The sequence below is a fragment of the Streptomyces sp. NPDC007189 genome (assembly GCF_040703635.1).
Taxonomy (GTDB): domain Bacteria; phylum Actinomycetota; class Actinomycetes; order Streptomycetales; family Streptomycetaceae; genus Streptomyces.
Genome location: NZ_JBEYEY010000004.1, coordinates 24073 through 79666, shown reverse-complemented (window position 1 = coordinate 79666; position 55594 = coordinate 24073). Strand labels below are relative to the sequence as shown.

At 72.9% G+C, this 55594-nt stretch carries 55 protein-coding genes and 1 pseudogene (1 of these 56 cut by a window edge); 23 read left to right on the top strand and 33 right to left on the bottom strand.

Features of this window, described 5'->3' with window-relative positions; genetic code table 11:
• The 3 genes from AB0950_RS09470 to AB0950_RS09460 all read right to left on the bottom strand — a co-directional run.
• Positions 1-606, bottom strand: partial view of an RICIN domain-containing protein gene (locus AB0950_RS09470; protein WP_366778227.1) — the 5' portion only. Its footprint begins 1281 nt before the window's first position; 606 of the gene's 1887 nt are visible here — the first part of the coding sequence; the start codon lies at positions 604-606; its stop codon lies off the left edge, out of view.
• 323 nt (positions 607-929) lie between these two features.
• On the bottom strand, positions 930-1826 hold the full coding sequence (gene murQ, locus AB0950_RS09465) for an N-acetylmuramic acid 6-phosphate etherase (RefSeq protein WP_360575603.1): 897 nt from the start codon (positions 1824-1826) through the stop codon (positions 930-932).
• A 50-nt stretch (positions 1827-1876) separates the two neighbouring features.
• Positions 1877-2824: a MurR/RpiR family transcriptional regulator gene (locus tag AB0950_RS09460; protein ID WP_360146901.1), complete on the bottom strand. Its 948-nt coding sequence runs from the start codon at positions 2822-2824 to the stop codon at positions 1877-1879.
• 213 nt (positions 2825-3037) lie between these two features.
• Between AB0950_RS09460 and AB0950_RS09455 the strand changes: the two genes are divergently transcribed.
• The 4 genes from AB0950_RS09455 to lpdA all read left to right on the top strand — a co-directional run bounded on the left by AB0950_RS09455 (position 3038) and on the right by lpdA (position 9337).
• Complete coding sequence (locus AB0950_RS09455) at positions 3038-4039, top strand: BadF/BadG/BcrA/BcrD ATPase family protein (RefSeq protein WP_366778226.1); 1002 nt, start codon at positions 3038-3040, stop codon at positions 4037-4039.
• A gap of 8 nt (positions 4040-4047) precedes the next feature.
• Positions 4048-5619, top strand: a complete 1572-nt coding sequence (locus AB0950_RS09450; protein ID WP_366778225.1) for a sodium:solute symporter — start codon at positions 4048-4050, stop codon at positions 5617-5619.
• Positions 5620-6616: 997 nt separating this feature from the next.
• Complete coding sequence (locus AB0950_RS09445; protein WP_360575601.1) at positions 6617-7801, top strand: anhydro-N-acetylmuramic acid kinase; 1185 nt, start codon at positions 6617-6619, stop codon at positions 7799-7801.
• 120 nt (positions 7802-7921) lie between these two features.
• Positions 7922-9337, top strand: coding sequence for a dihydrolipoyl dehydrogenase (lpdA, locus tag AB0950_RS09440; RefSeq protein WP_366778224.1), 1416 nt, complete (start codon positions 7922-7924; stop codon positions 9335-9337).
• Between the two features lie 62 nt (positions 9338-9399).
• Here the strand turns inward: lpdA and AB0950_RS09435 are convergent, their stop codons facing one another.
• Positions 9400-9852 carry a DUF4442 domain-containing protein gene (locus AB0950_RS09435; RefSeq protein ID WP_360146916.1) on the bottom strand — a complete coding sequence of 151 codons (453 nt, stop codon included), beginning with the start codon at positions 9850-9852 and terminating at the stop codon, positions 9400-9402.
• A 149-nt stretch (positions 9853-10001) separates the two neighbouring features.
• Between AB0950_RS09435 and AB0950_RS09430 the strand changes: the two genes are divergently transcribed.
• Entirely contained in the window at positions 10002-11012 is a 1011-nt protein-coding gene (locus tag AB0950_RS09430) for a hypothetical protein (protein WP_366778223.1), read from the top strand.
• A gap of 55 nt (positions 11013-11067) precedes the next feature.
• Here the strand turns inward: AB0950_RS09430 and AB0950_RS09425 are convergent, their stop codons facing one another.
• A complete protein-coding gene (locus AB0950_RS09425) occupies positions 11068-11280 on the bottom strand; it encodes a hypothetical protein (RefSeq protein ID WP_360146922.1) in 213 nt (70 codons plus the stop codon).
• Between the two features lie 106 nt (positions 11281-11386).
• Here AB0950_RS09425 and AB0950_RS09420 point away from each other — a divergent pair, with 106 nt between their 5' ends.
• Positions 11387-12673 (top strand): MFS transporter, encoded by a 1287-nt coding sequence (locus AB0950_RS09420; RefSeq protein WP_366778222.1) that lies wholly within the window; start codon positions 11387-11389, stop codon positions 12671-12673.
• Here AB0950_RS09420 and AB0950_RS09415 read toward each other — a convergent pair.
• The 3 genes from AB0950_RS09415 to AB0950_RS09405 form a co-directional block, all read right to left on the bottom strand.
• Positions 12635-13480: a fused MFS/spermidine synthase gene (locus tag AB0950_RS09415; protein ID WP_366778221.1), complete on the bottom strand. Its 846-nt coding sequence runs from the start codon at positions 13478-13480 to the stop codon at positions 12635-12637. The two genes, AB0950_RS09420 and AB0950_RS09415, sit on opposite strands and share 39 nt — an antisense overlap.
• An 85-nt stretch (positions 13481-13565) precedes the next feature.
• Complete coding sequence (tuf, locus tag AB0950_RS09410) at positions 13566-14741, bottom strand: elongation factor Tu (RefSeq protein ID WP_360575597.1); 1176 nt, start codon at positions 14739-14741, stop codon at positions 13566-13568.
• A gap of 266 nt (positions 14742-15007) precedes the next feature.
• The gene (locus tag AB0950_RS09405; RefSeq protein ID WP_366778220.1) at positions 15008-15730 is read right to left on the bottom strand and encodes a DNA alkylation repair protein; all 723 of its coding nucleotides are present in this window, start codon (positions 15728-15730) and stop codon (positions 15008-15010) included.
• A gap of 131 nt (positions 15731-15861) precedes the next feature.
• Between AB0950_RS09405 and AB0950_RS09400 the strand changes: the two genes are divergently transcribed.
• Together AB0950_RS09400 and AB0950_RS09395 are read left to right on the top strand one after the other, a co-directional pair.
• Positions 15862-17013 carry a glutathione-independent formaldehyde dehydrogenase gene (locus AB0950_RS09400; RefSeq protein ID WP_360146936.1) on the top strand — a complete coding sequence of 384 codons (1152 nt, stop codon included), beginning with the start codon at positions 15862-15864 and terminating at the stop codon, positions 17011-17013.
• Between the two features lie 110 nt (positions 17014-17123).
• Positions 17124-17912 carry a TVP38/TMEM64 family protein gene (locus AB0950_RS09395; RefSeq protein WP_366778219.1) on the top strand — a complete coding sequence of 263 codons (789 nt, stop codon included), beginning with the start codon at positions 17124-17126 and terminating at the stop codon, positions 17910-17912.
• A gap of 210 nt (positions 17913-18122) precedes the next feature.
• Here the strand turns inward: AB0950_RS09395 and AB0950_RS09390 are convergent, their stop codons facing one another.
• Positions 18123-19298, bottom strand: a complete 1176-nt coding sequence (locus tag AB0950_RS09390) for a thiolase family protein (protein ID WP_360146942.1) — start codon at positions 19296-19298, stop codon at positions 18123-18125.
• Between the two features lie 124 nt (positions 19299-19422).
• Here AB0950_RS09390 and AB0950_RS09385 point away from each other — a divergent pair, with 124 nt between their 5' ends.
• Positions 19423-19893, top strand: a complete 471-nt coding sequence (locus tag AB0950_RS09385) for a helix-turn-helix domain-containing protein (RefSeq protein ID WP_366778218.1) — start codon at positions 19423-19425, stop codon at positions 19891-19893.
• 159 nt (positions 19894-20052) lie between these two features.
• On the opposite strand, the gene AB0950_RS09380 is transcribed toward AB0950_RS09385, so the two are convergent.
• The 3 genes from AB0950_RS09380 to AB0950_RS09370 are packed head-to-tail and all read right to left on the bottom strand — an operon-like array spanning position 20053 to position 22861.
• A complete protein-coding gene (locus AB0950_RS09380) occupies positions 20053-20787 on the bottom strand; it encodes a cupin (RefSeq protein WP_360146948.1) in 735 nt (244 codons plus the stop codon).
• Positions 20781-21710: a PmoA family protein gene (locus tag AB0950_RS09375; protein ID WP_366778217.1), complete on the bottom strand. Its 930-nt coding sequence runs from the start codon at positions 21708-21710 to the stop codon at positions 20781-20783. The genes AB0950_RS09380 and AB0950_RS09375 overlap by 7 nt, the downstream gene beginning before the upstream one ends.
• Positions 21707-22861, bottom strand: coding sequence for a Gfo/Idh/MocA family oxidoreductase (locus AB0950_RS09370; RefSeq protein ID WP_366778216.1), 1155 nt, complete (start codon positions 22859-22861; stop codon positions 21707-21709). Before AB0950_RS09370 ends, AB0950_RS09375 begins: the two co-directional genes overlap by 4 nt.
• 524 nt (positions 22862-23385) lie before the next feature.
• Between AB0950_RS09370 and AB0950_RS09365 the strand changes: the two genes are divergently transcribed.
• Complete coding sequence (locus tag AB0950_RS09365) at positions 23386-23568, top strand: hypothetical protein (RefSeq protein ID WP_360146957.1); 183 nt, start codon at positions 23386-23388, stop codon at positions 23566-23568.
• A 25-nt stretch (positions 23569-23593) separates the two neighbouring features.
• Here AB0950_RS09365 and AB0950_RS09360 read toward each other — a convergent pair whose 3' ends face one another.
• Together AB0950_RS09360 and AB0950_RS09355 are read right to left on the bottom strand one after the other, a co-directional pair.
• A complete protein-coding gene (locus AB0950_RS09360; RefSeq protein WP_366778214.1) occupies positions 23594-24244 on the bottom strand; it encodes a hypothetical protein in 651 nt (216 codons plus the stop codon).
• Positions 24245-24369: 125 nt separating this feature from the next.
• Positions 24370-24759, bottom strand: coding sequence for a hypothetical protein (locus AB0950_RS09355; protein ID WP_366778213.1), 390 nt, complete (start codon positions 24757-24759; stop codon positions 24370-24372).
• Between AB0950_RS09355 and AB0950_RS09350 the strand changes: the two genes are divergently transcribed.
• From AB0950_RS09350 to lnt, 3 genes are all read left to right on the top strand, one after another.
• A complete protein-coding gene (locus AB0950_RS09350; protein ID WP_366778211.1) occupies positions 24742-26481 on the top strand; it encodes a restriction endonuclease in 1740 nt (579 codons plus the stop codon). The genes AB0950_RS09355 and AB0950_RS09350 overlap by 18 nt on opposite strands.
• Positions 26482-26596: 115 nt before the next feature.
• Positions 26597-27073, top strand: a complete 477-nt coding sequence (locus tag AB0950_RS09345) for a nuclear transport factor 2 family protein (protein WP_360146966.1) — start codon at positions 26597-26599, stop codon at positions 27071-27073.
• 735 nt (positions 27074-27808) lie between these two features.
• Positions 27809-29383 carry an apolipoprotein N-acyltransferase gene (gene lnt, locus AB0950_RS09340; protein ID WP_366778210.1) on the top strand — a complete coding sequence of 525 codons (1575 nt, stop codon included), beginning with the start codon at positions 27809-27811 and terminating at the stop codon, positions 29381-29383.
• Here lnt and AB0950_RS09335 read toward each other — a convergent pair.
• Complete coding sequence (locus tag AB0950_RS09335; RefSeq protein WP_366778209.1) at positions 29301-30212, bottom strand: Gfo/Idh/MocA family oxidoreductase; 912 nt, start codon at positions 30210-30212, stop codon at positions 29301-29303. The genes lnt and AB0950_RS09335 overlap by 83 nt on opposite strands.
• 10 nt (positions 30213-30222) lie before the next feature.
• Positions 30223-31392, bottom strand: coding sequence for an FAD-dependent monooxygenase (locus tag AB0950_RS09330; RefSeq protein ID WP_366778208.1), 1170 nt, complete (start codon positions 31390-31392; stop codon positions 30223-30225).
• 83 nt (positions 31393-31475) lie between these two features.
• On the opposite strand from AB0950_RS09330, the gene AB0950_RS09325 reads away from it, so the two are divergent.
• From AB0950_RS09325 to AB0950_RS09315, 3 genes are all read left to right on the top strand, one after another.
• Positions 31476-32066, top strand: a complete 591-nt coding sequence (locus AB0950_RS09325; RefSeq protein ID WP_366778207.1) for a TetR/AcrR family transcriptional regulator — start codon at positions 31476-31478, stop codon at positions 32064-32066.
• A gap of 43 nt (positions 32067-32109) precedes the next feature.
• Positions 32110-32625, top strand: a complete 516-nt coding sequence (locus AB0950_RS09320; protein ID WP_366778206.1) for a DinB family protein — start codon at positions 32110-32112, stop codon at positions 32623-32625.
• 115 nt (positions 32626-32740) lie between these two features.
• A complete protein-coding gene (locus AB0950_RS09315; protein WP_360146984.1) occupies positions 32741-33196 on the top strand; it encodes a hypothetical protein in 456 nt (151 codons plus the stop codon).
• A gap of 19 nt (positions 33197-33215) precedes the next feature.
• Here AB0950_RS09315 and AB0950_RS09310 read toward each other — a convergent pair whose 3' ends face one another.
• The 7 genes from AB0950_RS09310 to AB0950_RS09280 form a co-directional block, all read right to left on the bottom strand.
• Positions 33216-33674: a hypothetical protein gene (locus AB0950_RS09310; RefSeq protein ID WP_366778205.1), complete on the bottom strand. Its 459-nt coding sequence runs from the start codon at positions 33672-33674 to the stop codon at positions 33216-33218.
• Between the two features lie 206 nt (positions 33675-33880).
• Entirely contained in the window at positions 33881-34564 is a 684-nt protein-coding gene (locus AB0950_RS09305; protein ID WP_360146990.1) for a uracil-DNA glycosylase, read from the bottom strand.
• A gap of 89 nt (positions 34565-34653) precedes the next feature.
• Positions 34654-36234 carry an ABC transporter substrate-binding protein gene (locus AB0950_RS09300; protein ID WP_366778204.1) on the bottom strand — a complete coding sequence of 527 codons (1581 nt, stop codon included), beginning with the start codon at positions 36232-36234 and terminating at the stop codon, positions 34654-34656.
• Between the two features lie 197 nt (positions 36235-36431).
• Entirely contained in the window at positions 36432-37202 is a 771-nt protein-coding gene (locus AB0950_RS09295) for an SDR family oxidoreductase (protein WP_366778203.1), read from the bottom strand.
• Between the two features lie 12 nt (positions 37203-37214).
• Entirely contained in the window at positions 37215-37976 is a 762-nt protein-coding gene (gene fabG / locus AB0950_RS09290) for a 3-oxoacyl-ACP reductase FabG (RefSeq protein WP_360146999.1), read from the bottom strand.
• A gap of 166 nt (positions 37977-38142) precedes the next feature.
• On the bottom strand, positions 38143-38592 hold the full coding sequence (locus AB0950_RS09285) for a DUF3037 domain-containing protein (protein ID WP_360575585.1): 450 nt from the start codon (positions 38590-38592) through the stop codon (positions 38143-38145).
• Positions 38589-39353 (bottom strand): HipA family kinase, encoded by a 765-nt coding sequence (locus AB0950_RS09280; RefSeq protein ID WP_360147005.1) that lies wholly within the window; start codon positions 39351-39353, stop codon positions 38589-38591. Before AB0950_RS09280 ends, AB0950_RS09285 begins: the two co-directional genes overlap by 4 nt.
• Positions 39354-39514: 161 nt before the next feature.
• Here AB0950_RS09280 and AB0950_RS09275 point away from each other — a divergent pair, with 161 nt between their 5' ends.
• On the top strand, positions 39515-40018 hold the full coding sequence (locus AB0950_RS09275) for a Rieske (2Fe-2S) protein (protein WP_360147008.1): 504 nt from the start codon (positions 39515-39517) through the stop codon (positions 40016-40018).
• 18 nt (positions 40019-40036) lie between these two features.
• Entirely contained in the window at positions 40037-40507 is a 471-nt protein-coding gene (locus tag AB0950_RS09270) for a pyridoxamine 5'-phosphate oxidase family protein (RefSeq protein WP_360147011.1), read from the top strand.
• Positions 40508-40510: 3 nt separating this feature from the next.
• Here AB0950_RS09270 and AB0950_RS09265 read toward each other — a convergent pair whose 3' ends face one another.
• The gene (locus AB0950_RS09265) at positions 40511-41413 is read right to left on the bottom strand and encodes a LysR family transcriptional regulator (RefSeq protein WP_360147014.1); all 903 of its coding nucleotides are present in this window, start codon (positions 41411-41413) and stop codon (positions 40511-40513) included.
• Between the two features lie 74 nt (positions 41414-41487).
• Between AB0950_RS09265 and AB0950_RS09260 the strand changes: the two genes are divergently transcribed.
• Positions 41488-42423 carry a DMT family transporter gene (locus tag AB0950_RS09260; protein WP_360147017.1) on the top strand — a complete coding sequence of 312 codons (936 nt, stop codon included), beginning with the start codon at positions 41488-41490 and terminating at the stop codon, positions 42421-42423.
• A gap of 22 nt (positions 42424-42445) precedes the next feature.
• Here AB0950_RS09260 and AB0950_RS09255 read toward each other — a convergent pair whose 3' ends face one another.
• Positions 42446-43777 (bottom strand): aminotransferase class I/II-fold pyridoxal phosphate-dependent enzyme, encoded by a 1332-nt coding sequence (locus AB0950_RS09255; RefSeq protein WP_366778202.1) that lies wholly within the window; start codon positions 43775-43777, stop codon positions 42446-42448.
• 79 nt (positions 43778-43856) lie between these two features.
• On the opposite strand from AB0950_RS09255, the gene AB0950_RS09250 reads away from it, so the two are divergent.
• On the top strand, positions 43857-44537 hold the full coding sequence (locus tag AB0950_RS09250; protein WP_360147023.1) for a pyridoxamine 5'-phosphate oxidase family protein: 681 nt from the start codon (positions 43857-43859) through the stop codon (positions 44535-44537).
• Here AB0950_RS09250 and AB0950_RS09245 read toward each other — a convergent pair.
• The 4 genes from AB0950_RS09245 to AB0950_RS09230 form a co-directional block, all read right to left on the bottom strand.
• Entirely contained in the window at positions 44534-45493 is a 960-nt protein-coding gene (locus AB0950_RS09245; RefSeq protein ID WP_366778201.1) for an EamA family transporter, read from the bottom strand. The two genes, AB0950_RS09250 and AB0950_RS09245, sit on opposite strands and share 4 nt — an antisense overlap.
• 195 nt (positions 45494-45688) lie before the next feature.
• On the bottom strand, positions 45689-46696 hold the full coding sequence (locus AB0950_RS09240; protein WP_366778200.1) for an EamA family transporter: 1008 nt from the start codon (positions 46694-46696) through the stop codon (positions 45689-45691).
• 70 nt (positions 46697-46766) lie between these two features.
• Positions 46767-47345, bottom strand: a complete 579-nt coding sequence (locus AB0950_RS09235; protein WP_360147032.1) for a Clp protease N-terminal domain-containing protein — start codon at positions 47343-47345, stop codon at positions 46767-46769.
• Positions 47346-47609: 264 nt separating this feature from the next.
• Positions 47610-48224 (bottom strand): PadR family transcriptional regulator, encoded by a 615-nt coding sequence (locus tag AB0950_RS09230; protein ID WP_360147035.1) that lies wholly within the window; start codon positions 48222-48224, stop codon positions 47610-47612.
• A gap of 197 nt (positions 48225-48421) precedes the next feature.
• Between AB0950_RS09230 and AB0950_RS09225 the strand changes: the two genes are divergently transcribed.
• Positions 48422-49234, top strand: coding sequence for a PhzF family phenazine biosynthesis protein (locus AB0950_RS09225; RefSeq protein WP_360147038.1), 813 nt, complete (start codon positions 48422-48424; stop codon positions 49232-49234).
• Positions 49235-49244: 10 nt separating this feature from the next.
• Here the strand turns inward: AB0950_RS09225 and AB0950_RS09220 are convergent, their stop codons facing one another.
• Positions 49245-50045, bottom strand: a complete 801-nt coding sequence (locus AB0950_RS09220) for a type II CAAX endopeptidase family protein (RefSeq protein ID WP_360147041.1) — start codon at positions 50043-50045, stop codon at positions 49245-49247.
• Between the two features lie 184 nt (positions 50046-50229).
• On the bottom strand, positions 50230-51747 hold the full coding sequence (locus tag AB0950_RS09215) for a glutamate--cysteine ligase (RefSeq protein WP_360147044.1): 1518 nt from the start codon (positions 51745-51747) through the stop codon (positions 50230-50232).
• Between the two features lie 565 nt (positions 51748-52312).
• Between AB0950_RS09215 and AB0950_RS09210 the strand changes: the two genes are divergently transcribed.
• Both AB0950_RS09210 and AB0950_RS09205 read left to right on the top strand, forming a co-directional pair.
• Positions 52313-52912, top strand: coding sequence for a hypothetical protein (locus AB0950_RS09210; protein WP_360147047.1), 600 nt, complete (start codon positions 52313-52315; stop codon positions 52910-52912).
• 278 nt (positions 52913-53190) lie between these two features.
• Entirely contained in the window at positions 53191-53397 is a 207-nt protein-coding gene (locus AB0950_RS09205; RefSeq protein WP_030603474.1) for a DUF5999 family protein, read from the top strand.
• Positions 53398-53492: 95 nt separating this feature from the next.
• Here the strand turns inward: AB0950_RS09205 and AB0950_RS09200 are convergent, their stop codons facing one another.
• Positions 53493-54551, bottom strand: a complete 1059-nt coding sequence (locus tag AB0950_RS09200) for an endo-1,4-beta-xylanase (RefSeq protein WP_366778199.1) — start codon at positions 54549-54551, stop codon at positions 53493-53495.
• Between the two features lie 143 nt (positions 54552-54694).
• A pseudogene (locus AB0950_RS09195) lies at positions 54695-55009 on the bottom strand (glycoside hydrolase family 43 protein); the annotation flags it as partial.
• Positions 55010-55594 lie beyond the last annotated feature (585 nt).

Genomic DNA, 55594 nt, shown 5'->3' with positions numbered 1-55594 from the left:
GAGTTCCCGGTGGGCGCGTACGCAACCCGCTCTGAATTGCTCGCGCGCCTGTTCCAGTGCGGCCGTCGCGGTGGCCGGGTCGATACCCAGCAGACCAGCGGGAATGTTTATCGGTTCCGCCTCCACCTCGGTGTGCCACAGAAGGCATTGCGAGGCGCCGGGAAGTGCCCGGAATGCGCGTTCGGCGAGTTGCCGCCTTTCCGGCGTCGCGGGATTCGTCGCGCGCAGTCCGCGGCCGCCGGCGGGTTTGCGCAATTCCGGCAGCGTCGCGCAGGCCACGTCGTCGGCGGCCCAGGCGCGGACGGTGTCGCGTACGGCGACCAGCAGTTGCGGGCGCAGGGCGCCGCCGACGGCTCCGGCGGCCATCCGGCCGAGCACCTCGTGGAAGGCGGCGGTGGCGACGAGGTGGGCGGTCGGCCCGGCCGAGGCCAGGCAGACGGTGGCGTAGTCGCGCGCGGCGCGCCAGTGGCGGCCCAGCAGCAGGGCGACGGCGTGATGGTGGACGGCGTGCGGGCCGCCGAGACCGGCGGCGAGATTGCGGTCGGACTCCCCGGGCGAACCGGGCAGCGGTGGATACGGCGGGCGTGGGGGGTGAGGGGACTGCACGGAACCATTTCCTTCCAGCCGCAGGACGGCGCACTCAATGCCGTCCTGTCGGAAAGCAGTGCCGAGTGGTGCATACCTGTCGGGCCGGCCTGGGCGTTCGACGCCGGCCTTTGCCCTCCCGCGGGAAGGCTCACCTTCGCACACGCGGCTCACGGGAAACAAGGAGTTCGATTGACCCGGCTTCAAAGTCGGCGAATTCCCCATTGGTTACCGGCGGTATCAGTTCCGTGGGACCGTTCCCACGTTTCTCCGGGCACTGCGTAGAGGCGAACACTCCGGCGGGACCGGCTGGTTGAAAATCCGTCAACAGGACGCGCTGGGTGTCAGGCGCCGCCGATGGCCGTACGCGTGTCGCCTCCGGCCTTGTCGAGGCGGCGAGTGGCCTCTTCGGCCGTGCAGGGGGCGAGGAGCATGACGATGGCGGTCTTGGCGTGGCCGCCGGCGGCACGCAGCGCGTCGGCGGCGGTGTCGGGGTTGGCACCGGTGGCCTGGACGACGATGCGGCGGGCCCGGTCGACCAGTTTCTCGTTGCTGGCTTTCACGTCGACCATGAGGTTCCCGTACGCCTTGCCCAGGCGCACCATCGAGGCCGTCGAGAGCATGTTGCAGACCATCTTCTCGGCGGTGCCGGCCTTGAGGCGGGTCGACCCGGTGAGGACCTCGGGGCCGGTGGGGACCTCGATCGTGATGCCGGCGCAGCGGCTGACGACCGCGTCGCGGTTGCAGGCGACCGACACCGTGGCGGCGCCCCGGGCGGCGGCGTGCCGCAGGCCGCCGACGACATAGGGGGTACGGCCGCTGGCGGCGAGCCCGACCACCGTGTCCCGGTCGTTCACGCCGATCGCGTCGAGGTCGGCGACCGCCCTCGCCGGTTCGTCCTCGGCGCCCTCGACGGCCAGGGCGAAGGCGCCCGGCCCGCCGGAGAGCAGTCCCACGACCTGCTCGGGCGAGGTGCCGAAGGTCGGCGGGCACTCCACGGCGTCGAGCAGGCCGACACGGCCGCTGGTGCCGGCGCCGAGGTAGATCAGCCGCCCGCCCCGCCGCAGCGACTCGGTGATCGCCTCGACGGCGGCCCCGATCTGCGGGAGGGCCTCGCGCACCGCGAGGGCGACGGTGCGGTCCTCGTCGTTCATGACCGCGAGCAGTTCGGTGACCGGCATGCGGTCCAGATCGGCGGTCCGCTGGTTGCGGGTCTCGGTGCCGAGTGTGCTGAGGTCCACGGCGCGGTCGTCCTTTCGGGAGGTGCCGGTGGCGGCGAGCGGGGTGGCGGTCAGTCGCCGGACGGCGTGCGGCGGGGCGCCGGCTGGCGCCTGCGGCGCTGGACCGCGCCGTAGGTCTTCTCCAGCGCCGCGGTCGTGGCCTCGTAGGACTGCTGGGCGACGCCGACGAACAGGCAGTCGATGAGCGCGAGTTGGGCGATGCGGCTGACGGTCGCGCCGGAGCGGAAGGGGGTCTCCCGGGCGCAGGTCGTCAGCACCAGGTCCGCGCTCTCCGCGAGGGTGGAGCGGGGCACGTTGGTGAGGGCGATGGTGGTGGCGCCGCGCTCGGCGGCGGCCTGCAGGGGCTCGACGGTGTCCTCGGTCTCGCCGGAGTGGGAGATGGCGAGGGCGACGTCGCCGGGGCCGAGCAGGGCGGCGGCGGTGAGCGCGGCGTGCCGGTCGGTCCAGATGAACGCCACGCGGCCGATGCGGTGCAGTTTCTGGTGCAGGTCCTGGCCGACGAACGCGCTGGCGCCGACGCCGAAGACGTCGATCCTGGGCGCTCCCGCCAGGGCCTGAACGGCCCGGCCCAGCACCTCGACGTCCACTCCCGCCCCGGTGTCCTCCAGGGCGCGCACCTCGTTGTAGACGATCTTGCGGACGATCTCGTCGAGGGTGTCGCTGGCGCTGATGTCGGTGCCCGGCGCCGGGCGGTCTCCGCTGAGGGCGTGCTCGCGGGCGGCCGCCGCGGCCAGCGCCAGGCGCAGTTGCGGGTAGTTGGTGATCTCTATGGCCCGGCAGAAGCGCATCACGGTCGCCACCGAGGTGTCGGCCCGCCGGGCGAGGGCGCTGATGGACAGCTTCGCCGCCTGCGCCGGATCGGCGAGGACGGCCTGGGCCACGCGTCGCTCCGACGGCGCCAGGGACGACAGGGCCGTCCGGATGCGTGCCAGCGTCCCGGCGGCGGAGGTGTCCTCCGCGGGCCGGTCCGGTATGCGAGGTGGTTCCGTGCTGGCCATGGGCCGTTCCTCCTGGCTGGGTGGCGTCACAGTAGCCACGCCTCCGGCCGGGCGTCAAAAAGTTACGCATCGAATTGCACGACGTTACTTATTGACATGTGAAGTGGGTCGTTCTGATACTCGCTGAACCGCGCTCCGCGCCGGTCACCGGCCGTCCAGCCGTCCTGGTGAGCGGCCGGAGCGACGATCCGGGATGACACGAAGGCGTGCCGTATGACAGCAGTAGTCGCGGTGGACCTGGGCAAGACCGGCTGCCGTGCCGCGTTGTTCAACGGCGGTGACGGTCCTGCCCGGCGGATCCAGGAGGTGCCCGGGGCCCCCGGGCTCGCCGCCGAGAACGGAGTGGCGGCCGCCCGCACCGCCGTACTCGCCGCCGTACTCCCCCTCCTCGAACGGGAGACCGCGCCGCGGCCGGCCGCGGTCTGCGTGGGCGCGGCGGGAGCGGCGGCCGCACCGGAGGCCGCCCGCGCGCTGGCCGGCCTGCTCCTCGAGGACCTGCCCACGGACGAGGTGGCCGTCACCAGCGACGCCGTCACCGCCCACGCGGGCGCCCTCGGCGGCCGCCCCGGCGTGGTCCTCGCGATCGGCACCGGCAGCGTCGCCGTCGGCATCGGGGACGACGGGTCGCACGCCCGCGTCGACGGCTGGGGTCCCTGGCTCGGCGACGAGGGCAGCGGCGCCTGGATCGGCGCGGCCGGGCTGCGGGCCGCGCTGCGGGCCCATGACGGACGCGGCCCGGACACGGCGCTGCTGGCCGCCGCCGCCGAACGCTTCGGCGACCCGGACCGGATTCCGGTGGCCCTCGGCCGTGACGGCAACCCCGCGCGGACCGCCGCGTCCTTCGCCCCGGACGTCGCGCGCCTGGCCGCGGCCGGCGACGCCGCGGCCTCGGCGATCATCCGGGACGCCGCCCACGCGCTCGGTGATGCCGTGCTCGCCGCCGCCCGCCGGATCGGCGGCGACGCCCTCTCCGTGACCATCACCGGCGGGCTCACCGGCCTAGGCGAACCGCTCCTCAATCCGCTGCGCTCGGCGCTGGCCGGCTCCCCGCTCCCCCTGCGCCTGCGGGACCCGCTCGGGCAACCGCTGGACGGTGCGCGCCTGCTGGCGCTGGACGCCGGCGCACCGCACGAGCCCCACGTCGTCCGCGTACGGCGGGCGGCGCCCTTCTCCCCCGTCCCCACCTCGCCGGTGCCCCCGCCGGCCGTCGCTTAGGAGTGAGCGTGCGTCAACTCGACCTCGTGGTGGTCGTCGTCTATCTGGTGGCGATCGCCGTGATCGGACTGCGCCTGGCCGGCCGGCAGAGCACCGCGAAGGACTACTTCGTCGGCGAGGGCAGCATGCCGTGGTGGACGGTGTCGTTCTCCGTGGTGGCCACCGAGACCAGCGTGCTCACCGTGATCAGCGTGCCCGGCGGCGCGTACAGCGGGCAGGGCTTCGGGAACGTCGAGCTGGCCCTCGGCTACGTCATCGGCCGCGTGGTCGTGGCCACCGTGCTGATCCCCCTGTACAAGCGGGGCGGCTTCGTCAGCGCCTACCAGTACCTGGGCAGCAGGTTCGGGCTGAAGCTGCAGGGGCTCGCCTCGGTGACGTTCGTCTTCACCCGGCTCCTCGCCGAGGGCGTCCGGCTGTTCGCCTCCGCCATCCCGATCAAGCTGCTGCTCGACGAGTTCGGGGTGCACGCGGGCTACCGGCTGATCATCATCGTGCTCACGGCGATCACCGTCGTCTACACCTACCTCGGCGGCATCAAGGCGGTCATCTGGACCGACGCCATCCAGATGGGCCTGTACCTGGGCGGCGCGGTCCTCGCCATCGCCGTGCTGTCCGGCCACGTCGGCGGCAGCGGGTTCGCCGGCGCGCTGCACTCGGGCCACTTCAAGCTGTTCGACACCGACTTCACCCTGGCGCACGTCCTGACCAGCCCCTTCGCCCTGCCGACCGCGATCGTCGGCGGCGCCATCTTCGCCATGGCCAGCCACGGCTCGGACCAGCTGATCGTCCAGCGCGTCCTGGCCACCCGCTCGCTGCGCGACGGCCAGAAGGCCATGATCGCCTCCGGTGTCTTCGTCACCCTGCAGTTCGCCGCCTTCTCGCTCGTCGGCGCGCTGCTGTGGTCGTACAACCAGGGCAAGGACTTCAAGCAGCTCGGCCTGAGCAGCTCCGACAACCTCTACCCCCAGTTCATCCTGCACGGGCTGCCCGTGGTGATCTCCGGTCTGCTGGTGGCGGGCATCCTCGGCGCCGCGATGGGCTCGCTGTCCTCGGCCCTGAACTCCATGTCGAACTCGACGGTCGCCGACATCATCCACAGCTTCTTCCGCAGCACGCCGTCCGAGGAGTCGCTGCTGAAGCTCGCCCGGGTGATGACGCTGGTGTGGGCGGTGCTGATGGCGGTGTTCGCCTGTGCGTTCAGCACCAGCACCGGCAACGTCTACCTGACCGGCCTGACGATCGCGGGCTACACCTACGGCGCCCTGCTCGGCGCGTTCCTGCTCGGACGCCTCGTCCGGCGCGCCAACGAGATCGACTCCGTCGTGGCGTTCCTGGTGACGATCGGCGTGATGACGTACATCGTGCGCAGCGTCAAGATCGACGCCCACGTGGCCGGCGCCACCGTGCCGACCGCGATCGCCGCCCAGTGGCTCGTGCCGATCGGCGTCGTCATCACCCTGATGGTCGGCGGCCTGACGAGCCTGTTCCACCGCGCCCCCGAGACCGCCACGATCCCGGCAGGCGACGGCGAACCGGCCCCCGGCACCGGCCGCATCGCGACAGCCACCGGCACCGATTGAGGGCGCACATCCGGGCTGGGCCGACGGCCTCGGCACCGTACCGACCTGCGACCGCGCACCCGCCGCGGACCTGGTGACCGCGCTGGTCGCGGGCGGCGACCCCGGGCACGGGACCACCGCCCCGGCCCCGTACCGACCAGCGACCGCGCACACCCCCGGCGCGGGCCACCACCTCGGCACCGTACCGACCAGTCACCACATACCCCCGGTGCGGGGCCACCGCCTCGGCGTCGTCCCGACCTGCCACCACGCACACCCCCGGCGCGGCGCCACCGCCCCAGCCCCGTCCCGACCATCCAGCGCGCCATCCCCGGTGCGGGGCGACCGCACCGGCGTCGCCCCGAGCTGCCACCGCGCACATGCCGGGTGCGGGGCCACCGCCCCCGCCCCGTCCCGACCTGCCACCGCGCAAACCCCCGGTGCGGGGCCCACCACCCCGGCCCCGTCCCGACCAGTCACCGCGCACACCCCCAGCGCCGGACCACCACCTCAGCCCCGACCCAACCTGCCACCACACACACCCCCAGTGCCGGACCACCACCCCGGCCCCAACCCAACCTGCCACCACACACACCCCCAGCGCCGGACCACCACCGCAGCCCCAACCCAACTGCCACCACACAACCCTCAGTGCCGGACCACTACCGCAGCCCCGACCCGACCTTCCACCGCACATACCCCCGGCGCCGAGCCACCACCTCAGCCCCGACCAGCCACCACACACACCCCCGGCAGCCGGACCACCACCCCAGCCCCAACCCAACCTGCCACCACACACACCCCCGGCGCGGCGCCACCGCCCCAGCCCCGACCAGCCACCGCACACCCCCGGCCACCGGGCCGCCACCCCGGCGTCCCCTCGACCTGCGATCGTGCACATCTTCGCTGCTGGGGCCGCCGCCTCGGCCCCCGCACCCGTCCCGACCCCCGAGGGAGAAGCCATGCCACAGCGTCGACAGACGCCGCCCACGCGGCGGACGAGTCGCCGGGAGGTGCCGTGCGCGTGATCGGCCTGATGTCGGGCACCTCCTACGACGCCATCGAGGCCGCCGCCGCGGACCTCGCCCTGGAGGGCGACACCCTGCGGCTACGGCCCCTCGGGCACCTCTCCGTGCCGTACCCGGACGCGTTGCGGGACCTGATCGGCGCCACTTTGCCGCCGGCCACGACGACCACGCATGCCGTCTGCGCCCTGGACACCGGCGTCGGCCAGGCCTTCGCCGGCGCCGCCGCCCGCGCGCTGCGCGAGCTGTGCGACGGCAGCGCCGACCTCGTGGTCTCGCACGGCCAGACCGTGCACCACTGGGTGGAGGACGGCACCGTCCGCGGCACGCTCCAACTCGGCCAGCCGGCCTGGATCGCCGAGGCCACCGGGCTGCCGGTCGTCGCCGACCTGCGCAGCCGTGACGTGGCCGCGGGCGGGCAGGGCGCACCGCTGGTCGGCATGACCGACACCCTGCTGCTGCGCGCCCTGCCCGGCACTCCGGCCGCGCTCAACCTCGGCGGCATCGCCAACGTCACCGTCCTCGCACCCGGCGCCGAACCGCTGGCCTTCGACACCGGCCCCGCCAACGCCCTGCTGGACGCGGCCGTACGGCACTTCACCGGCGGAGCCGCCACCTATGACGAGGACGGGCGCAGGGCCGCCGCCGGCCGGACCAGCCAGGAACTGCTGCGCGCCCTCCTCGACGACCCCTACTACCACCGGCCGGCGCCGAAGAGCACCGGCAAGGAGCACTTCCACCTGCCCTACCTGCAGCGGGCACTGGCGGCGGCGCCCACCCCGGACCCCGACGACGTCCTGGCCACCCTGACCCGGCTCACCGCCGTCACCGTGGCCGACGCCTGCCGCGCCCACGGGGTCACCGAACTCGTCGTCTCCGGCGGCGGCACCCGCAACCCGGTGCTCATGCGCATGATCGGCGAGGAGCTGCCCGGCGTGCGGCTGCGGCCCAGCGACGACCTGGGCCTGCCCTCGGACGCCAAGGAGGCCCTGGCCTTCGCCGTCCTCGGCTTCCTCACCGTGCACGGGCTGCCCGGCACCCTGCCCTCGGGCACCGGCGCCCGCCGGGCCACGCTGCTCGGCAGCATCACCCCCGGCGCGGCGCCGCTGCGCCTGCCCGAACCCGCCGCACAGCCACCGCGCCTGCTGCACGTCGACCGCCCCGCCCTTCCGTCATGAGGCGGCTCCGCACCGCACCCGGGTGAAGTCCACGGCCGCCCGGCGGCGCCGCCGTTTGCCGCCGGGCGGGAACGGGGAACCCTGGCCGAGCCCGAACGCGTCCCGCTGCAGGAGGCATCGATGACGGACGAGCCGGAGGACCGCTTCGACGTGGTGGTGCTCGGTGCCGGACCGGGCGGCTATGTGGCCGCTATCCGCGCCGCCCAGCTGGGCAGACGCGTCGCCGTGGTGGAGCGGAAGTACTGGGGCGGCATCTGCCTGAACGTGGGCTGCATCCCGACCAAGGCCCTGCTGCGCAACGCCGAGCTGGCGCACATCGTCACCCGCGAGGCGAAGACGTTCGGCATCCGCGCCGACGGACCGGTGTCCTTCGACTACGGCGAGGCGTTCCGCCGCAGCCGCAAGGTCGCCGACGGCCGGGTCAAGGGTGTGCACTACCTGATGAAGAAGAACAAGATCACGGAGCTCGACGGGCACGGCACGTTCCTCGACCCGCACACCCTCCAGGTGTCCGGCTTCGACGGCGACACCCGCACCATCGGATTCGACCACTGCGTCATCGCCACCGGCGCCACGCCCAAACTGCTGCCCGGCACCCGGCGCACCTCCCGCGTGGTCACCTTCGAGGAACAGATCCTCGCCGAGGAGCTGCCGCGGTCGATCGTCATCGCGGGCGCCGGCGCGATCGGCGTCGAGTTCGCCTACATCCTGCACAACTACGGCGTGAAGGTCACGCTGGTCGAGTTCCTGGACCGCCTCGCCCCGCTGGAGGACGCCGAGGTGTCCGCGGAACTCGCCAAGCAGTACCGCAGGCTGGGCATCGACGCGCTCACCTCGACCCGGGTCGAGTCCATCGACGAGTCGGGCCCCCAGGTGCGTGTCACGGTCACCGGCAAGGACGGATCCCGGCAGGTCCTGGAGGCCGACAAGGTGCTCCAGGCGCTCGGCTTCGCCCCCAACGTGGAGGGCTACGGCCTGGAGACCACCGGCGTGCGGGTCTCCGAACGCGGCGCGATCGAGGTCGACGGCCGCTGCCGTACGAACGTCCCGCACATCTACGCCATCGGCGACGTCACGGCGAAGCTGATGCTCGCGCACGCGGCCGAGGCGATGGGGGTGATCGCCGCCGAGACGATCGCCGACGCGGAGACCATGGAACTCGACTACGCGATGATCCCGCGCGCCACCTTCTGCCAGCCGCAGATCGCGAGCTTCGGCCACACCGAGGAGCGGGCGCGCGAACTGGGCTACGACGTCAGGGTGGCGAAGTTCCCGTTCACGGCGAACGCCAAGGCGCACGGCCTGGGCGACGCCACCGGTTTCGTGAAGCTGATCAGCGACGCGAAGTACGGCGAGCTCGTCGGCGGGCACCTGATCGGACCCGACGTCACCGAGCTGCTGCCCGAGCTGACGCTGGCCCAGCAGTGGGACCTCACCGTCCACGAGATCGCCCGTAACGTCCATGCCCACCCGACGCTCGGCGAGGCGGTCCAGGAGGCGGTGCACGGCCTGGCCGGACACATGATCAACCTCTGACGCACGCCGAGCGCCGACCGGCCGCCGAGCGCCTCCGTCCCCGGCGGCTCTCCTCTACGGTTTCAGCCGTTCAGCCGCAGGGTCCACACCACGGTCATCTCGCCGGTGACGGCCCCGTCCTCGCGCTGGATGGCGATGTCGACCGGGAACTCCGGCCGCCCCCCGGCGTCCAGCTCGGCGACGACCTCGGCCGCCGGGCGGCCCAGGGTCGCCGTGGCGGTCACCGGCCCCATCGCCAGCTTCTTGTAGGCGATCTCGGCCCGCACCGCGAGCGGCACCGCGCGCGCCAGCTGATCGCCGAAGGCCGTGAGGACGATCGCACCGCTGGCGGACTCGGCCAGGGTGAACATGGCGCCGGCGTGGGGGCCGCCGATGTGGTTGTGGTAGTCCGGCTGGTCCGGCAGCCGCAGCACGGCACGCTCCGGGCCGACCTCGACGAACTCCAGGTTCAGGGTCCGCACCATCGGAACGGCTGCGGCCAGCATCTCGCCCATCGAGGCGCTCTCAACTGTCATGCACCCGATGTTACTGGCGAGTAGCGAAACTGGCCAGCCCCGCGCGCTCCCCACCGACCAGCGCGAACCGCCGCCCGCCCCGTTTCGCTACGACCCTGACGAGGGCCGGTGACCGAATCGTGTCCGGGGCGGCACTAGGGTTACTGGCCATGTGGCCAGATCAGCAGCCGCCAGGGGGCGCGCCGAACCCGCAGAACAACCCGCAGCTGAATCCGTATCAGCAGCCGGGTTACCAGCAGCCGAACCCGTACCAGCAGCCCGGATACCAGCAGTATCCGCAGGCCGGGCCGTACGGTCAGCAGCCGCAGCCGCCCGCCATGCCCGCCCCGCAGCCCCCACAGGGCGGCGGCGGCCGCACCAGGCTGATCGCGATCGTCGCGGCCGCCGCGGTCGTGGTCGCCGCGGGCGTGACGGGGTATCTCGTCCTCGGCAAGAAGGACGGCACGGACGACCAGGCCGGCGGCGGCAAAGGCGGGCAGCACGCGAGCCAGTCACCGGCTTCCCAGCCCACGGGCGGCTCGTCGGCGACCGACGACCCGCGCGGCACCGGGACCGAGAAGCCGACCGTCCCCGGCTGGAAGGTCGTGGTGAACCCCAAGTGGGGCATCGCCTTCGACGTGCCGGCGGAGTGGGAGGTCCAGTCCCCCGGCATCGCCGTCAACTTCACCTTCCCGAAGGGCGAGACGGACACCGGCATCACCATGTCGGGCATCGCCGAGTACAAGTCCAAGTGGTGCACCTCGGACGACGACAAGGACGGCCGCACCGAGGACACCCCGCTGGCGGTCGTGGGCACCAAGGGGGCGAACGGCGCCAAGAACACGGACGAGATCGCGGTCAACACGCCGGCCTGGTGGGTCTACGGCGGCTACACCCAGCCCGACAAGAAGAGCATCTCCTGGGACAAGAAGGCCACCGCCTTCACCACGGACTCGGGCATCAAGGGCAGTTACGCCTGGGCGCAGTCGACGCACACGCCGAAGAAGGGCAAGTGCGTCAGCGACGGCAAGGCACTCACCTTCGGCTTCCAGAACTCGGCGCACGACTATGTGTCGTTCAACTTCTACGGCGCCAAGGGCGTGAGCGGCGAGGTGTCCGAGGAGACCGTGCTGAAGGTCCTTCACACGGTCAGGCTGCACGGCGACCCGACGAACCAGTGAGCCCGCACGGTGTTCCGGCCTGCCGTGGCACGGCGGGCCGGAGCACCGTGGAGCGTCAGCCCTGCCTCAGGTAGCCGCGGTAGACCCAGTTGCCCCAGAAGCTGTCGTCCCCGCCGTCGGAGACCTGGCAGCGGGAGAGGCACTCCCAGGTGCCGTCGCTGTTGGCGCACTCGTACCGGGAGGCCACGTGCTGGCCCTTGTACACATGGCCGATCACCTTGCCGCTGGGGCGCGGCGTCTTGTGCACGGGGGCCTTGGTCTTGGTCACGACGTAGCTGTGGGCGACGGGCTGGCACCGGATCGCCCCGGCCGCCGAGGCGGGCACCCTGACAAATAGTCATGGACATGGCTCGATCACCTTAGGGTGGGGGGTCATGGCAGTCAAAGAACCGCGTCTCCGGGCGAGTTGGGCGGGCCGCAACTACTCCCTGCTGACGGCCGCGGCCGTGGTGACCGGCCTCGGTGCGAACGGCTCGCTCATCGCCGCCGCGTTCGCCGTGCTGGACGCGGGCGGCGACGGCGGCGACGTGGGGCTGGTGGCCGCCTCACGCACGGTGCCGCTGGTGGTGTTCCTGCTGGTCGGCGGCGCGCTCGCGGACCGGCTCCCCCGGCACCGGGTGATGGTCGCCGCCAACGCCCTCAACTGCCTCTCCCAGGGCGCCTTCGCCGCTCTCGTGCTGGCCGGCGCACCCCGGCTGTGGCAGATGATGCTGCTCAGCGCGCTCGGCGGCACCGGGCAGGCGTTCTTCGGCCCGGCGGCCGAGGGCATGCTGCTGTCCTCGGTGGAGGGCGAGCAGGCGGGCCGCGCGTTCGCCGTGTTCCGCATGGCCACGCAGGGCGCGGCGCTGGGCGGCGCGGCACTGGGCGGCGCCCTGGTCGCGGCCGTCGGACCCGGCTGGGTGCTCGCGCTCGACTCCGCGGCCTTCGCCGTCGCGGGCGCCCTGCGCTCCTTCCTCGACACCGGCCACATCCCGCCGCGCACCCCTGGCGAGGGCATGCTGGCCGATCTCTGCGACGGCTGGCGGGAGTTCGCCGGCCGCCCCTGGCTGTGGGGCATCGTCGTCCAGTTCTCGATCGCCAACGCGGTGGTCGGCGCGGCCGATGCGGTCTACGGCCCGCTGGTCGCCCGCGACCACTTCGGCGGCGCGGGCCCCTGGGGCCTGGCCCTGGCCGCGTTCGGCGCGGGCACGGTGGCCGGCGCCCTGCTGATGACCCGCTGGAAACCCCGCCGCCTGCTCCTCGCCGGCACCCTCTGCGTCTTCCCCCTCGCCCTGCCCGCCGCCGCCCTGGCCGTACCGGCGCCGGCCGGGGCCCTGGACGCGGTGATGTTCGCGGCCGGTGCGACGGTGGAGGTGTTCGGGGTGTCCTGGATGACCGCGCTGCACCAGGAGATCCCGGAGGAGAAGCTCTCCCGGGTGTCGGCGTACGACTGGTTCGGGTCGGTCTCGCTCATCCCCGTCGCCACCGCGCTGGCGGGCCCCGCGGAGAGCGCCTTCGGCCGGCCGGCCGCGCTGTGGGGGTGCGCCGGGCTGGTCGTGCTGGTGACCGCGCTGGTGCTGCTGGTCCCGGACGTCCGCACCCTGACCCGCCGTACCCAGCGGGTCGCCGGCTGCCCGGCCGGGTCAGCCGATGCCGAACGCCCCGTCGGGGGGCTCGGGTGAGGGCACGGCGTCGGCGTCGTCGACCGGTCGCGCGGAACCGGTGAACTCGCTGATCGCCGCCCCGTGTTCGACCCGCGCCGGGAAGGCGTCCGCCGCGGTGCGGCGGGCCAGCGCGGTGGTGTCGAGGGGCCGGTGCGAGGCGACCAGCACCGCGTTCCCGAACCGCCGGCCGCGCAGCACACCGGGTTCGGCGATCAGCGCCAGCTCCTCGAACACGGCAGCAAATGTGGCCAGTTGGGAGCGCAGGAAGACGAACGGCGCCGCGTCGGCGAGGTTGGCCAGATAGACCCCGCCGGGCCGCAGCACCCGCTCGGCCTCGCGGGCGTAGGCGAGCGTGGTCAGATGCGCCGGCACCCGGGACCCGCCGAAGACGTCGGCGACGAGCACATCGGCGTGATCGTCCGGCGCGGCTTCCAGCCAGGCCCTGGCGTCGGCGGTGTGCAGCGCGATGCCCGAGCCCCGCGGCAGCGGCACATACTCGGTCACCAGCTCCAGCAGCCCCCGGTCGGCCTCGACGACGTCCTGCCGGGAGCCCGGCCGGGTGGCCGCCACGTACCGGGGCAGTGTCAGCGCCCCGCCGCCCAGGTGCAGCACGTCCAGCGGCAGGCCCTCGTCGGCGACGCCGTCCAGCACATATCCGAGCCGCCGGGCGTACTCGAACTCCAGATGCGCCGGGTCGTCCAGATCGACGTACGACTGCGGCGCCCCGTCGACGGTGAGCAGCCAGGCCCGCTCGCGATCGACGTCGGGCATCAGCTTGGCGGTGCCGTGGTCGGTGGTCCGGGTCACGGGTATCTGCTCGGTCACAGGGTCATTGTCGCGTGCCCCGAAGGTGCGCGGGGCACTGCGCGACCAGCCATAAGCGCCGGCAGTTCCCCACGCACCTCAGCCGCTACGAACCGACGGAGCCGACGGTCCCCGCGCCCACGGTCCGCCCGCCCTCACGGATGGCGAACCCGAGCCCCGGCTCCAGCGGCACCTCCCGCCCCAGCTCGACGGTCATCTGCACCGTCTCCCCGGGCCGGGCCACGGCGGCCGGGCCGAGGTCGACGTCCCCCACCACGTCCGCGGTACGGATGTAGAACTGCGGCCGGTATCCGGTGGCGACCGGTGTCGTACGACCGCCCTCGCGGCCCGACAGCAGATACACCCGGGCGGTGAACCGCCGGGCGGGCACCACGCTCCCCGGAGCCGCCACGACATGGCCGCGCCGCACGGCGTCACGCGGCACGCCCCGCAGCAGCACCGCCACGTTGTCCCCGGCCTGCGCCTCCTGCATCGGCTTGCCGAAGGTCTCGAGCCCGGTGACGACGCTCTCCACATCGGCGCCGAGCACCGCCACCCGGTCCCCCAGGCGGAGCGTGCCCCGCTCCACGGCGCCGGTGACGACCGTGCCGCGGCCGGTGATGGTGAGCACGTTCTCCACGGGCAGCAGGAACGGCGCGTCCAGGTAGCGCTCCGGCATCGGCACATAGGTGTCCACCGCGTCGAGCAGCGCCTCGACGGCCGCCGTCCAGCGCGGGTCGCCCTCCAGCGCCCTGAGCCCCGAGACCCGTACGACCGGTACCGCGTCGCCCGGGTAGCCCTGGGAGGTGAGCAGGTCGCGCACCTCCAGCTCGACGAGGTCGATCAGTTCCTCGTCGTCGGTGCCGTCGGCCTTGTTGAGCGCGACGACGATGTGGTCGACGCCCACCTGCCGGGCGAGCAGCACGTGTTCGGCGGTCTGCGGCATGATCCCGTCGAGCGCGGAGACGACGAGGATCGCCCCGTCGAGCTGTGCGGCGCCGGTGACCATGTTCTTCACGTAGTCGGCGTGGCCCGGCATGTCCACGTGGGCGTAGTGCCGGGTGTCGGTCTCGTACTCGACGTGCGCGATGTTGATGGTGATGCCGCGCGCGGCCTCCTCCGGGGCCCGGTCGATGCGGTCGAACGGCACGAAGGTGCCGGTGCCGCGCTCGGCGAGGACCTTGGTGATGGCGGCGGTCAGGGTGGTCTTGCCGTGGTCGACGTGCCCCATGGTGCCGATGTTCAGGTGCGGCTTGGTGCGCACGTAGGCCGTTTTGGACATGGCTGTACCTCGAAGCCTCTCAGGCGGGGAAAAGATGCGGGGACCCCGAGGACTGGCCGACCCTCCCCCTGCGGGGTCCGCCGGTTCGTTCCGGAGAGGGTCAGCTTCGGGCGCCGTCGACGGCGGCCATGAGGATCGGGGCGGCAGCCTTCGGCGCATCCGCGACGGCGGATGCTGCGAGGAGGAAGGCGTACCGGAACATGGGGTCGATCATCGCCGAACGGCGGTGTGGCGTCGAATGGTTTTCGCGGCGGCCGAGGCGAGGCTCAGGGGCCGATGTTCTTCAGCGCCTCCCGGACGGTCAGCGGCGCGAACCGGCCCCGCTCCCGCGCCAGGAAGGCCCGTACGGCGTCCGGGTCGGTCTTGGCGTACTCGCGCAGGGCCCAGCCGATCGCCTTGCGGATGAAGAAGTCGGGGTGCCCGGCCTGGAGCAGGCAGTAGCCGAACAGCCGGTCGGTGTCGGTGGTGTCCTTGCGGGCCAGCTGGTGCAGCAGGGCCGCGCGCACCGGCCACAGGCCGGCGTCGGTGATCCAGGCGTCCATGTCGGCGGTGAGGGCGTGGTCGGCCGCGACGAGGCGTCCGATCACGTGCGCGGCGAGCGGGTCGACGGTGTCCCACCAGGGGACCGTGGTGACGAGGTGCCGGGCCACCGGCAGGAAGCCGGAGGAGCAGCGGCCGGCGTGCCGGCGCAGAAAGTCCATCGCGACGTAGTGGTACTCGCGCTCGGGCAGCGCCCAGCAGCGCAGCGCGACCGCGGTGCAGTCGGCCTCGTCCGGACGCGGGGTGCCGGCGAGGACCGTGCGGGTCAGGGCGCGGCGGGCCGGGGTGGGGATGCCGAGGAAGGGCGCCACGTCCTTCATGTACGTCCGCATCGCGGCCGCCCGCCCGGGATCGGCGGCGGCCGTGAAGGCGGCCGTGACCCGGTCCAGCACGGTGTCGGCGAGGGCACTGCGCGGCACGCGCGGCGCGGGCGTACCTGTGGCGGTCATGAACGAACCCTACTATCGAACACGCGTTCACTTGCGCGCCTGGGACAGCTATGGCGGACGCCGGTTTGCAGCCCCTTCCGCACCGGCGTTACCTGGAAGTACCCGTGGTGTAGCGGGCGGAGGTGACACAGGTGAAAGCCGTCGTCTATGAGGAACCCTTCAGTGTGGTGGTGAAGGACGTCCAGGATCCCGGGATCCAGCATCCCAACGATGTGCTCGTACGCGTCACGTCGACCGCGATCTGCGGCTCCGACCTGCACATGTACGAGGGCCGCACGGCCGCCGAGTCGGGCATCGTCTTCGGGCACGAGAACCTCGGCGTCGTCGAGGAGGTCGGCAGCGGCGTGACCTCCCTGTCCAAGGGTGACCGGGTCGTGATGCCGTTCAATGTCGCCTGCGGATTCTGCAAGAACTGTCTCGCCGGGAAGACCGGCTTCTGTCTGACGGTCAATCCCGGATTCGCCGGGGGCGCCTACGGCTATGTGGCGATGGGCCCGTACACGGGCGGCCAGGCCGAGCTGCTGCGCGTGCCGTACGCCGACTTCAACTGCTTGAAGCTGCCCCCGGGCGAGGAGTTCGAGACCGACTTCGTGCTGCTCGCCGACATCTTCCCGACGGGCTACCACGGCTGCGAACTCGCCCGGGTGTCCCCCGGTGAGAGCGTGGCCGTCTACGGCGCCGGGCCGGTGGGACTGATGGCCGCCTACTCGGCGCTGCTGCGCGGTGCCGCGAAGGTGTTCTCCGTGGACCGGGTGCCCGAGCGGCTGGCCAAGGCGGAGGAGATCGGGGCGATCCCCATCGACTTCACCAAGGGGGACCCGGCTGAGCAGATCAAGGAGCAGACCGGAGGTGAGGGAACCGACAAGGGCGTCGACGCCGTCGGCTACCAGGCCCAGGCGCACGACGCCAGCCACGAGGAACCGGCCATCGTGCTGAACGCGCTGGTCGAGACGGTACGGCCGACGGGCATGCTCGGCGTGCCGGGCCTGTACGTGCCCTCGGACCCGGGCGGTCCCGACGAACACGCCAAGCACGGCCAACTGCTGGTCTCCATCGGCAGGATGTTCGAGAAGGGCCAGCAGATGGGCACGGGTCAGTGCAACGTCAAGCAGTACAACCGGCAGTTGCGCGACCTGATCATCGCCGGGCGCGCCAAGCCCAGTTTCGTGGTCTCCCACGAACTACCGCTGGACCAGGCGCCGCAGGCGTACGAGAAGTTCGACAAGCGGATCGAGGGCTACACCAAGGTGGTGCTCCACCCAGGTCACGCACTCGCCGCGTAAGTCGACTCCTGACACGACCGCGAGAAAAGGGGTCCGGGCGCGCCAGGCGCCCGGACCTCGTCTCGGCCTCCCGGCGGCGATCACAGGCGTTCGTCGGTTAATGTCACCGGATGCTCGATGCCACCCGCTCTGGCACCGCCACGGCCTGTCCCCAGGCAGCCGCCACTCGGCTCGCCGTACCCGTGTCCCCGCTGCCCCGTGCCGGGTTCGCCGGGCGGTGCGCGCGGGCGCTGGTGTCTCCGTACGCGCGGCTGTCGCTGCTGCTCGCCCTGCTCGCCGGTGCCGCCGGGTGCGTGCTCGCCTTCGCGCCACAGCGGCTGCTGACGCACGGGTGGCCGCCGCAGCTCGGCGGGGCGGCGGCGGCCGTGGTGTTCACGGTGGCGTACGGGCTGTGCACCGTGGCGTTCGTGCCGCGTCCCGTGCTCAACCTGGCGGCGGGCGCGTTGTTCGGCTCGCAGCTGGGGCTGGCGACGGCGCTGGCCGGCACGGTGCTCGGGGCGGGCGTGGCGTTCGGGCTGGGCCGGGTGCTGGGGCAGGACGCGCTGCGCCCGCTGCTGCGGGGCCGCTGGCTGCGGGCGGCCGACGGCCAGCTCAGCCGGCACGGGTTCCGGTCGATGCTGGCGGTCCGGCTCTTTCCCGGCGTGCCGTTCTGCGCGGCGAACTACTGCGCGGCCGTCTCCCGGATGGGCTGGCTGCCCTTCCTGCTGGCGACCGCCCTGGGCTCCATCCCTAACACGGCCGCCTACGCGGTGGCCGGCGCCCGCGCCGCCACGCCGACGTCCCCGGTGTTCCTGATCGCCATGGCCTGCATCGCCGTACCAGCACTCGCCGGCTCGGCACTGGCCTGGCGCAAGCGGCACCATTTGCGAGGCGGACAGGCGCCTCGCGAGGGGTCCTGAGCGACCCGCCACGACGAGCGACCCGAGCGCCCAGCCACGCCCCCGCCACCCGAGCCACCCACCACGCCGGCGCAACCCGAGCGACCAACCGTCCCCGCGCGACCCAAGCCCCCCGCCACGCCCGCGTGACCCGAGCCACCCACCACGCCGGCGGAACCCGAGCCACCCGCCACGACGGCGCGGCAGCCGTCCCACGGCACTCCGGTGCGCTCAGTCCCGAACGCCTTCAAGGATCATCGCGTTGGCCAGTCCGCCCGCCTCGCACATGGTCTGCAGGCCGTAGCGGGCGCCGCGCTCGCGCATGGCGTGGACCAGGGTGGTGGTCAGCCGGGTGCCGCTGGCGCCGAGCGGGTGACCGAGGGCGATCGCGCCGCCGTGCACGTTCACCTTGGCGAGGTCGGCGCCGGTCTCCTGCTGCCAGGCCAGCACCACGCTGGAGAAGGCTTCGTTGACCTCGAACAGGTCGATGTCCGCGAGCTTCAGCCCCGCCCTGTGCAGCACCTTCTCGGTCGCCGGGATCACCCCGGTCAGCATCAGCAGCGGGTCGGAGCCGGTGACGGCGAAGCTGTGCAGCCGGGCGAGCGGGCGCAGGCCGAGCCGGGCGGCGGTGTCGCTGGAGGTGATCAGGACGGCGGAGGCGCCGTCGTTGACCGGGCTGGCGTTGCCCGCGGTGACGTTCCACTCGATCTGCGGGAAGCGCTCGGCGAAGGCGGGGTCGTAGTAGGCGGGCTTGAGACCGGCGAGGATCTCCGGGGTGCTGCCGGGACGGACGCACTCGTCGCGGGCGACGCCGTCCAGCGGCGCGACCTCCGCGTCGAACAGGCCGGCCTGCCAGGCGGCGGCGGCCTTGCCGTGCGAGGAGACGGCGAACTCGTCCATCCGCGCCCGGCTGAGCGACCACTTCGCGGCGATCAGCTCCGCACTGATCCCCTGCGGGACCAGGCCCTCGGGGTAGCGCTCCGCGACGCCCGGACCGAACGGGTCCTTGCCCGCGGGCACGTTGGACCACATCGGCACCCGGCTCATCGACTCCACGCCGCAGGCGACCACCAGGTCGTACGCCCCGGAGATCACACCCTGCGCGGCGAAGTGCACGGCCTGCTGGGAGGAGCCGCACTGGCGGTCCACCGTGGTCGCCGGCACCGTCTCGGGGAACCCGGCGGCGAGGACGGCGTACCGGGTGGTGTTCATGGCCTGCTCGCCGACCTGGTCCACGGTGCCGCCGATGACGTCGTCGATCAGCGCCGGGTCGACGCCGGAGCGTTCGACGAGCGCGCGCAGGGTGTGGGCGAGCAGTTGCACGGGGTGGACGTGGGCGAGGGAGCCGTTCGGCTTTCCCTTGCCGATGGGGGTGCGTACGGCTTCGACGATCACGGCGTCACGCATGGCGGGGCCTCCTTGGCCGCCCGGCTGCTCGCGGCGGACCACGGCAGCTACCAGTGAGTAGGAAATCCGGACTCACCATAGCTCGCTTAGTTTGGAAATCAAACCCTCCTCTACACTGGGCGCCATGGCCGCCACGAAAGACCCGCGCCCCTGCTCCATCGCCGACGCCCTCGCGGTGGTCGGGGAGAAGTACTCGCTGCTCGTCCTGCGCGAGGTGTGCCTGGGCAACGGCCGCTTCGACCAGCTCGTGCGCAACACCGGCGCCCCGCGCGACATCCTGGCCGCCCGGCTGCGCCGGCTCGTGGACGCCGGGATCCTCACCAAGCGCCTCTACAGCGAGCGCCCGCAGCGCTTCGAGTACCTGGCCACGCAGGCGGGCCTGGAGCTGCAGCCGGTCCTGATGACGCTCAAGGAGTGGGGCGACCGCCACATCCGCAAGGGCGCCGACCTGCCCATGTCCGTCGAGCACCGCTGCGGCCACGAACTGACCCCGGTCGTCACCTGCCGTGCCTGCGGCGAGGAGATCCACCCCGAGCACCTCACGGCCCATCCGCAGGCGCCGGGCTGGACGGTCAGCGGGCCCACGGCGGCATAAAACCGCCCCACCAAGGGCGCGAGGAACCGCGCGACCGGCCGCGACGAAGCCGCAGACCCCCGAAGGGTGAGCCGGGTGCCGACGACCTCGCGCCGGCCCTGCGCGCCGGGCGGGTAGAGGCCGTCCCACCACCGGCCTACCCCGGCACCTGCAGACGACCTACCGCGGCCCTCGCAACGGCGCACCGTACACGTCCAACCGCCCGCACATCCCGAACCGCCCCCGCTCGACGGGCTGTTCGGCCTGTACGACGGCCTCGGCGAGGTGGGCCGCGTCCCCGTCTGCCAGCCGGTCCAGAAAACGCCCCGTGGCCTCGGCCGCCGCCAGTGCACCCCGCCGCCACCGTTGCCTCCACTCGGCGATCCGGGGCCGTACGAGCGCGACGGCGGCCCGGTGGAAGGCGGCCAGCGCCTCCGGTCCCGAGGCCTCGCGCAGCGCCCGGTATCCCTCCAGGGCCAGGTCGCGCCGGGCGCGGGCGATGCGCTCCCGCTCGGCCTCCGGGGCGCCGGCCGGGATCGTGGTCGCGGCGGCGTACGTCTCCGGGTCGGTCAGGTACTCCGGCGGGAGGGTGAGCACCGCGTCCCCGGCCTCCGGCAGCCCGCTGTTCTGCATGAGGACGGTGATGCGCAGCTCACCGTCGTTGACCAGCCGGTGGATGGTGCCCGGCGTGAACCACGCGACCGTGCCGGGGGCGAGCGGGGTGACCTCGTGACCGGACGCGGTCAGCGTCTCGACGGCGCCCCGGCCGCCGGTGACGACGTACGCCTCCGAACAGGCCAGATGCAGATGGGGAGTTCCGCCCCGCACCCCGTCGGCGGCGGGCCAGTCGTACACGCACAGCCGCGACACCGCGACCCCGCCGGGCAGGCCCGTGAACTCCCCGGCGTTCACCACGGATGCGCCTCCAGGTACTTCACGACGTCCGCCCGCTGCCAGGCGCCGTCCGCCACGACGACCCGGTAGCGGCGGCGGAGCGTGTCGCCGGGGGCGAGTTCGAGTTCCTCGAAGAAGGACCAGGAGGGGGCGACGGCGGCGAAGGGCTCGTTGCGGACGAACCAGTGGGCCGGATGGGTTCCGCCCGCGCCGGAGTGGTCGTTCTCCGGGGCGTGCGCGAAGAGGAGGGTGGCGTGGCCGTCGACGCCGTCGTGCTCGCCGGAGTACGCCAGCCAGGGCGCCTGCGTGCCCATCAGCGCGGGCCCCTCCCCCTCCGGCCCGAGGATCCGCCCCTCCCGGAAGGCGCGCGGGCCACGCCAGAACAGGCCCGTGTAGCCGGCGAGTTCGCGTCCGGCGGTGGTCGGGCTGCCGAAGAGCAGGGGCTCGGCACGCCGGTTGGTGATCGCACTGGTCCAGGTCAGCGCCCAGGAACCCGAGTCCGGGTCGACGTCGTGGACCTCGATCCGCCGCTCCTCCTCGGCCCACAGCTCACCGCCGTACGGATGCCAGGTCAGCCGCTCGGCGATCACCGCACGGCCGTCGGCCGCCCCGACCTCGTCGAAGCCGGCGTGCCGCATCGAGCCGACGCGTTCGGGCAGTGCGAGATAGCCCTGCCCGGGCACATAGGTGTTGCCGCCCCACAGGTTCGCGCCGGACAGGTGCGAGGCGGTCAGGGACAGGCCCTTGTGCCAGCGGTGGTCGTTCGGGCGGTAGTCGGTGACGACCGCGCCGGAGAGGGTCCGGACCGGGTGGAGGTAGGGCCGGGGCGCCTCCCAGGACGCCTCGGGGCGGTAGACGCAGGCGAACAGCTCGACGCCGGTGGCCGGTTCGGACACGGTGATCCGGTCGCCGTGCGCGTGGACCAGCCGCAGTCCGCCGCTCATGCCGGGACCTCCTCGGCGGTCACCGGCGCCCAACCGGGGGCGCCGCCGTGCAGGGCGGTGTAGTAGGGGTCGCCGGGGCCGATCTCACCGGCTCGGACGGTCGTGTCCGTGAACGCCGACTTGTACAGCGCCGTGACCAGCTCCAGACTCGTACGGCCGTCCGCGCCGCTGCTGCGCGGCCGCTCGCCCGCCCGCATGCTCGCCACCAGCTCGCGCAGCTGCGCCAGGTGCGAGCTGGGCTCGTCCGGGCCGAAGGCCTGCCACGCCTGCGCCTGTTCGGCGGGCACGCCCGGGGCCGGGCTGATGCGCCAGTCGTCGTTGGCGTGCCCGTACAGGTGGCTCAGCTCCACGGTGGCGCGCTCGCAGTCGACGCGGATGCGGCTGACCTCGTCGGGGCTCAGCACACTGTTGACGACGGTGGCGAGGGCTCCGCTCGCGAAGCGCACCAGCGCGGTGGAGACGTCCTCCGTCTCGACGTCGTGCACCAGCCGCCCGGCCATGGCCCGCACCTCGCTCCACGGCCCCAGCAGGTCCAGCAGCAGATCCATCTGGTGGATGCCGTGGCCCATCGCCGGACCGCCGCCCTCGGTGCGCCAGCGGCCCCGCCACGGCACGGCGTAGTAGGCGGCGTCCCGGTACCAGGTTGTCTGACAGTGCGCCACAAGCGGCCGCCCGAGAGCCCCTTCGGCGAGCAGCCGCCGTACATGCCGGGCCCCAGAGCCGAACCGGTGCTGGAACACGATCGCCGCGTACGGCCCGCCGTCCGCGCCCTCCTCCGCCTCGATCGCGTCGAAGTCGGCGAGCGAGGGCACCGGCGGCTTCTCGCACCACACCCAGGCCCCGGCGCGCAGCGCGGCCACCGTCTGCGCGCGGTGCAGGGTGGGCGGGGTGCAGATGCTCACCAGGTCGGGCCGCCGCTCGGCCAGCATCCGGTCGAGGTCCGTGTAGGCGTGCGGGATGCCGGTCTCGGCGCAGAAGGCCTCGACGGCGCCCCGGTCGATGTCGACGGCGGCGACGACCTCCGTCTCCCCCTCCCGCGCCAGTTGGGCCAGCGCGGGCAGATGCGATCCGCGCCCGATGGCGCCGGTGCCGATGACGGCGGCCCGGATGCGCCTGCCGGTGAACGGAGTTGTCGAACGGGCATGGGACATGGGCGGGTTCAGCACTCCTCCGGTACGGCGGACACGCGGGCCGGCACTGCGACAGCAATTCCAGCAAGCGCTTTCTCCTGCGCTGCAACGTAAGGGGGGACGCGGGGACGGGTCAACACCGCGGGGAGGGCGTCCAGCGCTCGGCACCGTCATCGTCGTCCTGGTCCCGGCGGACGTCCTGAGCCCACACACGGCGGAGCCGGAGGGTGAGCGCCCGCGCTGTTTCGGACATCTCCCGTGCGCTCGCGGCGCTCAGCCTCCCGAGCGTCATGGCGCTGCCACGCGAGCACCGTCCCGCGGCCGCCGAGACCTGCGGATTCCCGGCCTCAGCGTTGGTGTACGGCCGTACCCGGCCCGGCACTTGGCCACCACCCGCGCCCGCCTCCGCACGCGGCCCCGCATGGCATATGCGTGGTGACGGGGACCGAGTGAGGTACACCGCGGCCGGTGACGGTGACCAAGGGCATACCTTCTGTGTAGCCGGGCGGTAGCGCAGTGTCAGTCCTTAGCCCTAGGCTGTCCGCATGTCCCCCGATGTCCCCTCGCTCTCTGGTTCCATGCGGTCTGCCGCCGAGGTGAACGAGCAGATCCGGGCGCTCTGGCTGCGTGCGGGCGGCACCCTGTCGGCCCAGGAGCGCGCGGAGTACGAGCAGTTGGTGGTCGAGTGGGCCGAGGCGATCCGCGGTGCGGTCATCGAGGCGGCCTGACCCGGACAGCGGCCCCGGGCTCGCATCACGCCATGGACCCCGCGCCGGCAGCGCGTGTCCACAGGGACAGGTCACTGCTCGTCGCCACGGCCAGGGTCTGTCCGGAGGGGGAGAAGCCCGTGGCGCGGAGTTCGGAGTAGTGGGAGTGGAAGATGTGCCACCAGCGCTCCCCGTGCGGGCCGGAGTGCGGCAGTCCGTCGCCCCGGGAGAGCAGGACGCGCTCGTTCGGCCAGGCCGGGGCGACGACCTCCAGGTTCCAGCCGTCGCCGGTGGTGGTGTGCAGTCCGCCTCCGAAGAGCCCGGCGACGCGCACCCTGCGTCCGGCGACCGGGCCCAGCCCAGGACACGACATGGCGGGATCCGCTTCCGGTCCGCTGTCCTCGCAGTCGGGTTGCGGGTCGCGGTCCCGGGCGGTCTTCTCTCCCGTGACGCCGTCGAAGAGACCGTGACCGTCGTGGGACACGACCAGCACCAGGTCGTGGCCGGTCCGGGGGTGGGAGGCGAAGCCTATGCCGAGCAGGCCGCCGACCGGGGCGTACGCGATGCGCCGCCAGGGCTCCGGCGCCGGTAGGACCGGGGCCGCGAGCAGTCGCCGCCGCATCCCCTGCTGGTACGTGGAAAGCTCCGGCTCAGGCCCCGGCTCGGCCGCGGGCTCGTTCGTCGTCCACTTCGTCATGCTGCCATGATCCAGACGTCGGCGGCTTCTCCCCAACTGTGCCGCCGCACCCGCGCGGACGGCCGAGCGGGTTGCTGCTGCCCCGCCGGTGTGCGAGACGGCCAGGGCTGACTAGAGTTTGGCCGTTACACCTGGTTGTGGGGACAGCCAGTGCGCTTGGGGAGGGCCTGCACCACATGAGTCGTCGTTCCAATGGCGTGATAGGCGTCTGGGCCGAGATGCAGCGGCAGCAGCAGCGGCAGGCAGAGGCCGATGCCAGACGACGGAGGCAAGAAGAGCAGCAAGCACGCGCCTACCAGCGGCGAGTCGCCCAGAGCCACCGCGAGTACCGGCAGGCGGAGGCGCAGCGCCGGACCGAGGAACTGGACGCACAGGTCGCAGCGCTGCAGGGTCTTCTCGCCGCCGGTGTTCAGGCGCCGGCCTTCCGGGCCTCCTCCCTCCTGCGTCCGGAAGTGATCGAGCCGTTCGCCCCGGGTGCGTTGGCGCAGCCCGTTCCCATGCCGAATGCCGCTCACTACCAGACGCAGAGCGGATGGACCGCCGGCCGCCGCGCCCAGGCCCAGGCGGAGGCCCGGGCGCGCTTCGAGCGGGACTGGCACGCGGCCCAGGCAGCGGAGGCGCAGCGGCAGCAGCAGTTGGCGTCGTACCAGCGGCAGTACCAGCAGTGGGCCGACGCCCAGCTCGCCGAGGTACGGCGGCACAACGCCGGCGTCGGCGAGCTGACCGAAGGCGTCAGGCGCCGCGATCCGGACGCCGTGGTCGAGTACTTCACCACCGCTCTCTACACGTCGGCTGCCTGGCCGGAGGAGTTCCCGCGTCAGGTGACGGCGGCCTACGACGCGGCGGATGGGCAGTTGGTGCTGGACTGGGAGCTGCCCGCCTACGGCCTCGTACCCGAGGCCAAGTCCGTTCGGTACATGCCCAGCCTGGACCAGGACAAGGAGACCGCCCGGCCCGTGGGTCAGCGCAGGGCTCTCTACCGTGAGGTGCTGGCGCAGTGCGTGCTGCTCGTCCTGCACGAACTGTTCGCCGCGGACGAGCTCGGCGCACTCGAGTCGGTGGCCTTGAACGGGTTCGTGGACGGGCATGACCCCACGACCGGCCGGCCGGGCCACATCTACCTGGCGACCGTCATGGCTTCGCGCTCGACGTTCCGCGAGCTGCACCTGGCCCAGGTGGACGCCTGCAGCTGTCTGGCCGACGCGCTGCGCGGGCAGCTGTCGGCCCGTCCCGACCAGCTCGCGCCGGTACGGCCGAGCCGCCGGCCGCAGGAGGTCGGCAACCGAGTCGTCACGCAGGGCGGCGACGAGGAACCCGACCTGTACGCGATGGATCCGATCGCCTTCGAGAACCTCGTCGCCGATCTCTTCCGGGCCATGGGGATGCAGGCAGTCACCACCCAGCGCTCGAACGACGGCGGGGTGGACGTCGACGCCCTGGATCCGGCGCCGATCCGCGGCGGCAAGATCGTCGTGCAGGTGAAGCGCTACCGGCACACGGTTCCGCCCACCGCCGTGCGCGACCTGTACGGGACCGTGCAGGACGCCGGCGCCAACAAGGGCGTGCTGGTGACGACGTCGGGCTTCGGCCCCGGCTCGCACACCTTCGCCAACGGCAAACCGCTGGAACTGATCTCGGGAACGGAACTCGTCGACCTGCTGCACCGTCACGGGCTCCGCGGACGCCTCGGCGATCGTGCGGGCCGCGGCGGAACGCGGCCGGCGCCGTCCGACCCGGACCCCCGGCTCCCCGACGACCACAACGTGCTGGGCATGTCGTGGGCCGGAGGCGTCGCCCTGGACGTGTGCGCTCTCGTCTGCCGGGGCGACCGGGTGCTCAGCGACGACCACTTCGTCTTCTTCAACAACCCGCGGACGCCGGACGGTACCGTGCGCGCTCTTCCCGCGCAGGCACCGGACCGGGCCGCGATCGGCGTCTCCTTCGACGCGCTGCCGCGCGAGGCCGACCGGTTCGTTCTCGTGGCCGCCGTCGACCCGGAGGTCAATCCGGACGCCGACCTCTCCGGCTTCACCGACGCGTGCATCCGGCTGCTCGATCCCGGGATGGCCGAGCTGGGACGGCTCGTCGTGTCCGACGGGCGGCCCGGCGAGACCGCCCTGGTGCTCGGTTCCTTCCGCCGCAGGTCCAACGGGGACTGGGACTTCGTGCTCGGCGGCAAGGGCTACACCGGCGGTCTGGAGGAACTCGTCGCGGACTACGGCATCGAGGTGGAGTAGGCCGCCCGCGTTCGAGAGCGGACGCCGCGGTGACTGCGCTGCGCGGGCGCGATGTTCCGGCGAATGTCCCGGCGCGCCTCTTGGCTCCGCGCCCGCCATGCCCAACACTGTGCCGATGACGCAGCGTGCGGAACTCGCCACCGTGATGGACCGACTGGCCGTCGACGAGTTGATCACCGCGTACGCGGTGGCCGTGGACGAGGGTGACTGGGGCGCCTACCGGGGGCTGTTCACCGTGGACGGGCGGGCCGACTACCGCTCGGCCGGCGGCATCGAGGGGGACGCGGCACGGGTCGCCGGATGGCTCGCCGAGAGCCTGGCGCTGTTCTCCGTGCGGCAGCATCTGATCGTCAACCGCCAGGTGCGGTTCGGCTTCCTGGAGCACGACACCGGCGACACGGCCTCGGTACGGGCCGACTACCTCAACCCGATGCGTCGCGCGGCCGACGGCGGGCCGACGGCGCCGGACCTGGTGTGCGGCGGCAGCTACGGATTCGGGGTGCTCCGCACCGCCGAGGGCTGGCGCCTGCGGGAGGTGGTCGCACAAGAGAAGTGGCGCCGGCTCCCGGCCCAGAATCCGGCCACCGCCTAGGACCCCGGCCGCACCGGGCCCGCCGGCCCCGCGCAGGCACCCGGTGCGCCCCAGCCCCGCAGCCGCCCCCCGCGCAGGACACCCGGGCGGTCCCAGCCCTGCGGCTGCCCCCGCGTCAAGACAGCCAGCCACCTCAGCCGCGCGACGGCCCAGAGAAGCCACCCAGCCCGCCCGGGCCCCGCTGCCGCCCCTCGATCGTTATAAGCCACCCAGCCACCTCAGCCGCGCGACGGCCCAGAGAAGCCACCCAGCCCGCCCAGGCTCCGCTGCGGCCCCCTCCAAGCCACCACAGCCCCGCAACCGCCTCCACGCACGCCCCCCAGCCACCCCTCCCCGGCCGCCCCCGGCCGCCCCCACGCAAGCCCCCGGCCCGCGCCCACTCCAGCCCCGCAACAGGCTCCGCGCATGCCGCCCAGCCGCCCCGGCCCGCGCCCACCCCAGCCCGCAACTGCCTCCAAGCACGCCCGCTCCCAGCCCCCGCAGCCCCCGGTCGCCCCAAGCCACCCCGGCGCCCCAGCCGCGCCCACCCCAGCCCCGCAACCACCGCACGCCCGCCCCCGGCCGCCCCCAAGCCACGTAGCCACCCGCCCCGCGACCGCCCCCACGCAAGCCACCGCAGCCCCCGGCAACCCCGGCGCAAGCCACCACACCCCGCCCCAGGCCGGCCAGGTGCCCCCTGTCGTAGATCGCCTGCACCGCGCACACTGGAACGAGCGCACGGCAGGGAGGGCCCGTATGAGGACGATCGACCACTGGCTTACCTCCCCGTGGCGGCGTTCCGCCGCGGCCGTGGTCGCCGGGGCCCTGCCCGTGCTCGCGTTCCCCGCGCCGGCGCTGTGGTGGTTCGCGTACGTCGCCCTGGTCCCCTGGATCCTGCTGGCCCGCTCGGCGCCCACCGGGCGGCGGGCGGCGTACGACGGCTGGTGCGGCGGCTTCGGCTTTCTGCTGGCGGTGCACCACTGGCTGCTGCCGAGCCTGCACGTGTTCATCTTCCTGATCGCCGCGCTGCTGGGCGCGCTCTGGGCGCCCTGGGGGTGGCTGGTGCGCCGGTACCTGGGGGAGCGGCCGACGCCGGGTCGGGGGGCCGCCGCGCTGCTGGTGCTGCCGTCCGGCTGGCTGATGGTGGAGCTGGTGCGGTCCTGGCAGGGGCTCGGCGGGCCCTGGGGCATGCTGGGCGCCAGCCAGTGGCAGGTCTCCCCCGCGCTGCGGCTCGCCTCGGTGGGCGGGGTGTGGCTGCTCAGCTTTCTGATCGTGGCGGCGAACGTGGCGGCGGCCGTGCTGCTGTCGGTGCGCGAGTCGCGGGTGCCGGCCGTGGCCTCGCTGGTCGCCACGGCCGCCGCGACCTCGGCCGCGTGGGTCTGGGCGCCACGGCCCGACGTCGACGGGCACGTGCGGATCGCCGTCGTACAGCCCGGGATCGTGGACGGGCACGACAGCGGCGACAAGCGGTTCGACCGCGAGGAGCAGCTGACCCGCCGGCTCGCCGGACAGCACGTCGACCTGGTCGTCTGGGGCGAGTCCAGCGTCGGCTTCGACCTGGACGACCGTCCCGACCTGGCCCGGCGGATCACCGCGCTGTCCCGCGCGACCGGCGCCGACGTCCTGGTCAACGTGGACGCGCGCCGCTCCGACCGGCCCGGCATCTACAAGAGTTCGGTGCTCATCGGCCCGGGCGGCCCGACCGGCGACCGGTACGACAAGATGCGGCTCGTGCCGTTCGGCGAGTACATACCGGCCCGTTCTCTTCTGGGCTGGGCCACCTCGGTCGGCAAGGCCGCCGGCGAGGACCGCAGGCGCGGCAGCGAGCAGGTCGTGATGAACGTGGGGCACGGGCTGCGGATCGGCCCGCTGATCTGCTTCGAGACCGCGTTCCCGGACATGAGCCGGCATCTGGCCCAGGACGGCGCCGACGTCCTGCTCGGCCAGTCCTCCACCTCGTCCTTCCAGGGCAGCTGGGCCCCGGAGCAGCACGCCTCGCTGGCCGCGCTGCGAGCCGCCGAGACCGGGCGCCCGATGGTGCACGCGACCCTCACCGGCGTCTCGGCCGTGTACGGGCCGAAGGGGCAGCGGCTCGGGCCCTGGCTCGGCACCGACGCGAGCGCCGTCCGGGTGTACGACGTACCGCTCGCGCACGGCGTCACGCCGTACGTCCGCTACGGCGACTGGCCGGTGCACGGCGCGCTGCTGGTGCTGGCCGCGTGCTGCGCCGCCGAGGGGGTGCGGGCGCTCAGGCTGCGCCGAGGCGGCCCTGCACCGCTCGCACCACCCGCTCGCACAGCTCATGAGTCGCCAGCGCGTCCCGGGCGCTGAGCACCTTCCCGGCGCGCACGGCGTCCAGGAACGCGAGCACCGCCTGCTCGATGCCGCGCTGCCGGGCCACCGGCACCCAGTCGCCGCGGCGGCGCACGGTCGGCTGGCCCTTGTGGTCGATCACCTCGGCGAGATTGAGCACCTGGCGCTTGGTGTCCTGCCCGGAGACCTCGAGGATCTCCTCGTTGGAGCCGCTGAGCCGGTTCATCACGCCGAGCGCGGTGAAGCCCTCTCCGCCGAGCTGCAGCACGACGTGGTGCAGCGCCCCGTCCCGGACGCGGGCGCGGACGGTGACGTCGTCCACGGTGCCCGGCACCAGGAACCGCAGGGTGTCCACGACGTGGATGAAGTCGTCCAGGATCATCGAGCGCGGTTCCTCGGGCAGCCCGATCCGGTTCTTCTGCATGAGGATCAGCTCGCGCGGATGGTCCAGGCACTGCGCGTACCCGGGCGCGTACCGGCGGTTGAAGCCGACGGACAGGGAGACCCCGCGCTGCTCGGCCAGGGCCACCAGCCGCTCGGAGTCGGCGAGTTCGTAGGCGAGCGGCTTGTCCACGTACGTCGGGACGCCCGCCTCCAGCAGCCGGGTGACGATCTCGGGGTGGGCGCCGGTCGGCGCGTGCACGAAGGCCGCGTCGAGCCCTTCCGCCAGCAGCGAGTCGAGCGTGCCGTGCCGCCGGCCGGGCGGCAGGTGCAGGGTGTCCGCGACCCGTTCGAGGGTGGCGGGCGTCCGGGTGTGCAGGTGCAGGTCGACCCCCGGCTGCATGCCGAGCACCGGCAGATACGCCTTCTGCGCGATGTCCCCGAGTCCGATACAGCCGACCTTCACGTGTGCTCCCCTACCGCTCGACCGTGTCCTGGGCAGCATACGGCGGCCGCCAGCCGGCGATGCCGTCGAAGCCGCGCAGGAGGAGCGCGGGTGCGGCCTTCGACAGGACCGCGATCGCGGTGTCGCGTACGGCGACCGCGGCGGGGCCGGCGGCCATGTTCACGCGCGCGGCCCTGACGGCCCGGCGGGCGATCGCGGAGGTGCGCGGGAGGCGGGCGGCGGTGTAGGCGGCCAGGTCGTGGGCGTGGTGGGCGAGGACGACGGCGTCCTCGACGGCCTGGTTGCCGCCCTGGCCGAGGGTGGGCGGCATGGCGTGGGCGGCGTCGCCGAGGAGGGCGGTGCGGCCCGCGTGGTAGGCGGGCGGCGGGGTGGCGATGTGGTGGACGTCGTGCCGGAGCACGTCCTCGGGGCGGGCGGCGGCGAGTACGGCGGGGATCGGGTCGTGCCAGTCGCCGAACCGGCGCAGCAGTTCGGCCTTCTCGTCGTCGCGCGCCCGGCCGCCTGCCGGGGTCACGGCCGCCGCGTAGGCGTAGACACGGCCGTCCTTCAGCGGGTGCGTGCCCCAGAGCCGGCCCCGGCCCCAGGTCTCGTGGGAGGCGAACCGAACGCCCGGCAGCGGGATCAGCATCCGCCAGGTGGTGAACCCCGCGTACACCGCTCCGGGGTGGCGGGGGAACAGGGCTGTGCGGACACGGGAGTTGATGCCGTCCGCGCCGACCACCAGGTCGGCCCGCAGTTCCTCGTCGCCGGTGCGCACGCGGGCGGGCCGGCGGCTGCCGCCGGGGTCGGCGAGGCTCGCGTCGGCCGCGGTGCGCACGGCTCCGGGCGGCAGGAGGGCGGCGAGGCGGTCCACCAGGGTGGCGCGGGGCAGCAGGACGAGGGGGCCGCCGAAGCGGGCGGCGGCTGCCTCGGCGCTGGTGCGGGACAGCCAGCGCCCACCCGGGGTGCGCAGGCCGCCGTCCCCCTGCCAGGCGGCCAGTTGCCGGATCTCGTCGCCGATGCCGAGCACGTCCAGGGCGCGCAGGGCGTTCGGGGCCAGGGAGATGGCCGCGCCGACCGGCTCCAGGGAGGGGGCGCGCTCCAGGACGGTCACGCCCCAGCCCTTCCGGTGCAGGGCAGCCGCCGCGGCCAGGCCTCCGATGCCGCCGCCGATGACGATCGCGCGGTCCGACTGGGGCATGTTTCCTCCCGGGTTCCCCGTTCACTACACCTGTAGTTAGCGTGACTCTACTACAGCCGTAGTGACCCCGGTAGGGTCGGATCATGTCCGCACGCACCCCGAGCGCCTCCCGCGCCGACCTCGTCGCCGACGCCGCCCTCGCCCTGCTCGCCGAGCGCGGCATGCGCGGACTGACACACCGGGCGGTGGACGAGACGGCGGGTCTGCCGCCCGGCTCGACGTCGAACGTGGCCCGCACCCGGCAGGCCCTGCTGGAACTGGCGGTACGACGGCACGCCGAGCGGGAGGCCCGGGTGCTGGACCTGGCGGAGATGCCGGCGCCGGACGGCGGACCCGACGCGCTCGCCGACGGGCTGGCCCTCGCCGTGCACCGCTCCCTGACCCGGGACCGCGGCCTGCTGATCGCCCGCTACGAACTCGCCCTGGAGGCCACCCGCCGCCCCGAACTGCGGGCCTTCTACGACCGCACCGGCGCCGTCTTCAAGGAGCAGCTGGCCGCGATGCTCACCGCCGTGGGCTCCCCCGACCCGGCGCGGCACGTGCTGTCCCTGGTCGCCTGGACGGACGGGCTGATGTTCTCCTGCGTGGCGGGCTCGTTCAGCGCCGAGGCGCCTGACCTGGAGGAGATCCGCACGGGCCTGCGGGAACTGCTCGCGGGCATGCTGGGCCGGTGAAAACCTGTGGTGGAGGCGCCGGATCGTCGATGACGATACGGGGATGACGACGACCGAACGCCGAGAGCCCGCCCTGAACGCCGGCGAACGCCCCATGCTGGAGGGCTGGCTGGACTACCACCGCCTCACCCTGGCCCACAAGTGCGAGGGCCTGACGGACGAACAGCTGCGCACCGCGTCCGCACCGCCCTCCGAGCTGTCCCTCATGGGTCTCGTGCGGCACATGGCGGAGGTGGAGCGGGCCTGGTTCCGCAAGGTCCTCGTGGGCGACGACCCCGGCCCGATCTACTGCACCGACGAGGACCCGGACGGCGACTTCCATGTCACCGGGGCCGCCACCTGGCAGGAGGCGTACGCGACCTGGCAGGCGGAGATCGAGACCGCCCGGCGGAACGCGGCGGCCTTCCAGCTCGACGACCTCTCCCGGGGCAGGAGCCGGTTCACCGACGAGCCCTTCAACCTCCGCTGGATCTACACCCACATGATCGAGGAGTACGCCCGGCACAACGGCCACGCCGACCTGCTCCGCGAGCGCATCGACGGCGCCACCGGCGACTGAACGTCACCCTCGGTACGCCCGGAGCCCTCGGACGGGGCACGAGATCATCCGTACGGGGGCATCAACCTCGCCTCCCTGGTGCCAAGCCGGGTGCCGACGCAGCAGAGTGGCGCGGGTGCATCGAACGACGACCACCGCAGCGCTCCTGGCCACCGTGGCCGTCTCGGCCCTCTCCGGCTGTGTGACGGTCCAGGCCCCCGCGACGCCCGCGCCGCCCAGGGACACGACCACCTCGGTCCCGGCGGCGCCCCGCACGGACGGCAGCGCCGAGCCCCGGGCCGTACAGGCGCCGGCCCAGGAGGCGCTGGAGATGACCGGTCCCACCCGGCATCCGAAGCACCCGGCGCCGACCGCCTCCCGGCACCGCTCCGAGGCACCCCCGGTCGAACACCGGCCACCGGCTCCCCCGCACCGGCACACCGAGCACCCCCGGCGGCCGCACACCGCCGCACCGGACCGGTCCGAGCCGGCCGGCACGGTGCCGGACGTGTGCGCCCTCGGCAGGAAGTACGGCCGCTGGCGCGCGGACAGCCCCGAGGCGCAGATCTGCGACCAGGCCTACGGCCGCTGACACGCCCGCCCGGGGGCCGTCACTCGCCCAGCCGCGACTCCAGCCGGCCGATGGCGGCCCGCACCCCCTCGCCGTACCCGTCCCGGGCGAGCGCGCCGGCGGTCTCGCGGGCCCGGCGCAGATGGCTGCGGGCGGCCTCGTCCCGGCCGAGCTTCACATAGTCGGCGGCGAGATTGAGGTGCAGGGAGGGAAGGAACCCCCGCACACCCGGCGGAGCGCCGCCGGCCGCCTCCTCCTCCGCCGCCGACAACGCCCTGAGGTCCCAGGCCAGTTCGTCCTCCGGATCGTCCTGGGTGTCCGCGAGATAGTGGGCCAGGGTGCAGCGGTGCAGCGGGTCGCCGTCCTCGCCGATCTCCGCCCACAGGGTCAGCAGCCGGCTGCGGGCCTCCTCGCGGTCGCCGCCGTGGTGCAGCATCACGACCTGCCCGATCCGCGTGAGCACGGCGTCGGGCGCCGCCTGCTCCTGTTGCTCCGCCACGGGTGCCCTCCGGGCCGTCGACCGATGTACGGTGCCGACGCTAAACCGTGCCGCCCGGAAAGCCGGGCAGGCAACGCCGTCGCGCTCTCGGCCGGTGGACTGCTGCGTGATCCGCCGTGGCTGGTCGCGCCCACGCGGCGGAGCCGCCCATCGATTACAGCCTCGCGCCCCTTCGGGGCGCTCCACCCCGGCCCCCTCCGGAAGCGCTACCCCAGGTTCGGGATGCGCCAGTCGATCGGGGTGTGGCCCTGGTGGGCGATCGCCTCGTTGATCTGGGTGAACGGGCGGGAGCCGAAGAACTTCTTCGCGGAGAGCGGGGAGGGGTGGGCGCCCTTGACCACCGCGTGCCGAGTCTCGTCGATCAGCGGCAGCTTCTTCTGCGCGTAGTTGCCCCACAGGACGAAGACCGCCGGGTCGGGCCGGGAGTCGACCGCGCGGATGACCGCGTCGGTGAACTTCTCCCAGCCCTTGCCCTTGTGCGAGTTGGCCTCGCCGGCCCGGACCGTGAGGACCGCGTTGAGCAGCAGCACGCCCTGCCGGGCCCACGGCATCAGATAGCCGTTGTCCGGGATGGGCAGGCCCAGCTCCTGCTGCATCTCCTTGTAGATGTTCCGCAGGGAGGGCGGGGTCTTCACGCCGGGGCGGACCGAGAAGCACAGGCCGTGGCCCTGGCCCTCGCCGTGGTACGGATCCTGGCCCAGGACGAGGACCTTGACCTGCTCGTACGGCGTCGCCTCCAGCGCGGCGAAGACCTCCTCGCGCGGCGGGTAGACGGGACCCTTCGCCCGCTCCTCCTCGACGAACTCGGTCAGCTCCTTGAAGTAGGGCTGCTGCAGTTCGTCGCCCAGAACCCCGCGCCAGGACTCGGGCAGCATGGCGATGTCGGTCACGTCAACGTCCTTCGATCTACTACGGCGTGGTCACGTCCAGGCCTCAGAACCTACAGGCGACCACTGACAACCGGCACCCGAAGGGGGGTTCACCAGCTGGTCTTGCGGTGCAGCGCCCACATCATCATGATCGTTGACGGGTCGAGGGCCTGCTCGCCGCCGGAGATGTCCTCGCTGGCGGCGATGTACTGCCGGCCCTGCCACAGCGGGATCAGCCGCGCGTCGTTCACGATGATCTGCTGGGCCTCCTCCACGTCCTTGACCGTGCGGGCGCGGTCGCTCTCCGCACGGGAGTGGGGCAGCAGCTTGCCGGTGATCTGCGGGGCCGGGTACGGCGTGCCGAGCGCGTTGTGCTCGCCGACGAACGGGGCGATGAAGTTGTCCGCGTCGGGGAAGTCCGGGAACCAGCCGCGGCCGAACACCGGGTACTCGCCCTTCTGGTAGCCGACGACATAGGTCTTCCAGGGGCGGCTCTTGAGCGTGATCGTGAACAGTCCGGAGGCCTCCAGCTGCCGCTTCAGCTCCTGGAACATCAGCGCCGTCTCGGAGCCGTACCGGTCGGTGGTGTACCAGAGGGTGAGCGGGACGCGCTGGTGGATGCCCGCGTCGGAGAGGATCTTGCGGGCCTTGGGGGCGCTGGGGTCGCCGTAGTCGTCGAAGAAGCCGGTGCTGTGCCCCGTCAGGCCCTTGGGGACCATCGAGTACAGCGGGTCGACCGTGTCCTTGTACACCTTGTGCGCGATGGCGCCCCGGTCGACGATCTGGGCGACGGCCTTGCGGACGGCCGGCTGCTTGGCCCAGGGGTCCTTGGGGTTGAACACCAGGTAGCTGATGTCGATGCCGGAGCCGTCGACCAGCTGGAGGGCGCTGTCGGCGTGCTGCTGGAGGGCGAGGATGTCGTCGGCGGCGAGGCCGCGGTAGGTGACGTCGATCTGCTTGGCGCGCAGCGCCTTGACCATGCCGGCCGAGTCCTGGAAGTAGCGGATGGTCACCGCGTCGTTCTGCCGCTGGGCGAAGCCGTGGTAGTTGCCGTTGGCGACGAGGACGGCCTGCTTGCCCTCCTCGTAGGACTGCACCTTGTACGGCCCGGAGCCGTAGACCTTGTCGTCCTTGCGCAGGGAGCGCGCGGGGTAGTCGTCCGGGTCGACGATCGACATGGCGGGCGTGGCCAGCACGAACGGGAAGGTGGCGTCGGGCTGGTTGAGGTGGAAGACGACCTCGCGGTCGCCGAGCACCTGCACCCGGTCCAGGCTGCCGAGCAGCCCGGCGGGTCCGCTGGGGGCGTTGATGGTGCGGATGCGGTCGATGGAGTACTTGACGGCCTGCGCGTTCAGGGCGTTGCCGTCGGCGAACTTCAGGCCCGCGCGGAGCGTGCAGCGGTAGGTGCGGCTGGCGGAGTCCGTGAAGGAGCAGCTCTGGGCCGCGTCGGGCTGGGGGGCGGTGGCACCGCTGGGGTAGGCGACGAGCGTCTGGAAGATGTTCCGGTACAGCTCCCAGGAGCCGTCCCAGGCTCCGGCGGGATCCAGCGTGCTGGGGGCGCTGGTGGTGCCCACGACGATGGGCCCCTTGCCGTCACCGCCGCCGTCGGACAGCAGGCCGCAGCCGGTGGCCACCAGGGATATGGACGCGATCGCCGCGACTCTCCGCAGGAATCGGTTCCGGTTGAACACGCGCACGCTCCTCGATCTGCCATACCAAGGGTCGGCAGACCATACCGCAGCGTCCGGGCCTTGGAACCTCCCCTGAAACAGGGCTTCTTGATCGATTCGCCATCGATTCCGCAATGACGACGTTGTCAGTCCGCTGAGCGGATTCCAGGGGCGTTCCGGGCGCCGATCTGTCCGAAAATCGACGCCCGGAAGCGGACTCAGGCTCCGACGCCGGCGTTGAGGAAGATGCCGCCGTCCACGACGAGCGTCTGACCGGTGACCCAGTCGGACTGCTCGGAGGTGAGGAAGGCGGCGGCCCCGCCGATGTCGGAGGGCACGCCGAGCCGGCCGAGGGGGTAGGCGGCGGCCGCCTGCTCCTCGCGGTTCTCGTACAGCGCCTGCGCGAACTTGGTCTTGACCACGGCCGGGGCGATCGCGTTGACCCGCACCCGCGGCGCGAACTCGTGCGCCAGCTGCTGGGTCAGGTTGATCATCGCGGCCTTGCTGACGCCGTAGGCGCCGATGAACGGCGAGGGCGCGAGGCCCGCGATCGAGGCGATGTTGACGATCGCGCCGCCGTTGTCCTTCTGCCAGGCGTGCCAGGCCTTCTGGGCGAAGCCGAGCGCGGAGATCACGTTGGTCTCGAAGACCTTGCGGGCGACCTCCAGGTCGAGGTCGGCGATCGGGCCGAAGACCGGGTTGGTGCCCGCGTTGTTGACCAGGAAGTCCAGGCGGCCGAAGGCCTCCATGGTGCGCTCGACGGCCTCGGCCTGGTGGGTCAGGTCGTGCGCCTTGCCGGCGACGGCGATCACCCGGTCCGCGCCGAGCTTCTCGACGGCCTCCTTCAGGGCGTCCTCGCCCCGGCCGGTGATGCACACGCGGTCACCCCGGGCGACGAGCGCCTCGGCGACGCCGTAGCCGATGCCGCGGCTGCCGCCCGTGATGAGGGCGACCTTGCCCGAGAGCTCGGGGAGTTCAGCGGAAGTCATGTACCTGGTCCCTTAGTTGAGCGGTCCGCCGGCGACGTACAGCACCTGGCCGGAGACGAAGCCGGCCGCCTCGCCGGTGAAGAAGGCGATGGCGTTGGCGATGTCCTCGGGCTCGCCGACGCGCTGCACCGGGATCGCGCCCGCGGCGGCCTTCTTGAAGTCCTCGAAGCCCATGCCGACGCGGTCGGCGGTGGCCTTGGTCATCTCGGTGGCGATGAAGCCGGGGGCGACGGCGTTGGCGGTGATGCCGAACTTGCCCAGCTCGATGGCGAGGGTCTTGGTGAAGCCCTGGAGACCGGCCTTGGCGGCGGAGTAGTTGGCCTGGCCGCGGTTGCCGAGCGCCGAGGAGGAGGAGAGGTTGACGATCCGGCCCCAGCCGGCGTCGACCATGTGCTTCTGGACGGCCTTGGTCATCAGGAAGGAGCCGCGCAGGTGCACGTTCAGGACGGTGTCCCAGTCGGAGACGCTCATCTTGAACAGCAGGTTGTCGCGGAGCACACCGGCGTTGTTGACCAGGATGGTCGGGGCGCCCAGCTCCTCGACGATCCGGGCGATCGCCGCCTCGACCTGCGCCTCGTCGGAGACGTCGGCGCCGACGGCGATCGCCTTGCCGCCCGCGGCGGTGATCTTCTCGACGGTGTCCTTGCAGGCGGCCTCGTCGAGGTCGATCACGGCGACGGCACGGCCCTCGGCGGCCAGCCGTACGGCGGTGGCGGCACCGATGCCGCGCGCCGCGCCGGTGACCACAGCGACACGCTGTTCAGTGGTGGACATTGCTGCTTCTCCTCGCCCTTGAGAGAACCTGGCGCCCTTGGAGAGCCTGCGGCGGCTCCTCCGAGGGCTCTGTGATGCGGTGAGCGACCGCTTAGTACCTTCAGCACACGTGACGCTAGAAGCCCTGGCACCCGGTGTCAACGGCACACCGGGTGCATGTGATCCATTACCTCACCAGGAGGTCCAGCAACCGCTCGGTCTCGGCGGCCGGGTCGGTGGTCAGGCCGGTATGCACGGGACCGGGCTGGACGATGGTGGAGCGGGGCGCGACCAGCCAGCGGAAGCGGCGCCCCGCGTCGTCCCCGGCCGCCTGCCCGGCCTCCGCGCCGCCCGCGCAGTGCCGCTCCATCGCGCCGAGCGCGGCGCGGATCCCGGCCGCGTCCGCCTCCGGGTCCAGGGCGAGCAGCCGGGCCTCGTCCAGATGGGTGCGGGCGCCGACGTAGGCCTTGGCGCGGCAGTAGACGACGACGCCCGCGTTGACGCACTCGCCGCGCTCGACGCGGGGTACGACCCGGATCAGCGCGTACTCGAACACGTCCCGGTCGCCGCCCTGGCCCGCCCGGGTGATGTGCCGCTCGGTGACATGGCCGGCCATGTGGATGTGGGTCTCGCTCACGTGGTCCCCTCGATGCCGGTGATGCGTTCGGCGATGACGGCCGCCCGCGCGAGCAGCGGCCGTGCGTAGGCCCGGCGCAGGTCGTCCGGGGTGTCGAAGCCCGGCTCACCGGTGAGCCAGGCGTCGGGGATCTCGGCGGTGACCTCGGCGAGCAGGTCCTCGGTGACCTTCGGCGCCAGCTCGGCCGCCGCGGCGGCGAGGTCCGGGGCGAAGCGGGCGAGGGCGTGGTCGCCGGCGTCGTAGGGGCGGGCCGCGGAGCCTGAGGCGGCGGGCCAGTTGTGGTGCCAGATCATGGTGGCGCCGTGGTCGATGAGCCACAGTTCGCCGCGGTGCAGAAGGAGGTTGGGGTTGCGCCAGGACCGGTCGACGTTGTTGATCAGCGCGTCGAACCAGACGATCCGGCCGGCCTCCTCAGGGCTCACCGGGAAGGCGAGCGGGTCGTAGCCGAGGGCGCCGGAGAGGAAGTCCATGCCGAGGTTGGCGCCGCCGCTGGACCTGAGCAGGTCCTGCACCTGCTGTTCGGGCTCGCCGAGTCCGAGCACCGGGTCCAGCCGGACGGTGACCAGGCGGGGCATCCGCAGGCCGAGGCGGCGGGCGAGTTCGCCGCACACCACCTCGGCGACGAGCGTCTTGCGACCCTGGCCGGCGCCCGTGAACTTCAGCACGTACGTCCCGAAGTCGTCGGCCTCGACGAGCCCCGGCAGCGAGCCCCCCTCACGCAGGGGCGTGATGTAGCGGGTCGCGGTGACTTCCTTGAGCATCGCCCCAGGTTACTGGGGTGTGGCCGACAGCAGGCCCACAGCTGTGGCTTACGCCCGTCTCATGTCCGGACGGCGAGGATCACCGGTGCCGTCTGAACGGGCGGCGTCCGGGCGCCGTACCCCTGGGCGGATCACGAGAAGCTCCGCGGAAGGAAACCCACATGAGCAGCGCATCGCCCCATCCGGCTCCGGGACCGGCCCGCCGTACGGTCGTCGCGGCGGCCGGAGCGGCGGGTCTGGCCGCCGCGCTCGCGGCCTGCGGGTCGAGCGACAACGCGTCCGATTCGGTCGACCCGGGGTCCGGTTCCTCCGGATCGACGGGCTCGACCGGGACGGGGAGCACCGGCTCCACCGGAGCGTCGCAGAGCAGCGGCGGCGGCGCCGCGCTCGCCAAGACCTCCGACATCCCCGAGGGCGGCGGCAAGATCTTCAAGGACCAGGGCGTGGTCGTCACCCAACCGACGGCGGGCACGTTCAAGGCGTTCTCGTCCAAGTGCACCCACCAGGGCTGCGCGGTGGGCAGCGTGGCGGGCGGTGTGATCATCTGCCCCTGCCACAACAGCCACTTCTCCGTGGCGGACGGCAGCGTGAAGCAGGGGCCGGCCACCCAGCCGCTGCCCGCCGAGAAGATCACCGTGTCCGGCGAGGACATCAAGCTGGCCTGAGGGATATGAGGGGGCCGTATGACCCTGACCGGGCAGCGCCGGGGCCGGAAGATCATGATGACGCCCGGCGAGCTGGACGAGTTCCTCACCAGTCAGCGCACCTGCCGGGTCGCCACCGTTTCGGAGGACGGCGCTCCGCACGTCAGCGCGCTGTGGTTCGCCTGGGACGGCGCCTCGCTGTGGCTGTACTCGGTGGTGCGCAGCAGGCGCTGGGCCCAGCTGCGCCACGATCCGCGGGTGGCCGTCGTGGTCGACTCGGGTGAGGAGTACGACGCGTTGCGCGGGGTCGAGCTGTCCGGCCGGGTGGCGTTCGTGGGCGAGGTGCCGCGCACCGGGGAGCTGTGCGCGGAACTCGACACGCCTGAGACGCTGTTCGCGCGGAAGTACTTCGGTCTGGACGAGCTGCCCCACGACGGCCGCCACGCCTGGGTCCGGCTGACACCGGAGAAGACCGTCTCCTGGGACTTCGGGAAGCTGGGGTCGCCCTAGGGCTCAGCCGACCTTCTGCGCGGCGGCGCGCAGGGCCTCCACCGCCGCCCGGATCGACGGGCGGCGGTCGGCGTCCGCGCGCCAGACGACGTACACATGGCGGCGCACCCGCTGCTTGAGCGGCACGAGGACCACGCCCTCCGGGACCGGGTGCCGGCCCAGCAACGGCGCGATGCACACGCCGAGACCGGCGGCGACCAGCCCGAGCTGGGTGTGGCTCTCGCCCGCGCGGTGGCCGACGATCGGCTCGACGCCCTTGGACCGCAGCGTGAACATCAGCCACTCGTGGCAGAACTCGCCCTGCCCCCAGGTGATCCACTCGTCCTCGGCGAACTCGGTGAGGTCCACCTCGTCCCGGCCGGCGAGCCGATGTCCTACGGGCATGGCGACATCGGCCGGGTCGTCCAGCAGGGGCGCCTTGACCAGCCCGTCCGGCACGGGCATCGGCTTGTTGTACCAGTCCAGGACGACCGCGAGATCCAGGTCGCCGCGGACGACGCCGGCGATGCCCTGCTCCGGCTCCAGCTCGCTGGAACGCACCCGCAGCCCGGGATGCCGGGAGCGGAGCGCGCCGAGCGCGTCGGGGAAGAGCCCGCGCGCGGCCGTCGGGAACGCGGACAGCCTGAGTTCGCCGACGACCTGCCCGCGGTGCGCCTCCAGGTCGGACTCGGCCAGCTCGACCTGCGACAGGATGCGTGCCGCGTGCTCCGACAGCAGCCGCCCGGCGTCCGTGAGCCGCACACCCCTGCCGTTCTTGGCGAGCAGTTGCTGGCCGACCTCGCGCTCCAGCTTGCCCAGCTGCTGGGAGACGGCGGACGTCGTGACGTGCAGCGCGTCCGCGGCCGCGCTGACCGAGCCGTGCCGGGCGAGGGCGTCGAGGGTGCGCAGGCGCTCGAGGTTCAACATGTAAGTGATTCTAAGAGGTACCGGGTGAGAAATCTCGATTGTGCTACGAGGTTGCCTCCAGCATTCTTGGCACCATGAGCACGGTCACCGCACCCCGGACCCAGTCCCCCGCACCCGCCCGCCCCCGCGCCCGCCCGGACTGGCGCCTGCGCTTCGGCGCCCTGTCCCTGATCTGGGGCTTCAGCTTCCTGCTGATCAAGGTGGGCACGCAGGGGTACGCACCCTTCCAGGTCACCCTCGGCCGTCTGGTGTTCGGTACGGCGGTCCTGGCGGCGGCGATGGCGGTCAAGCGGGAGCGACTGCCGCGCGGGGCCCGGCTGTGGGGGCACATGGCGGTCGCCGCGTTCTTCCTGAACGCCCTGCCGTTCTCCCTCTTCGCCTACTCCGAGCTGACGATCCCGTCCACGCTGGCCGGCATCTGCAACGCCACGTCGCCGCTGTGGGGGATGGCCCTGTCGCTGGTCGCGCTGTCCGAGGACCGGCCGACCCGGGTCCGTGTGGCCGGGCTCGGGCTGGGGTTTCTGGGCGTCCTGACGGTGCTGGGTGCGTGGCAAGGCTTCCACGGCCTCGATGCCGGCGGTACCGCGATGGCGCTGCTCGCTTCGCTGAGCTACCCGGTCGGCTGGATCTACGTCAGGCGGACGCTGGCGGGTACGGGCAACTCCCATCTGGCGATGACGGGGGCGCAGCTGATGCTTGCAGCGCTTCAACTGGCCGTCGTGACGCCCTTGTTCACCAGCTTCCCCGCGCATTTCGCGCTCGTTCCGCTGCTGGCGATCGCCGCGCTGGGGGCGTTGGGCACGGGGCTCGCGGTGCTGATCCAGTACGGACTGGTCGCCGAAGTCGGGCCGACCACTGCGCAGATGGTCACGTACTTCATCCCCGTCATCGCCACGGGGGCCGGCGTCGCGATTCTCGGCGAGTCGCTGCGGTGGACGACACCGGTCGGGGCGGTGATCGTTCTGGCGGGTGCGGCGCTTACGCAGGTGCGGGGGCGGAAGGGCGCCTGAGGGGAAGGGGCGCGACTTACCGCTAGCCGTAAACGCGGGCCGGAGACGGTCGTACCGCCGCCGCCACCGCGTCCGCCAAGCCGCTGATGTCCTCCTCCGCGAGCGTCGAGACCGTGATGCGGACACCCGGCGGAGAGGCCACGCGGAAGCGGGCTCCCGGTGCCACCGCCCAGCCCGATTGCAGCAGGCGGGCCACCGCACCGGTCTCGTCGGGAACCGGTACCCACACGTTCATACCGGTGCGGCCGTGAGCGACGACACCGCGTTCCGCGAGCGCGTCGACCAGCGCGTCCCGGCGGGCGCCGTACGCCTTCGCCACCGCCGCCCGGTCCACCGCGCCCTGGGACCACAGCCGGGTCACGGCCCGTTGCAGCAGCAGGCTCACCCAGCCGGGGCCCAGGCGCTGGCGGCCGCGCACCCGGTCGACGGTCACCGGGTCGCCGGTGAGGACGGCCACGCGCAGGTCGGGGCCGTAGGCCTTGGAGGCGGAACGGACGAGGGCCCAGTGGTGGGTGACGCCGGCGAGGGGGTGCAGCGGGAGGTCGACGATGCCGTGGCCGTGGTCGTCCTCGATGAGCAGGGTTCCCGGGTGCTCGCGCAGCACCGCGCGCAGGGCACGCGCGCGTGGGGCGGTCACCGAGGCGCCGGTCGGGTTCTGCGCGCGGTCGGTGACGATCAGGGCGCGGGCCCCGGACTCCAGGGCCCGGCGCAGGTCGTCGGGGAGCGGTCCGTCGTCGTCCACGCCGACGGGGAGCGTGCGCAGGCCCAGCGCCGGGACCAGGTCGAGGACGCTGCCCCAGCCCGGGTCCTCGACGGCGACCGCGTCGCCCGGTCTGAGGTGCGCGGTGAGGATGCGCTCGATGGCGTCTAGGGAGCCGGAGGTCACGGTGACGGGACCCTCGGGGACGCCGTCGGCGTCGAGTTCGGTGCGGGCGAGGCGGACGAGGCCGGGGTCGATCGGGTCGCCGCCGTAGAGGACGGGCCGCCGGTCGCCCTCCTCCGCCGCCGCGGCGAGGGCCGGTGCGAGGCGGGGCAGCAGGGCGGGGTCGGGGTTGCCCTCGGAGAGGTCGCGGCCTCCGGCGGGGACCTCCACCCGCAGTTCCTCGCGGCCCGTGGTGGCCGGCTTCGGCCGGACGCGGCTGCCCCGGCGGCCCGCCGTCTCGATCACCCCGCGCTCGCGCAGCGTGCGGTAGGCGGCCGCGACGGTGTTGGGATTCACGCCCAGCCGGTCCGCCAACTCCCGCATCGGCGGCAGGGACTGACCCGGCCGCAGCTCACCGGCGCCGACCGCGCGCTCGACGCTGGCGGCGATCTCGGCTGCGCCGCGCCCTTCAATGGGATACTCTCCTAGCACAAAGAACATTATGCACTAGTGCAATGCCGACGTCGATGCGGCTCGCCGCCGATCGCCGAAGCTCCGTGGAGGAACCGCCATGCCGGGGACGACCGAGGAAACCCAGGCCGCCGCCTACACCCCGACCGACCGCACCGTGCCCACGCGGTCCGCGGCCCGGGCGTCGTACGACAAGGAACTGGTGCACGCGATACTCGACGAGGGGTACGTCTGCCATCTCGGCTTCGTCCGCGACGGCGCCCCCGTGGTGCTGCCGACCCTGTACGGCCGGGTCGGCGAGCGGCTGTACGTGCACGGGTCCACCGGCTCCCGACCGCTGCGGATGACCGGCGAGACCGACCCGGGCCTGCCGGTCTGCCTGACGGTCACCCACGTGGACGGGCTGGTGCTGGCGCGCTCCGCCTTCCACCACTCCATCAACTACCGCTCCGTGGTGGTGCACGGCGTCGCGCGCCAGGTCACCGACCCCGAGGAGCAGCGGATGGCCCTGGACGCGCTGGTGGACCACGTCGTGCCCGGCCGGTCCGCCGACTCGCGGCCCGCCAACAAGAAGGAGCTGGCCGCGACCGCGGTGATCCGGCTGGACCTGGACGAGGTCTCGGCCAAGCTCCGCACCGGCGGCGTGAACGACGAGCCGGAGGACCTCGGCCTGCCGCACTGGGCCGGCGTCGTCCCGCTCCAGAAGGGCTACGGCACGCCGCAGCCCAGCGCCGACCTGGCACCGGGCGTCGAACTGCCCGACTACCTGAAGTCCCTCTAGACCTCCGGCACGCGGACCGGCACCGGCTCCCGGCCTTCGCGCGCCTCACTCACCGCGAGGCCCGCGACGGCGCCGAGCAGGAGCAGGGTGCCGGCCGCGGTGGTGGCCGTGAGCCGCTCGCCGAGCAGGGCGACGGCGAGCACGGCAGCGGTGACCGGCTCCAGCAGCATGATCACGGAGACGGTCGCGGACCGTACGACGGCCGCCCCGGCGAAGTACAGGGCGTACGCGAGGGCCGTGGGCACGGCGGCGATGTAGACCATCAGCCAGAGCAGCCGTGCCGGGTGGGCGGTGTGAGGCAGCAGTCCCTCGTGCAGGGCGAACGGCAGCAGGCACAGGCCGGTCACCGCGAACGCGCCCACGGTGGTGCCGGAGGCGTCGGCGCCGCCATCCCTTCCCCACCAGCGGGTCAGCAGGGTCATGGCGCCGTAGCCCGCGGCCGACAGCAGCGCCAGGAGCACTCCGGCCGGCCGTACGGTCGCCGCCGAGCCGCCGAAGGTGAGCACGGCCAGCCCGGCGAGGGCCCCGCCGACGGCCGAGATCCCGCCGGCGCCGAGCCGTTCGCCCAGCAGCAGCCGGGCGCCGAGCGCGATGAGGACGGGGCCCGCGCCGAGGGTGACGACCGTGGCCACGGCCAGGCCGGTCGACTCCACGGCCGCGAAGTAGGCGGTCTGGAACACCGCCAGACCGAGGCCGGTCGCCAGCACCCGGCCGGCCCGCCGGCTCAGGGGCTCGGTGGTCGCCGGACGGGTCCACGGACGCAGTCCGCGCCCGGCGAGGAGCAGCACCAGCCCCAGCGCGCAGCGCCAGAAGGACAGGGCGAAGGCGCCCATGTCACTGGCCCGGTAGACCAGTGAGGCGGCGGCGCCGGCGGTGCCCCAGGCGGCACCGGTGATGAACAGGTAGAGCAGGCCGCGCCCGACGGGCAGGCCAGTGGCAGTGTGTGACGTCGTCAAGGGTTTCTCTTCCGCAGAAACGCACCCGGAGGTGCGGAAGTTCGGGGGCGGCCCGCTTCAGCGGGGCGCGCGGACTTCGTCTGCGGGCAGCACCGTCCGGCCCGGGCGCGGATGCGCGCGGGCGGGTGTCCCGGAGGCCCGCCTCAGGCGGCCGGGGGCGGAAGGACGAGTGCGTTCGACGGCATGACCGGCACCTTATGCGCCGGTGCCCGGGACGGACAACTCGCGTTCGACGCCGCCGGACCCCGCCACCGGCTCGGTGGAACCCTTCCCCGGGGTCGAGGACTGGGCGATGAACGCGCCGATCAGGACGACCGCGCCGCCGGCCACCTGGGGCGCCGACAGGTGCTCGCCGAGCAGCACCCAGGCCAGCACCGTCGCGATGACCGCCTCCAGGCAGGCCACGACACCGGCGACCTGCGGCGACAGCCGGCGCACGGACAGCACCCCGGTGACGTACGCGACGACGGTGGCGATCAGCACGATCCAGCCGAGCAGCGCGAGGGCCGGGACGGCGGTGCCGTTCAGGTCGGCCGTGCCGGCCAGCACGGACCAGCGCATGCCCCAGGGGCGGGCGACGACGGTCAGCACGAGGGCGCCGACGAGCAGGCCGTAGGCGATGACGCCGAGCGGGTCCGGCGCCTCCTCCCCCGCGTCGCCGCCGTGGTCGGCCAGCACGAAGTAGCCGACCTGGCAGCAGGCGGCGCCGAGCGCGAAGAGCAGGCCGAGCACGTCGAAGCTCAGCCCCGACCAGACCTCCACCACGCAGGCGAGGCCGCCGGCCGCGAGGACGACGCCGAGCGCGGCGGCACGGGTCACGGGCCGCCGCTGCACGAACCGCACCCAGCCCAGCACCAGGGCGGGGGCCAGGTACTCGATGAGCAGCGCGACGCCCACCGGGATGCGGGACAGCGCGGCGAAGTAGCAGGCCTGCACGCCCGCTACGGCGAGCAGTCCGAACCCGGCGAGCAGCGCGGGCCGGCGGCGGGGCAGCGCGCGGTGCCGTACGGCGACGGGCAGCATGACGACGGCGGCGCCGGCCACCCGCAGCCAGACCACGTGGAGCGGGTCGAGTCCCGCCTCGATCAGGGGTTTGGCGGCCACTCCCGACCCGCCGAAGGCCAGCGCCGAGCCGAGCGCGAGACCGAGCCCCGCGCCCTTGCCACGGCTGCCGTGACTGCTGTCTGACGTATGCACCGGCACATGATGACAGGCGACGACATGAGCGTCACCCCCGTTGACACCTGTCTCAGGGGCTGGACCCGCACAACCGTCAGCGGGCCGGCCCGTCCTCCCCGGTGCAGGCCTGCGGGCCGCGTGCGATCCGGGCGTCCAGATCGCGGATGCCGGCGCGCTGCAGGACCTCGACGGCCCGGGCCTCGGGGTCCGCGGTGAGTGCGGCGAGCAGGTCGAGACCGGTGACCCGGGACTCGCCGCGCAGCCGGGCGCGCTCGCGGGCGCCGGCGACGGCGGCGGCCGCGGTGGGCGACCAGCCGGCGGTGTCCCGGGCCTCGCGGGCGCCGGGCACGGTGGGGGCGGGGACGACGGCCGGCGTGCCCGAGTCCTCGACCCCGCGCTGCCAGCGCAGCCCGTAGCCGATGCTGCGCTGCACGAGATAGCCGAACAGCCGGGCGAGTTGCGGCGGGCCGCCGACGGCGGCGCGGACCTCGGGGTCGTGTTCCAGCAGGGAGTGCAGCAGATGGGCGGTGTCGATCTGCCGGTCCCCGTCCCGCACGGCCCGGCGGCGGGCACCGGCGACCACCGCTGCCAGCTCGGCGCCGAGCACGGCATCGTCGTCCAGGTGCGAAACCGCCTCGTCATGGGCGGCCGGGCGGGCTGTACGGGATTGCACAACCCTTACCCCATCAGCCTCAACGGGCCGAGTCATCCACGAGCGGAACCATCTTCGCGTCCCACACAGAGTGGACGTCGGCGTTCGGCATCTCATCCTTACGGAGGAGATCAGGCCGATCCGGGCCGGCCAGCGCGCGCCGCCTTGCCCCGCGCCCCCTGCGCAACCACCGAGCGCCCCCGGTCGTCTCTCCCTGACCTGTTCGACGCAGGCGAAGGCGCCCCGCGCGGTGTCGCGCGGGGCGCCTTCACTGCCGTACGAGCCTCAGTGCTCGTCGGCGAGGATCAGGTACAGCTTCTTGCGGGCGTCGTTGATGACGGCCAGCGCCTTCTCGCGCTGTTCCTTGCTGCCGGTCTTCCAGACCTGGCTGAAGGCCTCCATCAGGCCGACGCCGGCCTGGCGGATCTCGCTGAGGGCCTCCCAGTCGACCCCGCGCGAGGCCTCCTCCCACGGGGCGTCCGGCCCTTCGTCGGCGGCGGCGCGCCCGTCCTCGGTGAGCGTGAACAGCTTCTTGCCGCCCTCGCTCGCACTGGCGATCAGCCCCTCGTCCTCCAGCAGTTGGAGCGTGGGGTAGACCGAGCCGGGGCTGGGCTTCCAGGCGCCGCCGCTGCGCTCGGCGATCTCCTGGATCATCTCGTAGCCGTGCATCGGGCGGTCCTTGAGCAGGGCCAGGATCGAGGCCCGTACGTCACCGCGCCGCGCCCGTCCCCGGGGGCCGCCGCGGCCCCGGTGTCCCCAGGGTCCGGGTCCACCGGGGCCGAACCCCGGTCCACCCGGACCGAACGGCCCGAAGGCGGCCCGTCGCCCGTCGAATCCCCCGAAACCCCGCGGTCCCGGGCCCTCGTGCCGAGCCCGGTGCTCGAATCCGTGCGTGTGCATCGCGATCACTCCATTCCATCGTTGATCAGTCACGTCTGCATCGCGTATCGTTCGCGATGCCTCAACGATATATCGGAACCGATCGCCTGACAAGCCCCCTGCCGATGCCCTTCGAAGGACCCGCCCTGGCGGGAAACGTGCCAGAGATCCCCAATTGGCCTTGGTCGGGCCTCGGTTACGGCACTAGCGTCGGCGTCATGCGCATGCGAATCGTGGACGCCTTCACCGACCGCCCCTTCGCCGGCAACCCGGCCGGAGTCCTGCTCCTGGACGACGTCTTCCCCGACGACGACTGGCTCCAGAACGTCGCCATGGAGATCAACCACGCCGAGACGGCCTTCGCCCACCGGCTGCCCGAGGGCGGCGAGGCCGACTGGGCGCTGCGCTGGTTCACGCCCGTCGCCGAGGTCGCGATGTGCGGGCACGCCACGCTCGCCACGGCCCACGTCCTGCACACCACCGGCGCCCACGAGGGACCGGTGCGGTTCGCCACCCGCAGCGGCGTGCTCATCGCCACGCCCGCCGAGGACGGCTCCCTCACCCTCGACTTCCCGACCGCCCCGCTCACCCCGGCCGAGATCCCGGCAGGGGTCGCCGAGGCGCTCGGCGCGGCGCCGGTCGCCGCGTTCGACACCGGCCCGAACGTCGGCGACCTGCTGCTGGAACTGGCCGACGAGAAGACGGTCCTGGGCCTCGCGCCCGACCACAAGTCGCTCGGCGCCTACTCCTCGCGCGGCATCATCGCCACCGCCCGCGCCGACGACCCGTCCCGGGGCTACGACTTCGTCTCCCGCTGCTTCTTCCCGAACGTCGGCATCGACGAGGACCCGGTCACCGGCAGCGCCCACACCGCGCTCGCCCCGCACTGGTCCGCGCGCCTCGGACGCGACGAGCTCACCGGGCTCCAGGCCTCCCGCCGCACCGGCCTGGTCCGCACCGCGCTGCGCGGCGAGCGCACCCTGCTCACCGGCCACGCGGTCACCGTCATCGAGGGCGAGCTGCGGGCCTGAGCACCGATCGTCAGGCCGTGGGCAGCCAGCCCACCTTGCCCGCGAGGAGGGCGTAGCCGACGAACGCGCCGATGTCGAGCAGCGAGTGGGCGACGACCAGCGGGCCGACCCGGCCCCAGCGCCGGTACAGGTACACGAACACCACGCCCATGACCATGTTGCCGAGGAAGCCGCCGACGCCCTGGTAGAGGTGGTACGAGCCGCGCAGGACCGCGCTGGCGACCAGTGCGGTCCCCGGGGTCCAGCCCAACTGGCCTAGCCTGCGCAGCAGATAGCCGACGACGATGACCTCTTCGAGGATCGCGTTCTGCATCGCCGACAGGATCAGCACCGGGAACTTCCACCACACGTCCGGCAGTGCCTCGGGGACGACCGTGAGGTTGAAGCCGAGGCCGCGGGCGGCGAGGTAGAAGGCGATGCCGGTGCTGCCGATCACGGCCGCGACGCCGGCGCCGCGGGCCAGGTCGGGCCAGGGCCGGGTGCGGTCGAAGCCGAGCGTGCGCAGGCTCCCGCCCTCGCGCAGGAGCAGGTGGGCGACGAGCGCGACGGGGACCAGGGCGGTGGCGATGCCGAACAGCTGCCAGGCCAGGTCGAGCCAGGGGCGGCCGGGGGCGGCCGACGCGTTGAGGGTGGCCGCCTGGTCCTTCAGGCCGCCCGGCTTGGTGACCGCGCCGATGAAGCTGATCAGCGCGGAGACCCCGGACGCGCCCAGCGACAGGCCGAGGACGAGCAGCGTCTCGTCCCGCAGGATCCGCCGCGGGTCGCGCCGCCCCGCCCCGGATCCGGCCACCGACTCAGCCTCCACCTGCACCCCTGCCTCCATCCGGCTCATGGACCTCGGGCCCACTATGCCTGGCAAGGATCGCAGAGGAGACGTGAGGACGGCATACGCCCGCCTCTCCGACGCCCCACCGGCGCCGGGCGCCTCACCCCATCCCGCGGACCGGCGGTCTGTACGGCGCTCAGCCCCACCCCAACTCACCGGCGTCCCCGGGTCACCCCAGCGGCACCGGCTCCGGCAATCCCACCGGCCATGTGTGCACCGGCTCCCCGACATGCATCAGCTCGGCGTAGCGCCGCGTCGTCGCCGCCAGGGCCGCCTCGCGGGTCATGCCCTGTTCGAGGCAGCGATGGAACGTGGCCGCCTGCCACGACGCACCGTTGACCCGGCGCCTGCACCGCTCCTCGATGACGCCCAGGTAGAGGTCCCGGTCGGCCGGCTCCACCCCCCACGCGTCCAGCCCGGCCGAGGCCAGCGGCAGCAGCTCGTCGCGGACCAGGGCGACCGCGTCGACCTCGCCGGTGCCGCCGTACCGTCCCCGCCGGGGCCACACCAGCCGCGCGTCGATGCCGTACCGGCACGCCGCGTCGAAGTTGGCCTCGGCCACGGCGAAGGGCAGCCGGGTCCACACCGGCCGGGAATCCTCGGCGAGGGCGCGGACCAGGCCGTAGTAGAAGGCCGCGTTGGCGATCACGTCGGTGATGGTCGGCCCGGCCGGCAGCACGCGGTTCTCCACCCGGAGATGGGGGACGCCGTCGGCGATGCCGTACACCGGCCGGTTCCAGCGGTAGATCGTGCCGTTGTGCAGCACGAGTTCGGCGAGCTTGGGCGTGCCGCCCGCCTCGACGGCCTCCAGCGGGTCCTCGTCGTCGCACAGGGGCAGCAGCGCCGGGAAGTAGCGCAGGTTCTCCTCGAACAGGTCGTACGCCGAGCTGATCCACCGCTCGCCGAACCAGGTGCGCGGCCGTACGCCCTGCGCCTGGAGCTCGGGCGGGCGGGTGTCGGTGGACTGCAGGAAGAGCGGGGGCCGGGACTCGCGCCACAGCTCGTGACCGAAGAGGAACGGGGAGTTGGCGCCGACGGCGATCTGCGCGGCGCTCGCCGCCTGCGCCGCGTTCCACACGTCCGCGAACCGGGCCGGGGTGACCTGAAGGTGCAGCTGCACGGAGGTGCAGGCGGCCTCCGGGACGATCGACTTGGAGGTGCACACGAGGTGCTCGACGCCCTCGATGTCGAGCCGGAAGTCCTCGCCGCGCGCGGCCACGATCTGATCGTTGAGCAGGGTGTAGCGGTCCACCTCGGAGAGGTTGGAGGAGACCAGGTCGTCGCGGTCGAGGGTGGGCAGGATGCCGATCATGACGATCCCGGCGTCCAGCTCCCCGGCCTTGCGGTCGGCGTACGCGAGCGAGGTGCGCAGTTCCTCGGCGAGCCGGTCGAATACCCGTCCGCCCAATCGGTGTGGCGCTATGTTGACTTCCAGGTTGAACATGGCGAGTTCTGTTTGGAAATCACGGCTCGCGATCCGCTCCAGTACCTGCCCGTTCAACATTTTCGGCATGCCGTCGGACCCGGCGAGATTCAATTCGATCTCGACTCCCATGAGGTTCTTGGGACGGTCGAATCGCTTCTCCCGCAGCAGCCGCTCCAGTCCCGCAAGACACTTCTGAAGCTTTTCGCGGTAGCGCTGACGATCGGACAGGTCGAACTGCCCCGCCACGACCTTCTCCCCCATCGAAGTGTCCCTCCTCGGCTGGGCGGGCCGGCGAACCGGCCGCCGGGCTCCCGGGTGCAGCAGGGATGATGCCCAGCGGAAGCGATCCATAACGCCCCCGCGCGGACCCGGCAGCCGCTACTCTGTCGGAATGTTCCCCGCGGCACATTCACGGGGCATGCGTCGGTGGACCTCCGGGTGCCCCCATCACCTCGTGAAAAACGCCGACGACATTCAGCCGACCGTTACCGGCGCGTATCGCGAGGTCAGCGGCAGGATGGCGGCCCGGAAATCGGGAGGACTCCCGCAAATCGTCGGCTTATTACCGCCTTGCGCGACTTCCCGGATTAAGATAGACGAAACAACGGCCGAACACGCGTCATATAAACTTCGCCCACAAGGCGGAAGGCTGACGCCTCGGTCCTGGTTCCTGCCGTGTCCAGGCCGTCCCGACGACGGGCGGCAGGCCGAGCCGCACCCATGTTCCCGACCGGGCCTCCACCCTTCCGGCCTTGCGTGAGCAGACAGCGCCGTCCGCCCCATCCCTCCTCGCGCCGTCGCGCCTGTCGAACGAGAGGCGACCCACATGCCGCTGCACGTGCCCCCTGCCCCCGCGCCTGCCCTGCGTTCCGTCCTCACCGCCCTCGGTTCCCCCACCGCGGTCCGTGAGGCCCGCACCCCCTCCCTGCGCGCCGCGCAGGGGCCGACCACACCCGAACTCCCGCTGCCCGTGCACGTACTGGACCGGATCACCGCACAGGGCCTGTCCGCGACCCGGCTGGCCGGGTGGCGCTTCCTGATCCGCTGCGGCGGCCGGGCGGTGGCCGCGGCCGAGACGATGCTCACCCCGGACGGGTGGGCCTTCTCGCACTTCTTCGAGGGCCCGTACGTCACCTCCACCGAGCGCGCCCTGCACCAGGCGGAGGCCCTGCCACAGCCGTATCAGGCGCGCCTGCTGTCCCTGCCCGGCCTGTACATGCTCACCCTGTGGCTGCACGGCGACATCACCGCCGACGGGGCCGAGGGCCACCCGACGGACACCGATCTGCTCGTGCCCCTCGCGCCGGCCCCGCCCGGCATACCGGCGCACCGCCCGTTCCGGGTCGCCGAGCTGCTTCCGGTGCTGACCCACCGCGCGACGCCGGTGACGCTGCTCGGGCCGCCGGTGCTCGGTTCACCCGCCTGACCCAACGCCCGCGTACCCCGCTTGCCCGCAAGGGCGGCGGGGTTCGCCCACGTCAGCGGCCTGGCCTTGCGATGACTAGCCCGATCCGGCCACTGCGAACCACCCGAAGTGACAGTGCACTTGAACTGAACCGTCCGCGCGGGTGACGCGTCATGAACCTGTGAGAAGCGGTGCTGCGAAATCCCTGCGGAACGTCGCCGAGAGGGCAACACTGGGTTCCGACCGACTTAACACCACGGGGGACGGCCATGACCACGACAGAGCGAGAGATCCCACCCATGTGCCAGCACCAGCCGCCGTGTCCGCCAGCCGAATCCGCCGACCGGGAATCCGCCCGTCTCGTGGCGCACCACCCGGAGCAGGGATGGAGTCTGCTGTGCAACGGCGTCCTCCTCTTCGAGGACACCGGTGAGCTGCTGCCCGACGGCCGGATCATCGCTCCGCACCGCCCGCTCGGTGCGGAGCAGGTGATGACGGCCGCCTGAGCGGAGCACAAGAAGAAAGAGGGGCCGGTGCGCACGGATCCGTGCGCACCGGCCCCGACGTGTGTCCGGGGGCGGCTACCGTCGGTAGCCGGGTGCTATCGCAGCGCCTCGCGCAGCGCCTGGTACGCCGGCTTGGGGTTCAGCTGCTCGTCCCACGGCAGCGCCGCGCCCTCGCCCGGGAAGACGCCCGGGATCCAGGAGTACTTGTCGGTGTAGTCCCAGATGGTGATGCCGACGCAGCGGCGAACGCTCAGGCAGGCCTTGGTCAGGTCCCCGTACCAGCTCGCCTGTTCGGCCAGCTTGTCGGCGGTCGCGGGCAGCTGCATCCGGACGTCGACCTCGGTGAGGGCGGTGTCCAGGCCCAGGGCGGAGAAGCGTCGCAGGTTGTCCTCGATGGTGGTGGGATAGCCGTACTGCAGCGCCAGATGGGTCTGGAAGCCGATGCCGTCGAGCGGCACGCCCTTCGCCTTGAGGTCTTTGACCAGCGCGTAGTAGGCGTCGCTCTTCGGGCCGACCGCCTCGATGTTGTAGTCGTTCAGGTAGAGCTTCGCGTGCGGGTCGGCCTCGTGGGCCCAGCGCAGCGCGTCGGCGATGTAGCCGGGGCCGAGGGTCTTGTACCAGAGGGTCTCGCGGTAGGTGCCGTCCTCGTTGAAGGCCTCGTTGACGACGTCCCAGGAGTACACCTTGCCCCGGTAGTGCCGGACCTCGGTGGTGATGTGCTTCTTCAGTACGGCCCGCAGTTCGCTCGCGGTCCACTGCTTGGAGGTGAGCCAGTCGGGCAGCTGGCTGTGCCAGACCAGGGTGTGGGCACGCACCTTCTGGTGGTTCTTCCGGGCCAGGCCGACGATCTGGTCGCCGTTGGTCCAGTCGAAGACGCCCTGCTGCGGCTCGGTGGCGTACCACTTCATGCCGTTGCCGGGCGTGATCATGTCGAACTGGCTGCCGAGGATCTTCGTGTAGGCGCTGTCGGTGAGTTCGGGGTTGTCGGTGGCGCTGCCGAAGTACCGTCCGTGGCGCTCGGCCAGGTCGGCGAGGCTGGGCTGCCGGGTGTGGGCCGGCGCGGCCTGCGCGGCGGGGCCGGTGGCGACGCCGGCGGCCACCAGGGCGGCCGCGAGGGCGCCGGCGACTCTGAGACCCGTGCTCTTTGCGGGCATGGTGCGACTCCTGACTCTCAAAGGGGTGGTCGGCCGTGACGGCGCCGACGGGCACAAGCGGGCAGAGCTGGGGTGACTTCGAAACATTCGAATGATCGCCCGAACGGTTCGACCGGCGACTCTAGGAAGGCGTACGGGGGGCGTCAAGGTGTCGTGCAGGAGATCGCGGGCGCGTAGTCGAACCAGTCGAAGGCGGCGCGGCCTTCGGTGACGTACATCCCGATGACCCGGCCGGTGAATCCGGTGGCCACCTGAGTGGACAGATAACGCCCGTCCAGCTCGGCCAGTTGAACGGCTCCCTCCGCGGTTTCGACGGAGAAGACGAGGGTGTCGGGGCCACTCCCGGGCCCCGGGTTCCGGGTCGCGCGGATGTCGACGGCCAGGGTGACCGGGCCCGCGGGCAGCGGCAGTTCGGCGACGCGCTGCCGCACCGGACCGATGCGGACGACGACAGCCGCGGTGCGCGCGCCCGCGCGGGGACCGTCTCCCTCGGCCACCCCGAGCTCGCCGTCAGCGCCCGCCCGCGGGCCGTTCCCCGCAACGGGCGCCCAGCCGTTTGCCGCGCCCACTCCGACGGCGCCGCCTCCCGAGGCCGCTTCCATCCCGTCGCCACCGCCCGCCCCCGAGCCGTTCCCCGCAACGGCCGCCCGGCCGGTGCCCGTGCCCGCTCCGGAGGCGCCGCCTCCCCCGGCCCCTATCAGCCCGTCGTCACCGCCCGCCCCCGGGCCGTTCCCCGCAACGGCCGCCCGGCCGGTGCCCGTGCCCGCTCCGGAGGTGTCGCCTCCCCCGGCCCCTATCAGCCCGTCGTCACCGCCCGCCCGCGGACTGTTCCCCGCAACGGCCGCCCAGCCATTGCCCGTACCCGCTCCGACGGCGCCGCCTCCCCCGGCTCCCTCCAACCCGCCGTCACCGCCCGCCCCCGAGCCGTTCCCCGCAACGGCCGCCCAGCCGGTGCCCGTGCCCGCTCCGGAGGTGTCGCCTCCCCCGGCCCCTATCAGCCCGTCGTCACCGCCCGCCCGCGGACTGTTCCCCGCAACGGCCGC

Bases quoted from the DNA above. Each gene is read 5' to 3' on its own strand.
- AB0950_RS09460 (WP_360146901.1), bottom strand. From the start codon at position 2,824: ATGGCCAGCACGGAACCACCTCGCATACCGGACCGGCCCGCGGAGGAC.
- AB0950_RS09455 (WP_366778226.1), top strand. From the start codon at position 3,038: ATGACAGCAGTAGTCGCGGTGGACCTGGGCAAGACCGGCTGCCGTGCC.
- lpdA (WP_366778224.1), top strand. From the start codon at position 7,922: ATGACGGACGAGCCGGAGGACCGCTTCGACGTGGTGGTGCTCGGTGCC.
- AB0950_RS09435 (WP_360146916.1), bottom strand. From the start codon at position 9,852: ATGACAGTTGAGAGCGCCTCGATGGGCGAGATGCTGGCCGCAGCCGTT.
- AB0950_RS09430 (WP_366778223.1), top strand. From the start codon at position 10,002: ATGTGGCCAGATCAGCAGCCGCCAGGGGGCGCGCCGAACCCGCAGAAC.
- AB0950_RS09420 (WP_366778222.1), top strand. From the start codon at position 11,387: ATGGCAGTCAAAGAACCGCGTCTCCGGGCGAGTTGGGCGGGCCGCAAC.
- tuf (WP_360575597.1), bottom strand. From the start codon at position 14,741: ATGTCCAAAACGGCCTACGTGCGCACCAAGCCGCACCTGAACATCGGC.
- AB0950_RS09405 (WP_366778220.1), bottom strand. From the start codon at position 15,730: ATGACCGCCACAGGTACGCCCGCGCCGCGCGTGCCGCGCAGTGCCCTC.
- AB0950_RS09395 (WP_366778219.1), top strand. From the start codon at position 17,124: ATGCTCGATGCCACCCGCTCTGGCACCGCCACGGCCTGTCCCCAGGCA.
- AB0950_RS09390 (WP_360146942.1), bottom strand. From the start codon at position 19,298: ATGCGTGACGCCGTGATCGTCGAAGCCGTACGCACCCCCATCGGCAAG.
- AB0950_RS09385 (WP_366778218.1), top strand. From the start codon at position 19,423: ATGGCCGCCACGAAAGACCCGCGCCCCTGCTCCATCGCCGACGCCCTC.
- AB0950_RS09375 (WP_366778217.1), bottom strand. From the start codon at position 21,710: ATGAGCGGCGGACTGCGGCTGGTCCACGCGCACGGCGACCGGATCACC.
- AB0950_RS09370 (WP_366778216.1), bottom strand. From the start codon at position 22,861: ATGTCCCATGCCCGTTCGACAACTCCGTTCACCGGCAGGCGCATCCGG.
- AB0950_RS09365 (WP_360146957.1), top strand. From the start codon at position 23,386: ATGTCCCCCGATGTCCCCTCGCTCTCTGGTTCCATGCGGTCTGCCGCC.
- AB0950_RS09360 (WP_366778214.1), bottom strand. From the start codon at position 24,244: ATGACGAAGTGGACGACGAACGAGCCCGCGGCCGAGCCGGGGCCTGAG.
- AB0950_RS09350 (WP_366778211.1), top strand. From the start codon at position 24,742: ATGCCGAATGCCGCTCACTACCAGACGCAGAGCGGATGGACCGCCGGC.
- AB0950_RS09345 (WP_360146966.1), top strand. From the start codon at position 26,597: ATGACGCAGCGTGCGGAACTCGCCACCGTGATGGACCGACTGGCCGTC.
- lnt (WP_366778210.1), top strand. From the start codon at position 27,809: ATGAGGACGATCGACCACTGGCTTACCTCCCCGTGGCGGCGTTCCGCC.
- AB0950_RS09330 (WP_366778208.1), bottom strand. From the start codon at position 31,392: ATGCCCCAGTCGGACCGCGCGATCGTCATCGGCGGCGGCATCGGAGGC.
- AB0950_RS09325 (WP_366778207.1), top strand. From the start codon at position 31,476: ATGTCCGCACGCACCCCGAGCGCCTCCCGCGCCGACCTCGTCGCCGAC.
- AB0950_RS09320 (WP_366778206.1), top strand. From the start codon at position 32,110: ATGACGACGACCGAACGCCGAGAGCCCGCCCTGAACGCCGGCGAACGC.
- AB0950_RS09295 (WP_366778203.1), bottom strand. From the start codon at position 37,202: ATGACTTCCGCTGAACTCCCCGAGCTCTCGGGCAAGGTCGCCCTCATC.
- fabG (WP_360146999.1), bottom strand. From the start codon at position 37,976: ATGTCCACCACTGAACAGCGTGTCGCTGTGGTCACCGGCGCGGCGCGC.
- AB0950_RS09280 (WP_360147005.1), bottom strand. From the start codon at position 39,353: ATGCTCAAGGAAGTCACCGCGACCCGCTACATCACGCCCCTGCGTGAG.
- AB0950_RS09275 (WP_360147008.1), top strand. From the start codon at position 39,515: ATGAGCAGCGCATCGCCCCATCCGGCTCCGGGACCGGCCCGCCGTACG.
- AB0950_RS09270 (WP_360147011.1), top strand. From the start codon at position 40,037: ATGACCCTGACCGGGCAGCGCCGGGGCCGGAAGATCATGATGACGCCC.
- AB0950_RS09265 (WP_360147014.1), bottom strand. From the start codon at position 41,413: ATGTTGAACCTCGAGCGCCTGCGCACCCTCGACGCCCTCGCCCGGCAC.
- AB0950_RS09260 (WP_360147017.1), top strand. From the start codon at position 41,488: ATGAGCACGGTCACCGCACCCCGGACCCAGTCCCCCGCACCCGCCCGC.
- AB0950_RS09250 (WP_360147023.1), top strand. From the start codon at position 43,857: ATGCCGGGGACGACCGAGGAAACCCAGGCCGCCGCCTACACCCCGACC.
- AB0950_RS09230 (WP_360147035.1), bottom strand. From the start codon at position 48,224: ATGCACACGCACGGATTCGAGCACCGGGCTCGGCACGAGGGCCCGGGA.
- AB0950_RS09225 (WP_360147038.1), top strand. From the start codon at position 48,422: ATGCGCATGCGAATCGTGGACGCCTTCACCGACCGCCCCTTCGCCGGC.
- AB0950_RS09215 (WP_360147044.1), bottom strand. From the start codon at position 51,747: ATGGGGGAGAAGGTCGTGGCGGGGCAGTTCGACCTGTCCGATCGTCAG.
- AB0950_RS09210 (WP_360147047.1), top strand. From the start codon at position 52,313: ATGCCGCTGCACGTGCCCCCTGCCCCCGCGCCTGCCCTGCGTTCCGTC.
- AB0950_RS09205 (WP_030603474.1), top strand. From the start codon at position 53,191: ATGTGCCAGCACCAGCCGCCGTGTCCGCCAGCCGAATCCGCCGACCGG.
- AB0950_RS09200 (WP_366778199.1), bottom strand. From the start codon at position 54,551: ATGCCCGCAAAGAGCACGGGTCTCAGAGTCGCCGGCGCCCTCGCGGCC.